Source organism: Alteromonas sp. BZK5 (assembly GCF_014349115.1).
Lineage (GTDB): Bacteria > Pseudomonadota > Gammaproteobacteria > Enterobacterales > Alteromonadaceae > Alteromonas > Alteromonas macleodii.
Window position 1 is genome coordinate 1 of the sequence record NZ_JACSOE010000023.1, and the last position, 57,671, is coordinate 57,671.

The 57,671-nt window shown below is 44.8% G+C and carries 48 protein-coding genes, 7 tRNA genes and 1 pseudogene (1 of these 56 running past the window's edge); 24 read left to right on the forward strand and 32 right to left on the reverse strand.

Annotated elements, in window-relative coordinates; translation table 11 throughout:
* Nucleotides 1-125: 125 nt before the first annotated feature.
* The 4 genes from BIZ39_RS08875 to BIZ39_RS08890 form a co-directional block, all read right to left on the reverse strand.
* Nucleotides 126-1,748, reverse strand: a complete 1,623-nt coding sequence (locus tag BIZ39_RS08875; RefSeq protein WP_187446817.1) for a response regulator — start codon at nucleotides 1,746-1,748, stop codon at nucleotides 126-128.
* Between the two features lie 244 nt (nucleotides 1,749-1,992).
* A tRNA-Val gene (locus BIZ39_RS08880) sits at nucleotides 1,993-2,068 on the reverse strand.
* A gap of 37 nt (nucleotides 2,069-2,105) precedes the next feature.
* A tRNA-Val gene (locus BIZ39_RS08885) sits at nucleotides 2,106-2,181 on the reverse strand.
* Nucleotides 2,182-2,218: 37 nt separating this feature from the next.
* Nucleotides 2,219-2,294: transfer RNA gene (locus tag BIZ39_RS08890), tRNA-Val, on the reverse strand.
* 676 nt (nucleotides 2,295-2,970) lie between these two features.
* Here BIZ39_RS08890 and gltX point away from each other — a divergent pair.
* The 9 genes from gltX (at nucleotide 2,971) to dusC (ending at nucleotide 8,107) form a co-directional block, all read left to right on the forward strand.
* Nucleotides 2,971-4,380: a glutamate--tRNA ligase gene (gltX, locus tag BIZ39_RS08895; protein WP_014948924.1), complete on the forward strand. Its 1,410-nt coding sequence runs from the start codon at nucleotides 2,971-2,973 to the stop codon at nucleotides 4,378-4,380.
* Nucleotides 4,381-4,465: 85 nt separating this feature from the next.
* Nucleotides 4,466-4,541: transfer RNA gene (locus tag BIZ39_RS08900), tRNA-Ala, on the forward strand.
* A gap of 93 nt (nucleotides 4,542-4,634) precedes the next feature.
* A tRNA-Glu gene (locus BIZ39_RS08905) sits at nucleotides 4,635-4,710 on the forward strand.
* A 156-nt stretch (nucleotides 4,711-4,866) separates the two neighbouring features.
* Nucleotides 4,867-4,942 (forward strand) — tRNA-Glu (locus tag BIZ39_RS08910).
* 157 nt (nucleotides 4,943-5,099) lie between these two features.
* Nucleotides 5,100-5,175: transfer RNA gene (locus tag BIZ39_RS08915), tRNA-Glu, on the forward strand.
* A gap of 348 nt (nucleotides 5,176-5,523) precedes the next feature.
* Nucleotides 5,524-6,429 (forward strand): M14 family metallocarboxypeptidase, encoded by a 906-nt coding sequence (locus BIZ39_RS08920; RefSeq protein WP_049586858.1) that lies wholly within the window; start codon nucleotides 5,524-5,526, stop codon nucleotides 6,427-6,429.
* Nucleotides 6,430-6,488: 59 nt separating this feature from the next.
* Complete coding sequence (locus BIZ39_RS08925; RefSeq protein WP_061094655.1) at nucleotides 6,489-6,710, forward strand: hypothetical protein; 222 nt, start codon at nucleotides 6,489-6,491, stop codon at nucleotides 6,708-6,710.
* On the forward strand, nucleotides 6,707-6,895 hold the full coding sequence (locus tag BIZ39_RS08930; protein ID WP_168462766.1) for a DUF1289 domain-containing protein: 189 nt from the start codon (nucleotides 6,707-6,709) through the stop codon (nucleotides 6,893-6,895). Before BIZ39_RS08925 ends, BIZ39_RS08930 begins: the two co-directional genes overlap by 4 nt.
* Nucleotides 6,896-7,168: 273 nt before the next feature.
* On the forward strand, nucleotides 7,169-8,107 hold the full coding sequence (gene dusC, locus BIZ39_RS08935) for a tRNA dihydrouridine(16) synthase DusC (RefSeq protein WP_049586853.1): 939 nt from the start codon (nucleotides 7,169-7,171) through the stop codon (nucleotides 8,105-8,107).
* A gap of 29 nt (nucleotides 8,108-8,136) precedes the next feature.
* Here the strand turns inward: dusC and BIZ39_RS08940 are convergent, their stop codons facing one another.
* The 3 genes from BIZ39_RS08940 to BIZ39_RS08950 form a co-directional block, all read right to left on the reverse strand.
* A complete protein-coding gene (locus BIZ39_RS08940) occupies nucleotides 8,137-9,111 on the reverse strand; it encodes a transposase (protein ID WP_049586852.1) in 975 nt (324 codons plus the stop codon).
* A 331-nt stretch (nucleotides 9,112-9,442) separates the two neighbouring features.
* Nucleotides 9,443-9,625, reverse strand: a complete 183-nt coding sequence (locus BIZ39_RS08945) for a hypothetical protein (RefSeq protein WP_080589178.1) — start codon at nucleotides 9,623-9,625, stop codon at nucleotides 9,443-9,445.
* Nucleotides 9,626-9,670: 45 nt separating this feature from the next.
* Nucleotides 9,671-10,327: an arylesterase gene (locus BIZ39_RS08950; protein WP_049586851.1), complete on the reverse strand. Its 657-nt coding sequence runs from the start codon at nucleotides 10,325-10,327 to the stop codon at nucleotides 9,671-9,673.
* 16 nt (nucleotides 10,328-10,343) lie between these two features.
* Between BIZ39_RS08950 and BIZ39_RS08955 the strand changes: the two genes are divergently transcribed.
* Nucleotides 10,344-11,042 (forward strand): ABC transporter ATP-binding protein, encoded by a 699-nt coding sequence (locus BIZ39_RS08955; RefSeq protein WP_039225748.1) that lies wholly within the window; start codon nucleotides 10,344-10,346, stop codon nucleotides 11,040-11,042.
* Nucleotides 11,043-13,565: an ABC transporter permease gene (locus BIZ39_RS08960; protein WP_187446818.1), complete on the forward strand. Its 2,523-nt coding sequence runs from the start codon at nucleotides 11,043-11,045 to the stop codon at nucleotides 13,563-13,565.
* A 328-nt stretch (nucleotides 13,566-13,893) separates the two neighbouring features.
* On the opposite strand, the gene BIZ39_RS08965 is transcribed toward BIZ39_RS08960, so the two are convergent.
* Both BIZ39_RS08965 and folX read right to left on the reverse strand, forming a co-directional pair.
* Nucleotides 13,894-14,790 (reverse strand): TIGR01777 family oxidoreductase, encoded by an 897-nt coding sequence (locus BIZ39_RS08965; RefSeq protein WP_187446819.1) that lies wholly within the window; start codon nucleotides 14,788-14,790, stop codon nucleotides 13,894-13,896.
* Nucleotides 14,791-14,813: 23 nt separating this feature from the next.
* Nucleotides 14,814-15,182 carry a dihydroneopterin triphosphate 2'-epimerase gene (folX, locus tag BIZ39_RS08970; RefSeq protein WP_187446820.1) on the reverse strand — a complete coding sequence of 123 codons (369 nt, stop codon included), beginning with the start codon at nucleotides 15,180-15,182 and terminating at the stop codon, nucleotides 14,814-14,816.
* A 73-nt stretch (nucleotides 15,183-15,255) separates the two neighbouring features.
* Here folX and BIZ39_RS08975 point away from each other — a divergent pair, with 73 nt between their 5' ends.
* Entirely contained in the window at nucleotides 15,256-16,296 is a 1,041-nt protein-coding gene (locus BIZ39_RS08975; RefSeq protein WP_014978826.1) for an AI-2E family transporter, read from the forward strand.
* Between the two features lie 287 nt (nucleotides 16,297-16,583).
* Here BIZ39_RS08975 and BIZ39_RS08980 read toward each other — a convergent pair whose 3' ends face one another.
* Genes BIZ39_RS08980 through BIZ39_RS08990 form a run of 3 tightly spaced genes read right to left on the reverse strand, consistent with a single transcriptional unit; the run spans nucleotide 16,584 to nucleotide 18,857 of the window.
* Nucleotides 16,584-17,915, reverse strand: a complete 1,332-nt coding sequence (locus BIZ39_RS08980) for an ATP-binding protein (RefSeq protein WP_187446821.1) — start codon at nucleotides 17,913-17,915, stop codon at nucleotides 16,584-16,586.
* Nucleotides 17,912-18,586 carry a response regulator transcription factor gene (locus BIZ39_RS08985; RefSeq protein WP_014948936.1) on the reverse strand — a complete coding sequence of 225 codons (675 nt, stop codon included), beginning with the start codon at nucleotides 18,584-18,586 and terminating at the stop codon, nucleotides 17,912-17,914. The genes BIZ39_RS08980 and BIZ39_RS08985 overlap by 4 nt, the downstream gene beginning before the upstream one ends.
* 1 nt (nucleotide 18,587) lies before the next feature.
* Nucleotides 18,588-18,857, reverse strand: coding sequence for a PepSY domain-containing protein (locus BIZ39_RS08990; protein WP_014948937.1), 270 nt, complete (start codon nucleotides 18,855-18,857; stop codon nucleotides 18,588-18,590).
* Nucleotides 18,858-19,488: 631 nt separating this feature from the next.
* Here BIZ39_RS08990 and BIZ39_RS08995 point away from each other — a divergent pair.
* On the forward strand, nucleotides 19,489-19,953 hold the full coding sequence (locus BIZ39_RS08995) for a pyridoxamine 5'-phosphate oxidase family protein (RefSeq protein ID WP_039230397.1): 465 nt from the start codon (nucleotides 19,489-19,491) through the stop codon (nucleotides 19,951-19,953).
* Between the two features lie 334 nt (nucleotides 19,954-20,287).
* Here the strand turns inward: BIZ39_RS08995 and BIZ39_RS09000 are convergent, their stop codons facing one another.
* Genes BIZ39_RS09000 through BIZ39_RS09030 form a run of 7 tightly spaced genes read right to left on the reverse strand, consistent with a single transcriptional unit; the run spans nucleotide 20,288 to nucleotide 27,406 of the window.
* Nucleotides 20,288-20,587: a YciI family protein gene (locus tag BIZ39_RS09000; protein WP_061094662.1), complete on the reverse strand. Its 300-nt coding sequence runs from the start codon at nucleotides 20,585-20,587 to the stop codon at nucleotides 20,288-20,290.
* Between the two features lie 4 nt (nucleotides 20,588-20,591).
* Entirely contained in the window at nucleotides 20,592-21,401 is an 810-nt protein-coding gene (gene trpA, locus BIZ39_RS09005) for a tryptophan synthase subunit alpha (protein ID WP_049586837.1), read from the reverse strand.
* Nucleotides 21,401-22,582, reverse strand: a complete 1,182-nt coding sequence (trpB, locus tag BIZ39_RS09010) for a tryptophan synthase subunit beta (RefSeq protein WP_049586836.1) — start codon at nucleotides 22,580-22,582, stop codon at nucleotides 21,401-21,403. The genes trpA and trpB overlap by 1 nt, the downstream gene beginning before the upstream one ends.
* A gap of 20 nt (nucleotides 22,583-22,602) precedes the next feature.
* The gene (gene trpCF, locus BIZ39_RS09015; RefSeq protein ID WP_049586834.1) at nucleotides 22,603-24,012 is read right to left on the reverse strand and encodes a bifunctional indole-3-glycerol-phosphate synthase TrpC/phosphoribosylanthranilate isomerase TrpF; all 1,410 of its coding nucleotides are present in this window, start codon (nucleotides 24,010-24,012) and stop codon (nucleotides 22,603-22,605) included.
* Complete coding sequence (gene trpD / locus BIZ39_RS09020; protein WP_049586832.1) at nucleotides 24,005-25,036, reverse strand: anthranilate phosphoribosyltransferase; 1,032 nt, start codon at nucleotides 25,034-25,036, stop codon at nucleotides 24,005-24,007. Before trpD ends, trpCF begins: the two co-directional genes overlap by 8 nt.
* Entirely contained in the window at nucleotides 25,029-25,661 is a 633-nt protein-coding gene (locus BIZ39_RS09025) for an aminodeoxychorismate/anthranilate synthase component II (RefSeq protein WP_049586830.1), read from the reverse strand. The genes trpD and BIZ39_RS09025 overlap by 8 nt, the downstream gene beginning before the upstream one ends.
* Nucleotides 25,658-27,406 (reverse strand): anthranilate synthase component 1, encoded by a 1,749-nt coding sequence (locus BIZ39_RS09030; protein ID WP_187446822.1) that lies wholly within the window; start codon nucleotides 27,404-27,406, stop codon nucleotides 25,658-25,660. Before BIZ39_RS09030 ends, BIZ39_RS09025 begins: the two co-directional genes overlap by 4 nt.
* Nucleotides 27,407-27,684: 278 nt before the next feature.
* Between BIZ39_RS09030 and BIZ39_RS09035 the strand changes: the two genes are divergently transcribed.
* The 6 genes from BIZ39_RS09035 to dkgB all read left to right on the forward strand — a co-directional run bounded on the left by BIZ39_RS09035 (nucleotide 27,685) and on the right by dkgB (nucleotide 33,026).
* A complete protein-coding gene (locus BIZ39_RS09035) occupies nucleotides 27,685-28,542 on the forward strand; it encodes a PHP domain-containing protein (protein WP_187446823.1) in 858 nt (285 codons plus the stop codon).
* 226 nt (nucleotides 28,543-28,768) lie between these two features.
* Nucleotides 28,769-29,389: an L-threonylcarbamoyladenylate synthase gene (locus BIZ39_RS09040; protein ID WP_014948946.1), complete on the forward strand. Its 621-nt coding sequence runs from the start codon at nucleotides 28,769-28,771 to the stop codon at nucleotides 29,387-29,389.
* 224 nt (nucleotides 29,390-29,613) lie between these two features.
* Complete coding sequence (locus tag BIZ39_RS09045; protein ID WP_168533234.1) at nucleotides 29,614-30,477, forward strand: segregation and condensation protein A; 864 nt, start codon at nucleotides 29,614-29,616, stop codon at nucleotides 30,475-30,477.
* On the forward strand, nucleotides 30,464-31,057 hold the full coding sequence (gene scpB, locus BIZ39_RS09050) for an SMC-Scp complex subunit ScpB (protein ID WP_014948948.1): 594 nt from the start codon (nucleotides 30,464-30,466) through the stop codon (nucleotides 31,055-31,057). Before BIZ39_RS09045 ends, scpB begins: the two co-directional genes overlap by 14 nt.
* Nucleotides 31,058-31,097: 40 nt before the next feature.
* Nucleotides 31,098-31,994 (forward strand): 23S rRNA pseudouridine(2605) synthase RluB, encoded by an 897-nt coding sequence (gene rluB / locus BIZ39_RS09055; protein ID WP_014948949.1) that lies wholly within the window; start codon nucleotides 31,098-31,100, stop codon nucleotides 31,992-31,994.
* Nucleotides 31,995-32,222: 228 nt separating this feature from the next.
* Nucleotides 32,223-33,026, forward strand: coding sequence for a 2,5-didehydrogluconate reductase DkgB (gene dkgB, locus BIZ39_RS09060; RefSeq protein ID WP_039225720.1), 804 nt, complete (start codon nucleotides 32,223-32,225; stop codon nucleotides 33,024-33,026).
* Nucleotides 33,027-33,249: 223 nt separating this feature from the next.
* Here dkgB and BIZ39_RS09065 read toward each other — a convergent pair whose 3' ends face one another.
* A complete protein-coding gene (locus BIZ39_RS09065) occupies nucleotides 33,250-33,813 on the reverse strand; it encodes a sugar O-acetyltransferase (RefSeq protein WP_187446824.1) in 564 nt (187 codons plus the stop codon).
* A 40-nt stretch (nucleotides 33,814-33,853) separates the two neighbouring features.
* Nucleotides 33,854-34,525 (reverse strand): hypothetical protein, encoded by a 672-nt coding sequence (locus BIZ39_RS09070; protein ID WP_049586818.1) that lies wholly within the window; start codon nucleotides 34,523-34,525, stop codon nucleotides 33,854-33,856.
* Nucleotides 34,526-35,033: 508 nt separating this feature from the next.
* Between BIZ39_RS09070 and BIZ39_RS09075 the strand changes: the two are divergent.
* A pseudogene (locus tag BIZ39_RS09075) lies at nucleotides 35,034-35,527 on the forward strand (arsenate reductase family protein).
* A 12-nt stretch (nucleotides 35,528-35,539) separates the two neighbouring features.
* A complete protein-coding gene (locus BIZ39_RS09080; RefSeq protein ID WP_168533238.1) occupies nucleotides 35,540-36,826 on the forward strand; it encodes a DUF445 domain-containing protein in 1,287 nt (428 codons plus the stop codon).
* Between the two features lie 133 nt (nucleotides 36,827-36,959).
* Here the strand turns inward: BIZ39_RS09080 and tmpT are convergent, their stop codons facing one another.
* From tmpT to BIZ39_RS09110, 6 genes are all read right to left on the reverse strand, one after another.
* On the reverse strand, nucleotides 36,960-37,613 hold the full coding sequence (gene tmpT / locus BIZ39_RS09085; RefSeq protein WP_168533240.1) for a thiopurine S-methyltransferase: 654 nt from the start codon (nucleotides 37,611-37,613) through the stop codon (nucleotides 36,960-36,962).
* 104 nt (nucleotides 37,614-37,717) lie between these two features.
* Nucleotides 37,718-38,074: an outer membrane protein assembly factor BamE gene (locus BIZ39_RS09090; protein ID WP_012517879.1), complete on the reverse strand. Its 357-nt coding sequence runs from the start codon at nucleotides 38,072-38,074 to the stop codon at nucleotides 37,718-37,720.
* 124 nt (nucleotides 38,075-38,198) lie between these two features.
* Complete coding sequence (gene recN / locus BIZ39_RS09095; protein WP_156078154.1) at nucleotides 38,199-39,884, reverse strand: DNA repair protein RecN; 1,686 nt, start codon at nucleotides 39,882-39,884, stop codon at nucleotides 38,199-38,201.
* Between the two features lie 301 nt (nucleotides 39,885-40,185).
* Entirely contained in the window at nucleotides 40,186-40,695 is a 510-nt protein-coding gene (dps, locus tag BIZ39_RS09100; RefSeq protein ID WP_014976104.1) for a DNA starvation/stationary phase protection protein Dps, read from the reverse strand.
* 259 nt (nucleotides 40,696-40,954) lie between these two features.
* Nucleotides 40,955-41,830, reverse strand: a complete 876-nt coding sequence (nadK, locus tag BIZ39_RS09105) for an NAD(+) kinase (protein ID WP_014948959.1) — start codon at nucleotides 41,828-41,830, stop codon at nucleotides 40,955-40,957.
* 90 nt (nucleotides 41,831-41,920) lie between these two features.
* A complete protein-coding gene (locus BIZ39_RS09110; RefSeq protein WP_187446835.1) occupies nucleotides 41,921-44,263 on the reverse strand; it encodes a fatty acid cis/trans isomerase in 2,343 nt (780 codons plus the stop codon).
* Nucleotides 44,264-44,473: 210 nt separating this feature from the next.
* On the opposite strand from BIZ39_RS09110, the gene BIZ39_RS09115 reads away from it, so the two are divergent.
* Nucleotides 44,474-45,661 carry an iron-containing alcohol dehydrogenase gene (locus BIZ39_RS09115; protein WP_262385744.1) on the forward strand — a complete coding sequence of 396 codons (1,188 nt, stop codon included), beginning with the start codon at nucleotides 44,474-44,476 and terminating at the stop codon, nucleotides 45,659-45,661.
* 87 nt (nucleotides 45,662-45,748) lie between these two features.
* Here the strand turns inward: BIZ39_RS09115 and BIZ39_RS09120 are convergent, their stop codons facing one another.
* From BIZ39_RS09120 to BIZ39_RS09135, 4 genes are all read right to left on the reverse strand, one after another.
* Nucleotides 45,749-46,516, reverse strand: coding sequence for a 3-hydroxybutyrate dehydrogenase (locus BIZ39_RS09120; protein ID WP_187446825.1), 768 nt, complete (start codon nucleotides 46,514-46,516; stop codon nucleotides 45,749-45,751).
* Nucleotides 46,509-47,579, reverse strand: a complete 1,071-nt coding sequence (locus tag BIZ39_RS09125) for a PHB depolymerase family esterase (protein WP_187446826.1) — start codon at nucleotides 47,577-47,579, stop codon at nucleotides 46,509-46,511. Before BIZ39_RS09125 ends, BIZ39_RS09120 begins: the two co-directional genes overlap by 8 nt.
* Nucleotides 47,576-48,997, reverse strand: coding sequence for a homoserine O-acetyltransferase family protein (locus BIZ39_RS09130; RefSeq protein ID WP_187446827.1), 1,422 nt, complete (start codon nucleotides 48,995-48,997; stop codon nucleotides 47,576-47,578). Before BIZ39_RS09130 ends, BIZ39_RS09125 begins: the two co-directional genes overlap by 4 nt.
* 104 nt (nucleotides 48,998-49,101) lie before the next feature.
* Nucleotides 49,102-50,397 (reverse strand): GntP family permease, encoded by a 1,296-nt coding sequence (locus BIZ39_RS09135; RefSeq protein ID WP_014976110.1) that lies wholly within the window; start codon nucleotides 50,395-50,397, stop codon nucleotides 49,102-49,104.
* Nucleotides 50,398-50,660: 263 nt separating this feature from the next.
* On the opposite strand from BIZ39_RS09135, the gene BIZ39_RS09140 reads away from it, so the two are divergent.
* A complete protein-coding gene (locus BIZ39_RS09140; RefSeq protein ID WP_187446828.1) occupies nucleotides 50,661-53,039 on the forward strand; it encodes a TonB-dependent receptor in 2,379 nt (792 codons plus the stop codon).
* Between the two features lie 244 nt (nucleotides 53,040-53,283).
* Entirely contained in the window at nucleotides 53,284-53,952 is a 669-nt protein-coding gene (locus tag BIZ39_RS09145) for a response regulator transcription factor (RefSeq protein WP_187446829.1), read from the forward strand.
* 249 nt (nucleotides 53,953-54,201) lie between these two features.
* On the opposite strand, the gene BIZ39_RS09150 is transcribed toward BIZ39_RS09145, so the two are convergent.
* Nucleotides 54,202-57,671, reverse strand: partial view of a sodium:solute symporter family transporter gene (locus BIZ39_RS09150; protein ID WP_187446830.1) — the 3' portion only. 46 nt of this gene lie beyond the right edge of the window; 3,470 of the gene's 3,516 nt are visible here — the last part of the coding sequence; its start codon lies off the right edge, out of view; its stop codon occupies nucleotides 54,202-54,204.

Sequence of the window (57,671 nt, forward strand, 5' to 3'; positions counted from 1 at the left end):
ATTGACTTCACGAAAAAGCCGAATATATGGCAGCAATGAATCACGTTATTAAATCAACACGGTGTCTTGCAATCGGAGAGGGTCCATATATGGTATAAGAAGGGCGAGGGGAATGACTGACGTTATCATTCGCTCTTTAGAATGCTTTTTACGTTCTCGTAGCGAGAATACTGATCTTCTGACAAAGCTGCCGACTCGAGTGTTTCTCTACATTTTTTGATGGCCGAAAGGGTGTCGGGAAGCATAGGCGCGTTAGCTTTTCGGGCCCTTACTATTGCTTGAAGGTAGTTAAGCGCAATAGAGGGATTTTTAGGCATGACGCGGAACGCTTGAGCAAATGTTGTGTAAGACTGCTCTAAATTACCCCGTTTATACTGTGCAACGGCGGTGTTGTTAAGCATTTTAGGGCTTAGCGTAATCGCTTCTTTTTCTTCTTTCTCTTGTTTTAAATAGGTGGCCATGAGGTTTAATTCATCGTTCTCCTCATCCTGCCTTGAGGAAATGGCGTCTAAAATCGCAAGGGACTCTTTCTTCATTCCTACTTCATGAAGGGCTTTGGCTCTATCAAGCAAGGCTTCTGTGGAGTGGTGTTGGGCATGATCAATGTGAAAATCTGACAACAGCATTTGTGCTTTCACTGTGTCGTCTTTCAAATAATGAAGACGCGCGTCAATCACCGTCAGCTCATCGTTTAAGGCTGCTTTCGGGTGAGCCTTTTTCAACTGTCGCAAATACTCATTAGTTTGTTTAACTATGCTGTTTACGTGTTCGGGCTCAGATGTCATAGCAAAATCAACACCCGCTCTTGCGGCAGTTAAATAAATATCTGGCTTGTCATGGATAGAGTCTTTCGCGTAGCGGACCACCTTTTTAGCGCTGTTAAACTGACTTTCGTAATCATGGGTGATCCGCGCCAAATTTATCGCTAACTTATGTCTAGCAATGTTTTGAGGTGAGATATTGCACGCCAGCGATGTACACTCCAGCGCGTCGTCAAAAGCTGACTGCTTAATTTGTAGTTTGGCGAGTAAGTCATAGGCCTCAAGCGCAGAGTCAGGTCGCATTGCTAACTGGATAACTTCTCTTTCGGCATCGTCCAATTCATTGAGTGCCAACAGACTCTTCGCGATCCCCATTTTTGCCCAGCTAAAATCTTGAACGTTAATTATCGATTCAAAGAAGGCTACGGCTTCTTGAAACCTTTCTGTGATAATCAACAAATCGCCTTTAATCTTCATCGCTAGCGGAAAGTGTTCGGCTTGCTCAGGCTGCAATAAGAAGAACTCAACCTCGGCCAGGGCTTTTTCGTAGTCCCTTTTATCCATGAATGAATAGATATTCTTTAGCGCTTTTTTCCTTGATAAAACCCTGGAAAGTCGCCTGTCTAACTCGTTAACCGAAAAGGGCTTAGCGATAAACTCATCCGGCTGTAACTCTATGATGGCGTGTACGACTTCTGCTGAGGTATCTGCACTGGTGAAGATGAATGCGCTGGTGAGGGGTAGTGAATGAGTTTCGTTTAGTTGCTCAAGTAAAAAATAACCGCCTTGTTCAGAGCGCAAATTATAAGAGCAGATAATGGCGTCATAATCATGTTCTTGCAGTGCCGAAAGGGCATGAGAGGGCCTATCAACATAGTTCATGTTCTTGAAACCTAACTGCTCAAGTGCATAGTGCATATGGCTTTTCGCCAGCACCTGGTCTTCAGCAATTAACAACTTAGTATTTCTAGCTAAGTGTAGTTTCATCAATTAGTAGCCTCTGAAACATGAGAACCCTTATTTTTCTTACCATATCACGGTAAGTACACCTTAAGTATAGTTCTTTATGGAGACTATCGCATAATGGAAGCTGCTCGTAGCTGAATTTCAGTACTGGTTATTGATAATGATTGCTGGATTTGGTGTAGGAGTAGCCAAAATGCTTTAACGTGACAACGACTAAGACATAGTTAGATTGTTGTGTTTCTAAAGATTGATATATTGAGAGGGATGGTGGACGCTACTGGGCTTGAACCAGTGACCCTCGCCTTGTAAGGGCGATGCTCTCCCAACTGAGCTAAGCGTCCGTATTTTTGATTTCACTGTTTAACCACGGTGAGGAAGTGGTGGACGCTACTGGGCTTGAACCAGTGACCCTCGCCTTGTAAGGGCGATGCTCTCCCAACTGAGCTAAGCGTCCATATTTTCGATTTCACTATTTAACCACGGTGAAGAAGTGGTGGACGCTACTGGGCTTGAACCAGTGACCCTCGCCTTGTAAGGGCGATGCTCTCCCAACTGAGCTAAGCGTCCATATTTCTTTAAAGCTTGCCTAAGCAAGTGGGGCGGTATTATAGAGTCGGTTCCGTTAGTGTCAACAATAAAATTAAAGAAAAATGACTGTGTGCCCGAATTTTAGACACTCTGGCTGCATCTTAACTAAATTGATGAAAAGAACAGCGTTTTTAATCGCGTTTTGAATTTATTGATAGACAAAAACTGCAGCGTGGGTTTACACGAAAAAGCTGGAGCTTGGGTGGACAGACACTTGCTTCTTACTAAGAGTTGAAATAGAGGTTGGGTGGAATTGAAGTGGACAGTCACTTAAAAACGCGCAACGAAAAAACAAAGGAGAGAAGGAGAAAGGACAGACACTCACGTAAACCTGATAAAGTGCGTGCAGAATCTTTTTATTTAAAGTACCTGGTCTTTTCGGACACCCACTTACTTTTTTGAAGCTATTATCGGTTCTGTCACTCTCTGATCGTTGGACTTTTTTGAGTGTGTGTCCACTTCAGTAAGAAATGAATTTTGAAAAAGTGGGCTTCAACAATAAGTGTCTGTCCACTTTATAGCTCACTTTCTTCGTACCATCTAAACTACTTCAAGAGATTTCTTTTTCCTTCTATTCTTATCTTACTTTTGAAGTCGCGCTTACACTGGTAGAATGCGCCCAACTTTAGAAATACATTAACAATAGAGAGTGACCATGTCGGTTGTTACACGATTTGCACCCAGCCCAACAGGCTATCTTCACGTTGGCGGCGCACGAACTGCGCTTTATTCTTGGCTTCTTGCTAAAAGCAAAGGCGGCGAGTTTGTTCTTCGTATTGAAGATACAGATATCGAGCGTTCAACTGAAGAAGCAAAGCAGGCCATTCTAGACGGAATGCAATGGTTAGGTTTAACGTGGGATACGGGTCCAATCTATCAGACTGAGCGTTTCGATAGATATAAAGAACTTATTCAGCAGCTTTTGGATGAAGGTAAAGCGTATAAATGCTTTATGAGCTCTGAAGAGTTAGATGCGATTCGTGAAGCGCAAAAAGAACGTGGTGAGAAGCCTCGCTACCCAGGTACGTGGAGAGACAGAACGGATCATCCAGAAGGTCAGCCTTTTGTTATCCGCTTCAAAAACCCTCTAGAAGGCAAAGTGGTAATTAATGATCACGTGCGTGGAAAAATCGAGATTAGCAATACTGAGCTAGACGATCTTATTATTCAGCGCTCTGACGGTACCCCTACATATAACTTCTGTGTAGTTGTTGATGATTGGGATATGGGTATTACTCACGTAGTTCGTGGTGAAGACCATATTAATAACACGCCACGTCAAATCAATATTCTTGAAGCGCTTGGTGCACCTGTTCCAGAATATGCTCACGTTTCTATGATTTTGGGTGATGACGGCAAGAAGTTATCTAAGCGTCATGGCGCTGTAAGCGTGATGCAATATCGCGATGATGGTTTCCTACCGCAAGCTGTGCTTAATTACCTTGTTAGGTTGGGGTGGTCTCACGGCGACCAAGAAATTTTCTCAGTTGATGAAATGATTGAGAAATTCAGCTTAGATGCCATTGGGCAATCTGCATCGGCATTTAACACAGAAAAGCTAATCTGGTTGAATCAACACTACATTAAGACATTACCAGCAAGTGAAGTTGCGTCACACGCTAAGTGGCACTTTGAAGAGTTGAATGTTGATTTAACGACAGGCCCAGCGCTTGAATCTATAATTGCTATTCAGGCCGATAGAGTAAAAACGCTAAAAGAGTTAGCTGAGATTTCTACGTACTTTTATCAAGACTATGAAGATTTTGATGCCAACGCAGCAAAAAAACACCTTCGCCCAGTCGCTCGCGGCCCATTAGAGCTTGCTAAAGATAAATTAATGGCAATTGAAGAGTGGAACCCAGAAAATATTCAGGCTGCTATAAATAGTACAGCCGAAGAATTGGAAGTGGGTATGGGGAAAGTAGGTATGCCGCTGCGTGTAGCTGTGACAGGTGGTGGTAATTCACCGTCGTTAGATATCACGTTGAATCTTATCTCAAAAGAGAAAATTGGCGAGAGAATCGACAAAGCGCTTACTTTTATAGCAAACAGAGAAAATTCATAAAAAAAGCGTTGACATGACAGGGGGGGATGCCTAGAATGCGCCCCGCTGTCACGGAACAGTCACACAAAATGACTGGTACCATGATGGGGCCATAGCTCAGCTGGGAGAGCGCCTGCATGGCATGCAGGAGGTCGGCGGTTCGATCCCGCCTGGCTCCACCAAGTCACATTGAGATGTGGTTTGATATAGGCTGAAGTTGTTAACGCAGCTTCGGACTGAAAAATTCGAAAATTTAGTTTCGAAGAAAGAATTCAGTCCCCTTCGTCTAGAGGCCTAGGACACCGCCCTTTCACGGCGGTAACAGGGGTTCGAATCCCCTAGGGGACGCCATATTATAGCGTCACAGTCGATTAAAACTGTGAAATAGGCTGGAGTTGATTAATCAACTTCTGACTGAAAGTTTCAGTAAGGAAAGGTCGCTCAGTTCGCTGACTCACTTTTCCTAACTGAAATCTCGAAAGCGGTGCTTTCGACAGAAGATTTTCAGTCCCCTTCGTCTAGAGGCCTAGGACACCGCCCTTTCACGGCGGTAACAGGGGTTCGAATCCCCTAGGGGACGCCATTTTATCGCGTCACAGTCGATTAAAACTGTGAAATAGGCTGGAGTTGATTATTCAACTTTTGACTGAAAGTTTCGGTAGGGTAAGGTCGCTCAGTTTGCTGACTCACTTCGCCTTACTGAAAATCTCGAAAGCGTTGCTTTCGAAAGAAAATTTTCAGTCCCCTTCGTCTAGAGGCCTAGGACACCGCCCTTTCACGGCGGTAACAGGGGTTCGAATCCCCTAGGGGACGCCATATCGAAAAAACCAGCCATTCGGCTGGTTTTTTTGTTTCTGGCTTAAAACTTTGTGGACAGACACTGCAATTAAATCTGTAAGCAAATAAATGCAAAGCCATCTTAAGAAAGCTTCAGTGGACAGACACTCTTCTTTCCCTCTTTAAACCATCTACCTAGACATACACCGATCATTTTCATCGGAATTTGCAATTCTTACAAAAGAGGCGTCAACACCTTCGCGCAAGTACTTTTCAGAGGTTCAATGCGTAAAGAACTCATGTCACAACCCTTTAAGAAACTTTTGTGTGATAGATACGTGAGCTTGTTGAACTGTTATGATCTAAAAAATACAAAAGAGGTGTTATATGCAGAATTATCCAATTGGAACTCCTGGTGAGCCGTGGGGCGAAGAAGAAAAAGCCCAATGGAAAGCACAGCAGACTGTGAAAAGAAGTTATCAGGAAGAAGTACTTAATAAACTCTTCAACATTATCCCTGAAGGCTTTGAGTTAAAGCAGTATGGCGCACTTCCTTATGATACAGCGCGTTACCCACTATATGCTGTAATTCCCAAGAGTTTTGACGCTGAAAAGCCGTCTGCACTCGTTACAGGCGGTGTTCACGGCTACGAAACTAGTGGTGTGCAAGGAGCGCTTCAATTTATTGAAACAAAGTTGGCTCAGTACGCAGAGCAAGTAAATATAGTTGTGGTGCCATGTGTAAGTCCCTGGGGATACGAGTCGATAAATCGATGGAACCCAATGGCATTAGATCCGAATCGCTCGTTTTACAGTGATTCTCCTGCACCAGAGTCTGCTCAGCTTATGCAATTAGTATCTGATTTAGCGTTATCTCTTACGCTTCATATTGATTTGCACGAAACGACAGACACGGACAATAGTGAGTTTAGACCAGCACTGGCTGCGCGGGATGGGGTGACCCATGATAACTGGAACATTCCAGATGGTTTCTATACGGTTGCTAATACTCCAAGCCCCCAAATAGAGTTTCAAAAAGCAGTTATTGAGGCTGTGAAAAAAGTAACGCATATCGCACCGGCCGATGAAAACGGAAAGATTATAGGTGCAGATGTGGTGAGTGAAGGTGTAATTTGCTATGACAAGAAGTCGTTGTACCTTTGTGGAGGTATGACAGATGCTAAGTACGTCACAACCACAGAAGTCTATCCCGATAGCGATAATGCGACACCCGAGAATTGCAATGATGCTCAGGTGGCCGCAATTTGCGCTGCACTCGATTATTTAAATTAGACGCTTGAACGTTTAGACGTCTAGATGTATATTTGAGCCTCTTTTTTAGGAGGCTCTTTGTGTTTACTTATTCTGCGGTTATTTACGACGGTAAAAAGCAAAATTTAGTGAGGTATGACTGTGGGACAGACACTGAGTTTTCCTCATATCTTGAATCGCGCTTTGGTTGTCATGTCTGTTTGTGGTCCAATAAAGAGCTATCAGAAACTACAATGGCAGCTATCGCAGCTTCGCGAATACAGAGTAAAAAAGACGGTCTGGATAAAACAGAAGCTTTATGAACTTAATTTCCCCATGTGTAGCATTGTGCAAATTAACCGAAGAAGACATTTGCATTGGGTGTAAACGTACGATTGAAGAAATCATTAATTGGCGGACATACACCGATAATCAAAAGAACGCCGTATTCACTCGCCTTGAAAATTTAGAAAAGGAAGCCGCTACCCAGTCACAGCCTCGTAAATAGGCTAAGTGCGGACTTCTACCAAGAACTTTCTACGTATGGACAGACACACAAGTTTTCTCCATTCGTACAAAATTAGAAACCAGCATCATTCTCACATGAATTAAAGTGTTCAGCGGACAGACACTTACTAAATTTAAACAGCTGCAATTTAAAACCACCTTAAATAGACAGCCACAGAAGTTGAAAAACTAAGCATCAAAGCCTGGCTGATATAAGTGTTTTTTGCTAAACTCCCGCGCCAATTTTATGTTCTATTAATCTGAGACGTTTGCAATGAAAGTAATGCTTGCCCCTATGGAGGGCGTTGTCGACCACTTAATGAGAGATATGCTCACTCGCGTGGGTGGTTTCGATCAGTGCGTTACTGAATTTGTAAGAGTGGTCGATCAAAAGATACCAAAGAAAACGTTTTATAGACTTTGCCCTGAGCTTCACAATGGCGGCAAAACTCCGGCAGGTGTGCCTGTCCGAGTTCAATTATTAGGACAACATCCACAGTGGCTTGCAGAGAATGCACAAACAGCGATAGAGCTGGGCTCTCCTGGTGTTGACCTAAATTTTGGTTGCCCTGCCAAAACAGTTAATAAAAGTAAGGGTGGGGCGGTTTTGTTGAAAGAAACCCAAACCCTTTATGACATTGTGAAAGCTGTAAGGGACGCTGTTCCTGCAGAAATCCCAGTTTCAGCCAAAATCAGACTAGGTTTTGAAGACAAATCTTTAGCTATCGAGAATGCTATAGCTATCACTGAAGCGGGCGCTTCTGAGCTCGTTGTTCATGCGCGGACCAAAACGGAGGGGTATAAACCACCGGCGTATTGGGACTGGATAGCGAAGATAAAACAACACACCGATATTCCACTTGTCGCAAATGGTGAAATTTGGAACGCTGAAGACGCTCAGCGTTGTCAGAGCCAATCAGAGTGTACCAACCTTATGATTGGACGAGGTGCATTGGCAATGCCTAATTTGGCGATGAGTATTAAAGAGGGTGTAGCACCTATGCCATGGTCTGAACTGGCTGCTTTGCTGATTCAGTACTCTGGCTACGAGATTTTTGGTGATAAGGGCAAATATTACCCCAACCGAATTAAGCAATGGTGCGGCTATCTGAAAAGACAATACCCTGAAGCTGAAGTTCTGTTCAACGACATAAGGCGCCTAACGAAATCTCAGGACATTGTTGATGTGCTTGCACGCCAAGCCGATATTTAGCCAAGTACTTTTGCAATGGTGTTAGAGGTTCACGACAGATACCTTTGAGCATTTGCAACGTTTGGGCGACATGCCCTTTGGCAGCATCTGGCGAAATTCTCCATCATCTCGGGGCAACCGACAGGCCCAGTAAAAAGTGTTTCAAAATTACTAGTTACTATCTGCCAGTTCTCTTTTGTCATTCCAAGCTTACTTAGCAAGTGGTTGGGAAGCTTTGGGACTTTGCAGGTATCGTTATTACTCTCTGCATTCATCGTATCAGTGATAAGCTGCAAATAATCGGTTAATGCGAAGGGCAACGGCACGGTGTTCTTGTGGTGACTATCGCTAAAGGGCATCAAAAACTTAGGCGTTTTATTCGAGCGTTTGGCATTCAACCGATATTGGATACTAGTATGGTGAGAGTTGCTTAGCGTCGTCGCTATTTTTGCTCGAATGGGATTTAAATCGACGTAAGCCATTACACTGGCCAGTGCTTTCTCATCGAGTATAGCTTGTGACCTAAACCTTCTTTCCCAGAAATAGCCCTTACATTCATCTTCTTTGTTAGCTCTTCGAGCAATATATTCATTGAGCATACGCATAAACCAGCTGATGCTTTGAAGTCGCTCTCGATATAAAACAGATAATGATTTCAATTCAGCAAGTTCTTCTGACGTTACAGAATCAAAGTTTTCTAAATATCGCTGCACTACGGGCGGGCATTTATAAAACATCCTCCACCGAAGCAAGACCTCATCCATCGTCCAGCCTTCAGCTCTGCCTTTTGCTATATGTAATACCACATGAATGTGATTGTGCATAACAGCGTAGGCGCATAGGTCGATGGCAAAAGCTTGAGAAAGCTTATGGAGCCTGTCTTGAATCCACTTTCTTCTATGCTCATAGTTTATGCCAGTGCGGGCATCGCGACCACAAAGGTAAGATTGCCTCACGCAGCGAGAAATGCAGTGGTAATAAGGTGTAACATCAGTATTTATTTGCTTGTAACGAGGTAGAGGCATATCCGTATCCCATAGTTATTTATTGACATTATGAGATTTACGGCGTCAATTTTAAGTGGTCTTTGGGACAGTTTTAGGGACGGTTATTTTTCATGAGTGCTCTTTCGATCAAATCTCAGAACTGGCAATCGTGGACAGACACTCGAATTTCATAACGGATAGACGTCAATCGTTAAGTCTATTTGACCCAAAAGAAAAAGGACAGACACCCTTATTCGCCGGGTTTCTGTCCTTTCTAATTTCCTTATTGCAAAGCCGCCTCTACTAGCAAGAGGACTAAGCAAAAGTACCAACGAGTGTCTGTCCCTAACAATTTAATTTAAAGGGCAAGTTATACAAACACGTCAACCCTAGAACCCACACGTCCATCGTTAGCGCTTGAGGTCTGCTGTGTGCTCTGGGGCTGAGTCTCGCGACTTTCTTGCACATTACGGGGCTCAACCTGTTGAGTAGGTCGCTGTGGCGATTCTAAGACAGTGGAAACAGGAGACGAATTAACAGAAGAAACGTCCATAAACAAACCTCGCATTTAAAAAATCACCTGATAAGATTAGCACAATTATTGAGCGCTAAGAATTAAACTTCTTAAGTGTCTGTCCATAAAATTAGCGATCAAAGGCTGTGCCTCAGCATTGGGATGAATACCATCGTTTTGCATTAAGTCCTTATTTAGCGCTATTTCTTCAAGGAAAAATGGAATTTTTTGAACGTCCTGAGCTTCCGCTACTTTATTGAAGTTTTGAGTAAACATCTGCGTATAGCGCTTGCCATAATTAGAAGGAATCTGCATTTCTTGCAGAAACACTACGGCATTACTCTCCTTCGCAACACTTACCAGCGAATCTAAATTATCCCTAATCTTACCGATATTATGGCCCTGAAGGCCGTCATTACCGCCCAGTTCAATCAATACATGGGTAGGGTTGTGTTGCTCTAATAAACGGGGAAATCGCGCTAAACCACCGTCAGTGGTCTCTCCGCTTACCGCAGCATTTACAATATCAATCGGAATGTTGTCGTCTTGCCACATTTTTTGTAACAAACTGACCCAACCCTCATGTTGCTGTAATCCATAAGCCGCGGATAAACTGTCACCTAAGATAAGTAAAACCGCATTTTCGCTTGTGTCGCTCTGCTCGGCTTGATCTGATAGCGCTTGAAAGGGTATTAAAAGAATAAGTAAAAAAGCGAACAAATAACGAAATTTAACAAACACGAATTGATGACCTCTTATGATAAAAGCTAATGCTGTAACCAAAGTAGTGGATACGAGTGAAGGTTCACTGCAGATCCTTCGTCCTATTTCTTTTGAAGTCAAGTCTGGTGAGTCCGTTGCCATTATTGGCGCGTCAGGCTCGGGTAAGTCAACCCTTTTGGGCTTGTTAGCTGGACTTGACCAAGTTACAGAAGGGGAAATTTTCTTAGATGGCGAAGCACTTCACAGCATGAATGAAGAAGAGCGCGCGATTTTAAGAGGAAATAAAGTAGGCTTCATTTTTCAAAGCTTTATGTTAGTTCAAAGCTTAACAGCCTTAGAAAACGTGATGCTACCGGCAGAAATTGCAGGACTTGATAACCCAAAGGCACTAGCTTTGGATATTCTAGAGCAAGTCGGATTGAAACATCGCGCACATCACTTCCCTAATCAGTTGTCGGGGGGCGAGCAACAGCGTGTTGCCATAGCGCGAGCATTTATTACCTCTCCCAAAATACTTTTCGCCGATGAGCCTACCGGCAACCTAGACGCCAAAAATAGTGAAAAAATCGAAGCGCTGTTGTTCGAGATGAATAGAGAAAAAGGCACAACTCTCGTACTCGTAACTCATGATAACGAGCTTGCGGAACATTGTGACAGGCAACTCACTATGAATGCTGGCGAATTAGTTGAAACAACTGGCGCGAACACAATGAATAAGAAAGAGGCGGTTTAGATGTCGACGTCTTTTAATTTAGCTTGGCGGCTTTTCAAGCATGAAGCTAGACGTGGTGAACTGACCATCATATTGCTGGCCATTGTGCTTTCTGTGGCAGCCGTATTGTCGTTGTCACTTTTTAGCGAGCGTTTACAGGGCGCACTAAAGTCTCGCTCTGCGGCTTTCATTGCAGCAGATGCGCAACTTCGTTCAGACGACCCTATAAACGAGGAATGGTTGGCTAGAGCCCGAGAAGAGGGCCTTGCGACGGCAAAGCAGGTAGCAACACGTTCAATGGTATTTAAAGGCGACGAGATGTCGCTTGTTGATTTACGAGCCGTGAATGACGCTTATCCACTGAAAGGGACGGTCAATATTACTGACCAGCCTTTTGGAGAAAAACGCAATACTGCAGAGTTGCCACAATCTGGCGAAGCATGGGTACAGTCTCGGCTTTTTCAGAGCTTGGGGCTTTCTATTGGCGATAGCATCGATATTGGTGATGGCACTTTTACCGTTACGCATGTATTGGTAGATATTCCCGATGCTGGTTTTAGCGTGTTTAATACTGACCCTATTGCGCTAATTAACTTAAACGACTTGGAAAAAACTGCGATAACCGGGCCAGGGAGTCGCGCTCGTTATGTGGGCTTTTTTGCCGGTGATGCGGGTGATATAGAAAACTTCAATACTTGGTTATTGCCCCAATTAAATGACGACTTACACTCGTGGCGGACAGTCGAAGATGACGAGTCAGCGATAGGGCGCTCTGTCGCAAGTGCTGAGCGCTATTTTCTGTTAGCGAGTTTGTTAGCAATAGTACTAGCGGCCGTTTCCATTGCCGTTGCTGCTCAGCGTTATGCTCAACGTCACTTTGATCCCGTAGCAATAATGAAGACCTTGGGTGCAACAAGCAGCACTATCCGAAAAGTCTATTTATTCCAAATTTTATTCATTACTGGGCTTGGTATATTTATCGGCCTTGTTATTGGTTTTATCGGTCAGCAAGTGGTGGTTTCACTTGTAGCGGACAGAGTGGATGTATCTCTTGACGTGTGGCATTGGCGACCACTTTTAATTGCCGTTGCTACAGGCGCTACGTGTGCATTGCTCTTTTCCTTATATCCGCTTTTGCAGCTATTTTCAGTTCCCCCGCTTCGCGTATTAAGAAAGGACATATCAGCGAATTTACGTTCCAGAAGCATTCAGTTCGTGGCATCAGGTGGTGCGATATTTTTATTGATGTGGATGTATAGCCGCGATTTAAAAATTAGCGCTATTCTTTTCGTTTCCGGCGCTGCGTTGGTGCTCGGATTACTTGGTGCTACGTATATCTTAATTGCAGTAGGTCGCAAGCTGGGCAGTGGAAGAATGGGGGCGTGGCAGTTGGCATGGGCACGTATTAAGCGACGTGCAATGGACAACAGCGTGCAGCTTATTAGCTTTTCCGTCACCATTATGTTGCTTTTAGTGGTGCTGGTAATGCGCAACGATATGGTTTCGCAATGGCGCTCGCAATTGCCAGAAGGTACACCGAATTACTTCTTAATTAACATTACGCCGGATATTCAACCCGAGTTGGACAGACACTTCGCTGACAATGGCGTAAAAATTGAAGAGTTTTATCCTGTCATTCGAGGCCGATTTGTTTCGGTAAATGGAGAAGGGGTAAACACCGAGGTTTCTAAAGAAGATGAGCCGAATCGAGAAGGCCGAAGAGGTTTAGGCAGAGAAGCAAACCTAACTTGGAGCAACGCGCTTCAAAAAGAAAACGAGGTCATTGACGGGAACTGGCATGGCGATGAGGATAAACAATACAGCGAAGGATGGTTCCCGGTTTCCGTTGAAGAAGGCGTTGCAGAAAGGTTGAACATTAAAATGGGCGATCGGCTTACTTTTAATGTGGGCAGCGAGATTGTCGAAACGAAAGTAACGAGTATTCGTACTGTGAATTGGCAGACTATGCAGCCTAACTTTTTCTTCGTTATTCACCCTGAGGCAATGGCCGCATTTAGCCCAACTTATATTACTAGTTTCTACCTTCCTACCGAGAGAAAGGCAGAGTTAACTAACCTACTTAAACCGTTTGCATCAATAACTATGTTCGACGTTGATGCTCGAATTAATCAGTTGCGAGAGATTGTGGATCAGGTGTCTGTTGCCGTTGAATTTATTTTGGTGCTGGTATTGTTAGCGGGCAGTCTGGTGTTGATTGCACAAGTACAGGCGAGTATGGATGAACGCAGACAAGAAATAGCCATACTTCGGACGCTCGGTGCAAAGGGGACGTTGATAAGAAAAAGTGTTATTTTTGAGTTTGTTATCATTGGTGTAGTAGCAGGCTTTATGGCAGCAATGGCCAATGAGTTGAGCCTTTATTTACTTCAAACCTCTGTATTCCAAATGGAAGCAAGCTTACACCCAGAATACTGGGCAATAGCGCCAAGCGTTGGCGCTGTCGTTGTAGGCATATTAGGTGCGTTTGGATGCTGGCGTTTGCTTACACTTAATACCAGTCAGATGCTGCGGAATATGGTTTAGGTATTGTTGCGTTAGTTTAAAATGCGCTTTAATACAAAACGGACAGACACTCGGTTAAGTGCCGTTTAGATTAAGGGCAGTGGACAATCACTCAATTCAAATGAGTGTCTGTCCACTGTGCATTTCACAGCAAAGTTCGCTAATTACGAAAGAATGGTTTTCGCGAAGAGTTTGAGAAGTGCTCTGGTTTGATAGTAAATAGATGTTTTTGAGGCCTGTGACTAAGCAAAGTGCCTCGCGATAATGTTGTGCAATAAATGTGGACACACACTTGCTTAGCAATTCAAGTGACTGTCCACAAGGCACATAACGAATTTCAGTAATTCAACTATGCGCGATATATTTCTCTTAGCGCCTCGTTGATAGAAGGGAAGTCAAAACTGAAGCCGGCGGTAGTAAGTTTTTTAGGAATGACTCTTTGCCCCTCAAGTATCATCGTCGACGATTCGCCCATTGCTATTTTCATAACAAAGCCCGGGACATTGAACAGGCAAGGCCGGCTAAGTGATTTTGCGAGCGCTTTAGAGAACATCTTGTTCGTGACAGGCTCCGGTGCCGTTAAATTAAATGCACCAGAACATGCACTATTCTCGAGCAAGAAGGAGATAGCACGCACCATATCTTGTAAGTGGATCCAGGCCAAATACTGACTACCACTCCCAAGTGTACCTCCGGCCCCCAATTTAAACGGTAGTGCCATTTTCCCTAACGCTCCGCCTTTTTCGGTGAGAACTACACCAGTTCGAAGCGTTACGACACGTGTCTTAGCTTGATCTACACTTTGGGCAATAGTCTCCCATTTAGCGCACAGTTCATGGGTGAACTCGTTATGAGGAGGAGTCTCTTCAGTTACAAGCTTGTCTCCTTGATTGCCGTAGTAACCAATCGCGGAGCCCGATAAGAAAACAGGCGGAGGCGCATCACAACTATTTATTTTTGAGACTAGCTCAGAAGTGATGTCCCAGCGGCTATTGCAAATTATTTTCTTTTGAGTGTCTGTCCAGCGCTTATCGGCGATAGGCTCACCAGCTAAATTAATTACTGCCTCGAAACTTTCAAAATTTTCTATCGAAGAAACGTTCTCGACGATTTTGACGTTATCCCCCAATTTGCTCTTTGCCTTTGCAAAGTCGCGAGAAATCACCGTGAATTCATGTTCTCGAGAATATTGACGAATAAATTCGCTTCCTATCAGCCCTGTTCCACCGGTCAAAAGAATGTTCACAATTAGCTCCTCGAGGTATGACCTTATCCCGTCTTATTGCAAGATAGTGTCAGGGACACGGAATCAGAAAATCTAAGGGCATGTGGCTTATCGACCTCAACCTCAGCGTAGCGCACCGAAGAATGTTCCGATGCAATGCTTAGCACATCGGCGGTAAGTTTTTCCAGAAGAGAAAAACGGTTGTCTTCTACAAGCTTGATGATTGCCTTTGTAATCGTTTTATAGTTAAGCGCATCACTCATATCGTCGGTGTTCGTCGCTTTTTCAGCGTCGTAATCAATTTTCACGTTAACAACAACGTCCTGCTTGTTTTTTATTTCATCTTCATTGATGCCAATGTAAGTGCGTAGTCTTAAGTTTTTAATTTTAATAGTGGCAAGATTAAAGTTCATTGAAGTCTCTTGTTTGTAGTTGTTTATAAGTCGTTGTAAAGTGTTGTCGTTTCAGTCAGGAATGTAGCACAAAATGTCAATGGAACTACGCTCGCCAACAGCAAAAATTCTAATCGTTTTAGCATGTTTAGTAGTGGTAATGGCTGGTATTAAAGCCGCCAGTACGATCATGGTACCGTTTTTTCTCTCTATTTTTATAGCGATCGCGTGTAGCCCAATAATACGTTGGACTTCGAAATTTGGCGTGCCTAAATGGCTCTCTATAACTTTTGTTATACTGCTTATCGTTGTTTTTGGTTTTCTTTTAGCTGGCTTAGTTGGCCAGTCTATGACCGAGTTTCGAGAAAATTTGCCAGAATACAGAAGTAAGCTTGATACAGAGTTTGCCTGGGTTGTGTCCAAATTGGCTGAATTTAATATTCACATCAATAGAGAGTTAATCGCTTCGCACCTTGATCCAGCAACGGCTATGTCTGTAGCAACAAATTTCATCAGCGGAATGGGCGGCGTACTTTCAAACCTTTTCCTTATTCTTCTTACTGTCATTTTCATGCTTTTTGAAGCAGACAGTATTCCCCGCCGGTTGCATATTGCCCTTGCTGATCCTGGAATGAAACTAAAGCATATCGACAGATTTATTCGTTCTGTGAACAGTTACTTAGCGATAAAAACTGTGGTTAGTTTAGGGACAGGTTTGATTATTGGGGTTTGGCTGTATGTGATGGGGGTAGATCATTTCATGCTTTGGGCTGTGTTGGCTTTCATGCTCAACTTTATTCCTAACATTGGCTCAATTATCGCTGCTGTGCCCGCAGTATTGATAGCCTTTGTTCAACTTGGCCCTGCCTCAGCAGGTTTCGCAGCGCTTGGCTTTGTGCTTGTTAATACCATTATGGGAAATATGGTGGAACCTCGATTGATGGGTAAAGGCATGGGGCTCTCTACACTTGTGGTATTCCTTTCGCTAATATTTTGGGGGTGGCTGCTAGGCACCGTTGGAATGTTGCTCTCAGTTCCGTTAACCATGGTGGTAAAAATAGCATTAGAGTCTCGCGAGGAGAGCAAGTGGCTTGCGGTGCTGTTATCGAGTGAAGGTGAGAAGTCTGCGTCGTAACTTAGTGGAAGTAGAAAGTGGACAGACACTTGTTTGTGAAAGTCGATAGTGCGATAGTGGACAGACACTCAATCGATTTAAAAAAAACTCTCATTGGTCTCTAGCTAAACAGTCAATTGAGAATGTGTCAGTCCCCCCAAACTTTTGTGCAAGATTAAGTGTGTGTCCGCTTTCCATACGCCCCAACTTTTGTAGGAACTCAAGTGTCTGTCCACTTTCATACTAGAGCAATTGAAAGCTCGAGGATTTAACGGTCATGCACAAACTTCGTTGTACTTTTTAAAGCACTATTCGTGATTGGGAAATTGAATAACGATACGAGCACCGCCAAGCGAACTGTCCTCGATGAGCATTCTACCTTCGTAGATTGAAACTAAATCGGCCGCCAACGCCATGCCTATTCCGTGGCCTTCTGTATAGGTATCAAGTCGAGTTCCTCGCTCTAACAAAAGCACCTTTTTGTCGTCAGGAATACCAGGGCCGTCGTCTTCTACTTTAATTGTTAGCCAACCAGCACGCTTCGACGCTGATACGATAATTCTATTGGTCGCTGCTTTGCATGCATTGTCTAGAAGGTTGCCACATAGTTCCATGAAGTCGGTCTCGTCTCCTTTAAACTGAGTATCCTCATCCAGTTCAAACTCTATAGTAAGGGCTTTATCTTGGTAGACCTTATCCATTGCATCGGCAAGCTTGTGCAAAATGGGTAATATATAGATAGCTTGTTGCCAGCCAGATTTTCCAGCACTCGCTCTTTTCAGCTGGCGTTTAATGATTCGGTCAATTTGCTGTAATGCTTCGTTTACCTCAGTAGGTAAATCGCTAGTGCCCGATGCTACTGCCAAAGGCGTTTTTAAGCTATGTGCTAAGTCTCCTAAACTGTTTTTATATCTCGCCCTTTGGGCGGCCTCAGTTTGAAGCAAACCATTAATGGATTGTTTTAAGGAATCGAATTCAACGGGATAGCGTGATTCTAACTGGCGTTTATGTCCACTTGAGGCTTGTGAAATTTCGTCAATTAACTTTCTAACAGGAAGAAGTACTAGGCTAATCCCGATAATAATAAAAATTAGGAGCGCTATACAGAGCGTGAAAATCCACTGCCACGTCGTGTCTAAGAACGTATTCCGCTCTGCTTCAAAAAGTGCTTTATTGTTAAATATATAAAACCGAACAGGCTCGAAGTCTCTACTTGAAGCAAATTCCGCAGTAAAGGCGTATACAAAAAACTCGGAATCTTCTTCAAACTTAGGTGTATGAGAATCCAAAAATAACTCGTTACCGACTGCAACGTCTATCTCAGGTGGTGCAAAGGTATATTCAAGAGCTGAGGCTGACTGCCAAATTACTTCGTCTCGAAACACAATCACGCCAAGATAACCTGATCCCGGAAGGTTTAACTGCTCTTCGTATAAAATTTCAGGCATATAGGGCAGGTCGCCATCTAACTCGAAAGCCGATAACAGACCTAAGTTCATCAACCTAAGCTCACTCATCTTGGCTTGCGTAAGGCTATCAGTATATGCCTCGTCTAAAATGACAACAGTAAACGGCGCAAATAACGCTAGAAGAACAATCGCTAGAAAGATACTCCGAAGACGTAGCGACAATTGCCTCATAAACTTCTATTTATCCTATAGCCTCTACCTCGAAGGGTTTCGATTGGCTTTAACTCACCGGTCGGGTCCAGCTTTTTCCGCAGTCTTCCAACGAAAACCTCTATGACATTACTATCTAAATCGAAATCTTGGTCATAAATGTGCTCGGTTAGCTCTGTTTTTGAGATGACCTTTTGCGGGTTAAGCATAAGGTACTCCATGACTTTGTATTCGTAAGCTGTTAGATCCAGAGCTTGACCGTTTAACGATAGTTCTTCACTAACGGTATCCAGTGAGATAGGGCCGAACTGAATGGTTGGGTTCGCTTGTCCTGAAGCTCGTCGAATTAGTGCTTTTGTTCGAGCAAGTAACTCTTCGTTATGAAAGGGTTTGGTGAGGTAGTCATCGGCTCCGGCATCAAGGCCTTCCACTTTCTCTTGCCACCTATCTCTAGCAGTTAAAATGAGTATAGGGCAGGAAATATCAGCTTGACGGGCTTTTCGTATAACCTCAAATCCGTCTAGCTTTGGCATGCCGATGTCGACGATAGCCAGGTCATAGCTATATTCTTTAATGAGAAAAAGCGCGTGCTCACCATTATCTGCGAGGTCTACGCTATAGCCATTTTGCTGAAGGAGCGCATCAAGCTGGGTTAATAATCTGCTATCGTCTTCGGCTACGAGGATACGCATGTTAGTCCTTATCTTTATTTGTTTTTACCTTGCCTGAGCGTTTGTCTACATCTACTGATACTACTCGCCCTGACTTTTTAAGTACTTTTACCCGGTAGTTTTTTGAGGTCTGTTCAACTTTTAAGACGCGTCCATTTACAGCAACGCGAGCACGCTCAGCAGCTTCGCTTTTTGATATATCGCCGCCAGAGTCTTGAAACGCCAAAGCTGGCGCTGTGTTAGACAAAGCTAACACTAAACAAACTACTGCAACACGAAGCGATAATTTCATACAACCTCACAATTATTATCCCACTCAGGCCAAACTACAGATAAGTATAACTTGGTTAACTGAACCCATTCTGAACTAGGTTTAGTCTACCTTGCGGAGCAAAAGCTGTATATAAGCCTTAAGTAAATGGCATTTACGAAAGAGCAAATATTGTGGACAGACACTTAGTTGCTATGAGGCCACAAGTCAAAATGAGAGTGTCTGTCCACAAGTCTATTTCTAAGCTTCAAAGTGGCGCATATATTTAAGTGCTCTCGTTAGTAAGTCATATTGAGTAATCTTTACTCTTATTTTGAAAAAGTGTCTGTCCACTTTGTTGATTGTTATTAAGGGGGACCAATGTTTATTGTGCAAACGAGTGACTGTCCACGGTTTTTGTAAATTAGTTCTCAACGCTCATATGGATGTATGAGTGTGTGTCCAAAGCTGTACCTAACTAGTGTGTAGTGAAGAGCTTACGTTTCTCAATAACTCTTTTGGCAGCTGAGCGGGATGATATTGACTTTTTTGGCATGCCACGTGCGAGGCATAAGCTTCAGATGAATCAATAAAATGAAAATAAGGCGTTTAGTTCAACTACCCCATTCAATAGTAACGTCGGACAGACACTTATTTTCAACAAGGAGGAGCTATGTCTAGCGATATTAAGAAAACAATGTGGAAAGCAATGTCAGATAGTCCAAAAGTAATGGTAAGTCTGGTAGGCGAGGATATGCATGCCGAGCCTATGTACGCCCAACTTGATAAAGACGCTGATAGCGAGTTTTGGTTTTACACTAGTCGAGACAACCGCATTGCTAAAGGTGGAAAAGCCATGGTTCATTTTGCATCCAAAGGTCATGATGTATTTGCTTGTATCCGAGGCAACCTCACTGTTGAATCACGTAAAGAGGTGATTGATAAATACTGGTCTAATCCAGTAGAAGCATGGTTCGAGAAAGGTAAAGATGATCCTTCTTTATTAATGCTTCGCTTCGAACTTATAGATGCAGAAGTGTGGGATGCAGACCCTTCACTCAAAGGCATGTTTAAAATGCTTACTGGTAAAACGGTAAAGCCAGAAGAGATGGGTGAACACGAAAAGGTCGATCTTTAAACGCAGTATAATGGGCCAATTTTATGGCGAAGCTTGGAGGCCTTGGGAGACTTACTCAGAGGAGCGAGTGTCTGTCCACAAGGGATTGTTTATTGCGATTGTTGGCTGATTAATAAATGGCTGCCCATTATCAACCAAAGGAAGCTTGGCAAACAATTACGAGTGTGTGTCCTCATTAGTCTAGCAAGTGAGTGTCTGTCCACACTAGTTCGATAAATAAGTGTTAGCTTTGTTACTGTTGAGGCAACAAAAAAGCCCCTTAAAACCGGAGCTATTCGGTCTCAAGGGGCTTTCGTTATTTATCGCAGTTTGCTACTTAGCGTTTAGCTAAAAACTAAGGCAAAACCCTTTTGTAAGGTTTAACAACAACACTTTCGTAAACACCTGCTTCGATGTACGGGTCAGCATCGGCCCATGCTTGAGCAGCTTCTAGTGAATCAAACTCTGCGACTACTAGCGAACCAGTAAATCCGGCCGGACCTGGGTCTGGGCTATCTACAGCAGGGAAGGGGCCTGCCATAACTAAACGGCCCGCATCTTTTAATGCATTCAGGCGTTCAAGGTGAGCAGGTCGCGCCGCTAGTCGTTTTTCTAGACTATCCGCCACATCGGTTGCACAAATCATATATAGCATACATTTATCCTTTTGCCGTAGCGGCTTTCATGCTTTCAACAAAGCTGCCGAGCTCGCTTAGCATTTTGTGACTGTCCGATAAATTGGCAGCGATAATATTCACTGTCGCCGAGCCTGAAATTGCGCCAGCGGCACCTGCGTCAATAGCAGATTTAACCTGTTCCGGTGTAGAAATACCAAAGCCTAACAATGCTGGCGCTGCTTTGTGTTTGTTCAAGCGCTCAATAAGCTCTGAAGCAGGCACGTTTGCGGCAGTTTCTGCGCCAGTAACGCCCGCACGCCCCAGCAAATACGTGTAACCTTTCGAGTATTCCCCGATTTTTTCCATGGTTTCGTCAGTAGCATTAGGTGGTGCAATCAGAATTTGTGAAATGCCAGTGGCTTCGGCTGCTTTTTGAAAAGGTGCTGCTTCGCGAATAGGAACGTCAGCGACCAAAATTGAGTCAACGCCTGCCTCTTGCGCTTTATTGTAAAAATTTTCGATGCCTTGGGCCATTACTAAGTTGCTGTACAGAAGCAAGCCGATAGGCACATTAGGATATTTTGCGCGAACACGTGAAATAACACCCAAGCAATCTGCTACCGTCACCTTGTTATTTAATGCGCGAATAGCAGAAGCTTGAATCGTGGGGCCATCAGCGATGGGGTCAGAGTAAGGTATACCTAACTCAAGTGCGTCAGCACCGCTTTCTACTAGCTGGCAAATAATGGCTTCAGATTGCGCTAAATCGGGGTCACCCACCATTACGAAAGGTACGAAAGCGCCTTGGTTCTTTTCATCAAGGCCGGCAAACATTTGTGCATATCTATCCATTATAAATCGTCCCCTAAAATGTTGATAACGTGCGCTAAATCTTTGTCGCCACGACCTGATAAGTTAACTACGATGATGGTTTCTTCTTCCGCGTCATCTGCCATATTGAGCGCGTGCGCTAAGGCATGCGACGATTCAAGGGCAGGAATAATACCTTCTTTTCTTGCAAGCAATTGGAATGCGTTCAGCGCTTCTTCGTCGGTAGCGGCCACGTATTCCGCTCGTCCAATGTCGTGAAGATAGGCATGCTGAGGGCCAACAGCAGGGTAGTCGAGACCAGCAGATACTGAGTAGCTCTCTTCAATCTGGCCTTCTTTGTCTTGCATGATGAAGGTGTAAGCGCCGTGAAGAATACCTTTTGTACCCGTCACGATAGTTGCGCCGTGCTCTTTGGTGTGCACACCTTTACCCGCAGGCTCAACGCCAACTAGGCGTACAGATGGCTCATCAATAAAGTCTGCAAACATACCGATAGCATTTGAGCCTCCGCCCACACATGCTACTACGGCGTCAGGTAAGCGACCTTCTTTTTCCATGATTTGTGCACGAGTTTCTTCACCAATCATACGGTGATATTCACGAACAATAGTCGGGAACGGGTGTGGGCCCGCGGCTGTGCCTAACAAATAGTGGGCTTTATCATAGTTTGCCGACCAGTCGCGCATGGCTTCGTTTACGGCATCTTTAAGCGTACCAGAACCGGCATTTACAGGAATAACCTCTGCGCCCATAAGCTTCATACGGAACACGTTTGGCGCTTGACGCTCAACGTCTTTCGCACCCATATAAATGCGTGCTTTAAGCCCCAACAATGCACATGCTAACGCGGTGGCAACACCGTGTTGGCCTGCGCCAGTTTCGGCGATAACCTCTTTTTTACCCATGCGTTTAGTCAGCAGCGCTTGGCCCAACACCTGGTTAGTTTTGTGTGCGCCACCGTGAAGCAAGTCTTCACGCTTTAGGTATAATTTTACCTTCGGGTTACTTACTAGATTGCGAGTTAACGTCATTGATGTGGGGCGACCGGCGTAGTCTTTTAACAGAGATAAAAACTCTTCGTTAAATGTCGGGTCGTCCTTGGCATCCAAAAATGCTTTTTCCAGTTGGTCTAGTGCTGGAATAAGTAGCTCGGGCACGTACATGCCACCAAATTCACCAAATTTTGTATCTAACTGGTTCATTACGTTGTCCTGTATTTAAATTAGTAACGGCGGCAAATGGCAAAGAGCGCATCGAGTTTTTCTTCGCTTTTCACGCCGGGTGCGGTTTCTACGCCTGAATTCACATCAATAGCACCACAGCCGGTTGCAATAGCTTCTGCAACATTCTGGGCGTTTATACCGCCAGCAAGCACTAACTTATGCTTCGCTTCGATATCGTTTAATAGCTGCCAATTGAACGCTTCGCCTGTACCGCCTTTGGCATCACCCACTTGGCAATCCAGAAGAACACGGCTTACAAGGCTATTATTTAAGTGTCTGTCCACCGCGTCTGGTAGTGCGCCAGAAGAGGTTGCTTTAACACCTTCGACTTTCCAAATTTCACAACCTTCTGGAAGCTTGGTAGCAAGCGCTGAAATGTAGGTGTCATCTTCGCTGCCGTGAAGCTGCACGGCAAAAAGGTTGAGCAAGGCGGCGAGTGATGCCACTTCATCAATGTCGTGATTAACGAACACACCAACAAAAGCACCGTCGATGCTCTGCGTTATAGTCAAAGCCTGTGCTTCGCTCACATAGCGTGGCGATTTTTCAGCGAAGATAAGCCCGCCAAAGCTAGCGCCTTTATCAAACGCCATTTGCGCTTGTTCGGGGTTGGTAAGCCCGCACACTTTAACTGCGCCATTCACTAACGTTTTCACAGCGCGCGGTAGGTCAGCCTCTGCCATTAACGCACTGCCCACCAAAAAGCCTTGGGATACAGGCGCTAAACGAAGCACGTCTTGATGTGTGTATATGCCCGACTCTGAAATAACCACGTAGTCGTGCGTGGCTTTTTCAAGCATGGGCACAAGGCGTTCGGTTGTGGCTAAATCGGTAGAAAGGTCGCGTAAGTTGCGATTATTGATACCAATGATGTTCGCTTCAAGGGCAATAGCGCGCTCCATTTCTTCTTCATTACTTACTTCGGTAAGAATGTCTAATGACAGGCCATTGGCAACGCTTGCCAACTCGCGATATTCGTCATCATTTAGCACACTAAGCATTAATAGCACTGCGTCGGCATTATAGTGACGGGCTAGATACACTTGATAGGTATCAACGAAGAAATCTTTGTTAAGCACAGGCTGAGCAATACGCTCAGTAACATAAGCTAAGTACTCAAATTTACCTTGGAAGTACTTCTCGTCTGTCAGCACAGAAATACCGGCAGCATAAGGGGTGTAAGCCGCTAAGATCTCGTCTAAATCGAAATGCTCTCGAATAAGGCCTTTTGAAGGCGATGCTTTTTTGCATTCGAAGATAAAGCCTGCGTTTGGCTCACTAAGTGCGGCAAATAAACTCTTTTCGGAAGGAACTAGATTCGCCTTGAAGCTTTCTAGCGGCAGTGCTTCTTTGCGTGCGGCCACTTCTTCTCGTTTGTCTGCAACAATTTTCTCAAGCACATTAGCCATTCGTGCTTACCTCCTGAGTAATTTTGGCAACCTTCGTTAATGACTGCATGGGTAACCCTTCGGCCATAGCGTTCATCGCCATTTCAGCCCCTTCTTTGAAGGTTGAGGCTTTGCCGGTTACTTTCAACAGTGCCCCGCAGTTCATGGCGATAGCGGCACGGTGCGCCTCTTTACCTTCGCCGTTTAGCGCTGCTTCAACAAATTGTCTGTTTTCTTCAGGTTCACCGCCCTCAATCGCAGAAAGAGGATAATGAGGTAAACCGAAGTCTTCGGCGGTAACGGTAAGCTTGCGAATATCGCCATGCTCAAGGTCGTAAATCATTGATTCGCCGTGAAGCGCTAGTTCATCCAAGCCATCGCCATGCACTATCATTGCGCGGTGTTGGCCAAGCAGCATAAGGGTTTTTGCGTAAGGTTCAAGCAGTTCAGGCGAGTATACGCCGAAAACGCCATGAGTTGGACCCGCCGGGTTTGCCAGCGGCCCCAGTATATTAAATAAGGTTCTGGTCTTCATCGCAGCGCGCACGGGGGCTGCGTGGCGCATACCGGCGTGATAAACCGGTGCAAAAAGAAATGTGAAATTTGCTTCATCTAAACACTTGCGGGATGTTTCTGGGCTAATTTCTAAATTAAGACCAAACTGGCGAAACAAATCAGCAGAGCCAGACTTACTCGATACACTGCGATTACCGTGTTTCGCCACCTTCACGCCACAAGATGCGGCAACTACACCGGCTGCACTGGAAATATTAATGGTGTTGTGGCCATCTCCGCCTGTACCAACGATATCTGCAAACTCATAAGACGGTGTGGGAAAGGGCAGTGCATTGGCAACCATGGCACTCGCCGCACCCGCAATTTCGCTGGGAGATTCTTTTTTCATTTTCAGCGCAGTCAGCACTGAAGCAATCATCACCTCGCTTTGCTCACCGTGCATGATGCTGTTAAACAAGCTGTATGCCTCGGTTTGCGACAGTGATTCTCGCAACATAATTTGTTCTAGTAGAGGGCCTGCGTTAAGCATGGTTCGCTCCCTGTAACGTTAAATAGTCAATACTTTGCTTTAACAGTAAACTGCCGTGGGCTGTTAAAATAGATTCTGGGTGAAATTGGAAACCCAACATGCGATCTTCACTGTTGTAAACTGCCATTACGGCCTCACTGCCGTCATCGTTTATTGTAGATGCGCAAACAGTAAGGTTTTCAGGCAATGAATGTGCCACTAAAGAGTGGTAGCGTGCTACATGTAAGGGCTGCTGTAAGCCTTTGAACATAGCATCTTCAGAATGAGTAATGGCAGAAGATTTGCCGTGCATAACTTGGCTGGCGCGACCTACGGTGCCGCCGTAATGCTCAACAATAGCTTGATGGCCTAAACAAATACCAATTACGGGGAACACGCCGTGTACTTTTTTAAGTAGCTCAGGCATACAGCCAGCTTCACTTGGTGCACCTGGGCCTGGCGACAGCATAAGAAGCACTGGGCCTTTCGTTGCTTGTTCCTGCATTCTTTCAAACAGAGCATTTGCTGAAACCGTGTTGCGATAGACTATAATGTCTAGGTTTAAGGTGCGCAGTTCGTCCACAAGGTTGTAGGTAAATGAGTCTACATTGTCGAGCAAAAATAGGGTGGTCACTTGCTGATTCACGCGTTGCCTCCTTCATTTAATGCAACGTTGATACTTTCAGCTTCTTCTTGTAGCGCTGCTTTTACTGCACCAATTACCGCTTGTGCCTTAGCGCGGGTTTCATCAGCTTCAGCTTGTGGAACCGAGTCATATACTACACCTGCACCCGCTTGAATATAAGCCGTGCCGTTTTTCACAAACGCTGAGCGAATGACTATACAAGTGTCCATGTCGCCTTGACCGTTCAAATAGCCAACCGCGCCGCCATAACTGCCGCGGCGTTTTTTCTCTACTTCACGAATTAACGTTGCTGCACTTACTTTCGGTGCGCCAACTAGAGTGCCCATATTCATGCAGGCTTGATAAGCGTGCAGTGGATCTAAGTCGTCACGTAGCTGGCCAACCACGCGCGATACCAAGTGCATCACGTGAGAGTAACGGTCAACCTTTAGCAAGTCTTTCACACAGCGCGTGCCTGGGCGACTCACCTTTGCCACATCGTTTCGAGCAAGGTCAACCAGCATAATGTGCTCAGACTTTTCTTTGGTGTCTTCGCGAAGGTTAAGCTCAATACGGCTGTCTAAATCTCTGTCGATACTGCCATCAGGGCGCTTGCCACGTGGACGGGTACCGGCAATCGGGTAGATCTCTACCTGATTACTTTCTCTTTCGTATTTAAGCGCTGATTCAGGAGAGGCGCCAAATATGCTGAAAGCGGCATCTTGCATGTAAAACATGTAAGGGCTTGGGTTTGATTCTTTAAGTTTAGCGTAAGCAAGTAGCGGCGACGGACAGGGGAGAGAGAATGTGCGCGAGGGCACAACCTGAAAAATGTCGCCGGCTAAAATGTGCTGTTTTAAGTCCAGCACATGGTTGCAGAACTGTTCATCGCTTAAATCAACACTAACTTCAACGCTTGGGTCAAAAGAAGAAAGTGACTGTCCGTTTTCGGTTTCGTTTGAGTTTTCTGAGTCGGAAACGAGTGACTGTCCGCTTTGAGCTTCGCTTTGTGCTTCACTTTCTACATCAGCAATCTTTGCTGTATTTGCACCTACTAGCACTGGCTCAGCGGGCATATCGTGTAGCTGCTGATGAATTGCTTCTAAGCGCTGAGCAATGGCAAAGTATTGCTGGGCAACGTCTTGTCCGCTAAAAACACTGCCAATTAAATGAGTTTCGCGGGTTTGGTGGTCAACGGTAATTAAAGTTTCTGCCAGGTAAAACACAAAGTCTGGACAGTCATTTTCACCTTCTGCAACATCGGGTAATTTTTCAAAGCCTGCTAGCATGTCGTAGGCAAATACACCGCCTAAGAAAACCGCGTGGGGATGTTGGCGGATTGGCGTTATCTTATTGATAACAATGCGAAGCGCGTCCATTACGCTTGCGGCCTTTAAGCGACTGTCCTCGTCAAGTTCACCGTCGGCTTCATCACACACCAGCGTAATTGAAGTGTCTGTCCTTTCTTTGACGTGTAGGCCGTCAGGGGCGTGGTCAACAAATAAAGGTAACACTGAAGCGCCGTTGCCTGTCAGTGCTTTCACTTCAACTCGATTGCCCCGGCATTCCATGCGCAGTGCTGCGTCAACCATTAACAAGCTTTGTAAATCGTCTTTAGAATCAATTTCTGCCGACTCTAAAAGCAATGCGTTATTTTTATTGCCACAAAGGTGGGCAAACGCGGCAAGTGGATCATCGACATAGTGTCCCACCTGCTCAATTGTCTCTACCTTACCTGGAGAAATCCCCAGTTCCGCTAAACTCATTTTTGCTACTCTCCAACTGCAAAAAGACAAAAAAAAGGCCCGTATAAACGGGCCTTTATGTGTATTCATTCACGCACTACAGTGCACACCGCCCGTTAAGTTAGGGAGTGCCACCACCAAGCTGCAACTGTCATTGCTGTTGAAATATTGTATGAATGCATGAATTACTCGTTGTTTTTCCAAACTTCAATAGGATTTGAAGCGGTTAGTACGTATACTTTGTGTGTATAGAAGAAAACAAATTTCCGTTTGTGTCAACCTAAAATTTGCATAAGACATTGAAAATAGATCTACACAGTCATACAAAATTCTCTGATGGCCATCTAACGCCAGAAGAATTAATCCTTCGCGCGCACACCATGCAGGTGGATGCGCTTGCCGTTACCGACCACGATACCGTAGCCGGTTTGGAAGAAGCACATGCCACTCAATCGAAGCAAAAACGTGCTTTAACCATTATTGATGGTGTTGAAATTTCCACCACTTGGCACAGTTTCGATATCCATATAGTTGGATTAAATGTGGACAGACACTGCCCAACGTTTCTTGAGCGGCTGCAAGGCCAGTCTCAAACCCGAGAAGCCCGAGCTGAAAAAATTGCTGATAAGCTCGAAAAGTGTGGGTTTGAAGGTGTTCTAACGCGAGCAAAAGCGCTAGCGGGCGTTGGCCAGGTGACACGGGCGCACTTTGCGCGCGTATTAGTAAACAACTACGGTGTGCCAAGTATGGACGCCGCGTTTAAGAAGTATCTTGGCAAAGGCAAACGAGCTGCAGTTAAAGCAGAGTGGCCAAGTATCGAAACGGCTATCGAGTGGATACACGATGCAGGTGGACAAGCAGTACTGGCTCATCCTGCTCATTATGATATGACAGCGAAGTGGCTACGGCGTTTGGTGGCCTTGTTCGAACAAGCCGGTGGCGATGCCATTGAAACTGCGTTTCCAGGTATCAATAAAACCAAACAAGAGCTTATTAATGAGCTTGCACAAACCCATCAGTTACTAGCATCGGCGGGCTCTGATTTTCACTTTCCGTCTCGTTGGACTGAGCTGGGTAAGAACCTCGGCATTAGCAGTAAGCTCACACCCGTATGGCATAATTGGAAACAATTTGAAGGGCTGACGGCTGAAAGCTAAGAAAATCTAATTTGCTAAGCTCTCGGTATAAATGGGCAAGGTAAGGCAAATGGTTCACGTACGGTTGATGAGCGCTATAGCTAATTAAAATGCCGAGAGTTGGTTGGTAAAAAGCTTAAAAGCGAGTTTTACCCACGAGCTTAACCAGCAAGCTTTACGAGTGGACAGACACTTGCCTCGTTGGCAAAGTAGTATCGTTCTGCGCGTTTAAGAAAAGGAAGTAATTATGAGTCAATTTTTCTATGTGCACCCCGACAACCCGCAAAAGCGCCTTATTAGTCAGGCTTGTGAGTTAATTCGAGAGGGGGCAGTGGTGGTGTATCCGACAGACTCAGGCTACGCCATAGGTTGCCAAATGGAAGACAAAAAGGCGCTTGAGCAGTTGTGTCGTATTCGTCAAATCGATAAAGATCACAACTTTACCTTAATGTGTCGAGACATGTCTGAGCTATCAATTTACGCAAAGGTAGACAACACGGCGTTCAGGCAAATTAAGAACAACACACCAGGGCGTTACACCTTCGTGTTGAAAGCGACTCGCGAAGTACCAAAGCGTTTGCAAAATCCTAAACGTAAAACCATAGGTATTCGCGTGCCCGACAACGCCATTGCACTTGCATTATTAGAAGAGTTGGGCGAGCCGTTGATGTCTACGTCTTTGATTTTGCCAGGTAACACCATGGCCGAGTCAGACCCAGATGTCATTCGCGACAACTTAGAAAAGCAAGTAGGGCTTATTATTCATGGTGGTTACATTGGTGAGCAGCCCACTACAGTGGTTGATTTGTCGGAAGACACGCCGGTAATTGTGCGACATGGCACGGGCGATCCGTCTCCCTTCGAGTAACTTTCGTTTTACTGTTTTTTTGAACAGGTTGTTGTAAATAGCCTATTTTAACTAGCTTCTTTTGCTTGTTGTGAGTGAAAGTTACAGTAGGAAACCGTAAACTATGTTGCGAGGGCCTGTAGTGCTTCGATGTACAGCGAAGCGCTGCAAATTCTCGCGTGAACGCGTAAATAATAATATCAATAATCGCCGCTTTGTTAGCGCGTAAAAACGGTTGTGGAACTGTGTCAGAGCTTGTTGAAGACAATAATAACGATAATGAGGCCTCTGTTGAGAAGGGGCTTTCGACACCTGTTCAGCAGCCGTTGCCACTTGCGTTTATTAATGGCGAAGCGCTAATTGAAAAGCCTGAAGATCTCTTCATTCCCCCCGATGCCCTAGAGGTCATATTAGAAACCTTCGAAGGGCCGCTCGACTTACTACTTTATCTGATTAGAAAACAAAAGTTTGATATCACCACACTGCCCATCGCTGATGTTACCAAGCAGTATATGGAGTATGTAGATGCCATGATGTCGCTAAAATTAGAGCTGGCAGCAGAGTACTTGCTGATGGCAGCCATATTGGCAGAAATTAAGTCCAGGCTTCTACTACCTAAACGCAGTGACGATTCCGACGAAGAAGAAGATCCTCGAGCAGAGCTTATTCGCCGATTAAAAGAATACGAGCTAGTAAAGCAAGCGGCAGAAGATTTAGATATTCAGCCTAGACTTGAACGGGATATTTTCACCACTCACGTTGAACTAAGTGAGAATGTGGCGCCAATTCGCATTGAGCCCGATGTGTCTTTAGCTGAAATTGTATTGGCGTTCAGTGCGGCCATGAAGCGCGCTGAAGCGTTTGAACACCATACTATTGCACGGGAAGCACTGAGCACGCGAGAGCGCATGTCGCTCATCTTGTCGTTACTCACAACAACTGAATATACGCCACTTGAACGCCTATTTACGGTTGAAGAAGGTAAAGCTGGGGTAGTGGTTTGCTTCTTAGCAATTTTAGAATTAGTAAAAGAACAGCTAATTTTATGCATTCAGGCAGGTCCTTATGCAAAAATTCATGTAAAATTAGGTGCCCATGAAGAAAATTAACACGGCGCAGCTTAAACAATTGGTAGAGGCAGCAATATTTGTTGCTGATAAGCCTATTTCAAAGCAGCATTTAAAAGAAACGGTACTCAATGAATTTACCGTCGCTGATAGAACCTTGAGTAAGGTGATTAACGAACTAAAGTTAGACTATCAGCCAAGAGGCATTCAATTGGTGGAAGTAGCAAGTGGCTATCGCTTTCAGTCGTTAGATGCGTTAAGCCCGTGGTTAAGCAAATTGTGGCAGGAAAATGCGCCAAAGTATTCTAGAGCAATGCTCGAAACCTTGGCACTCATTGCCTATCGTCAACCTATAACCCGCGGAGAAATAGAGCAGGTCAGGGGCGTGGCGGTAAGCAGTAATATTATAAAGACACTCACAGAACGAGACTGGGTAAAGGTAGTAGGTCACAAAGAAGTACCTGGGCGACCAGCGCTTTACGCAACTACCAAAGGCTTCTTAGACTATTTTTCGATGACGTCGTTGAGCGATTTGCCCAATGCTGATGCTTTCGAAAACATGGCTGAAAGCGTTGCGTCAGACTCGCCGCTTAAGGTGTTAAATGAGGCACCGTCTGAATAGACCGTGCGACCGTAAACAAGCAATTAAAGAGTGAAAACCCATGACTGAAAAGTTGCAAAAAGTACTGGCTAACCAAGGGCTAGGCTCGCGACGAGAAATGGAACGTTGGATTGAAGAAGGCCGAGTATCGGTCGATGGCACCAAAGCAACATTAGGAGATAGAGTCGACCACACCGCACAAATCCGTGTTGATGGTCATTTGCTATCTCGTCAAACAGAACAGCCAATTTGCCGTGTGTTGATGTACAACAAACCCGAAGGTGAATTGTGTAGCCGTCACGACCCTGAAGGTCGCGATACGGTATTTGACCGCCTTCCCGCCATTCGATTAGGGCGCTGGATCACCGTTGGTCGTCTAGACATGAACACCAGTGGCCTGCTGTTATTCACCAACGATGGTGAACTAGCCAACCGCCTGATGCACCCGAAATGTGAAGTAGAACGCGAATACGCAGTACGTGTATTCGGTGAGGTAACAGGCAAAACACTACATACCCTTCAAAAAGGTGTAGAGCTGGAAGACGGCGAAGCAAAGTTCCTGACAATTTCAGGTGCGCCTACGCCGCAGCATGCTGAAGATGAAAGCATGAACCGTTGGTACAACGTAACGTTGAAAGAAGGGCGTAACCGCGAAGTGCGTCGTCTTTGGGAGTCGCAGGGCGTGCAAGTTAGCCGCTTGATCCGCGTTAAATATGGCCCAATTGAACTGCAGAAGCGTCTACCGCAAGGTGCGTGGGTAGAACTAGGATTAGAAGACGTGAACGCGCTTCGTAGCCATGTTCAACTGCCGGATGAAACACAAACTATGGTTAATGTACGCCAGGGCAAACTTGACCACGCGCGTTTAAGTCGCATGCGTCGCTCGGTTAAAAAGCATAAAGTGCGTAAGCAACAAGGCTTAAATAAACGAGCTGGGCGCCCCGCCAAACGTAAGTAATAGTTAATTTATTCTTGACGTGTAAGTGATTACTCAAAGCCGCAAGCGTTCGCTAGCGGCTTTTTTATTTCGGTGACGTGCATTCTTCAACTTAATCACTAAGTTTGTCTCCCATTTAATTCTGATTTCAGTCACGATGATTACGATCTTCTTTCTAAGCGATGGCGTAGCAAAGTGTGAAGCTGCTACGTCAAGTAGGGTAAGACCAAAACGGAAAAGGAGAGAGTAATGAAAGATATGCCTCAGTTAGGAATGGGAACGTTTCGGTTGAAAGGTGACGAGGCCCGTGAGTCAGTCAGTAAAGCGCTAGAGGTTGGTTTCAGACACATTGATACCGCACAATTTTATGACAACGAAGCACAAGTTGGTGATGCCATAAAAACCAGCGGCCTTGATAGAAGCGAACTGTTTGTCACCACCAAGGTGTGGCACGAGTCATTGGGCGATGCTCATTTTATTCCAAGTGTTCACGAAAGCTTAGAAAAGCTGAAGCTAGAATATGTTGATTTGCTTCTTATCCATTGGCCATATCCTGGTAATGATATTTCACTCGAAAGTTACTTAGGCAATCTTGCGAAGGCGAAAGAGCAAGGGCTTACTCGTCATATTGGGGTGTCTAATTTCACTATTGATTTGTTAGATAAGGCCGAAAAGGTTCTTGGTAAAGGCGAGATTTACACCAACCAAATTGAAATCCATCCTTTCATGCAAAATAAGAAAGTTGTTGAAGCGTGTAAGGAAAAAGGCATAAAAGCGACTGCATATATGCCATTTGCGGTAGGAAAAGTAATGAAGGACGAAACGTTATTGCGAATAGCGCAAAACCACGATGCGACGCCTGCGCAAGTTGTTCTGGCGTGGATGGAGAAACGTCACATTTACGCAATCCCTTCATCAACCAGTAAAGTACACTTGGCAGAGAATTTAGCTTACGGTGGTGTACATTTAACTGATTCAGAGCTCGCGCTTATTGATGATCTTGATAACGGCGACCGAATTGTAAACCCAGATTTTGCTCCAGACTGGGATTAACGATTTATAGAGCGCGTTTGTCTTTAGACTACTAACGGGATAGCGTTTAATTTTACCTAGCTCTGTATACTGGGCTAAAATCAGGGGCCGCCTTTGAGGTACTAATGGCGGCCCCTGAAGAGTCTTTGAATTACCGGTTCAGATTAAATCGATAGATGTGACTTGGTATGGACTCGTGTAAAGGTGTTTTTTAAGGCATGTGATACCGAAAACATCACATGCTCTATTCGGCTTGCTCTATTTCTTTGATGACTTTGGCAGGGTTACCACCTATGACCACATTGTCGCCAAAAGACTTAGTTACCACCGCGCCAGAGGCCACAACCACATTGTCTCCCAACGTTACGCCAGGGTTTATGACCGCCATACCACCAATCCAGCAATTATCGCCAATAGTAATGGGCTTGGCGAACTCGATGCCGGTTGCCCTTTGTACCGGATCTAATGGGTGCGTAGCGGTGTAGAAACCGACTTGAGGCGCAATCATGCAGTTATCACCTATCGTGACCTTCGCTGCATCTAAAATCACACAATTGAAGTTAGCGAAAAAATTTTCGCCTACGTGAATATTTTCGCCGTAATCACATTTGAATGAAGACTCAATGTAAAGCCTTTTTCCAGTACTACCAAACAGCTCTTTTAGTAGTCTTGTACGCTTTTTGTGGTCACTTTGACAAGTTGTGTTGAGCTCGTCTAATTGCATACGGCATTGCTTGCGCAATGCCGATAATGTTTTGTCTGACGGAAAGTATAAATCGCCAGCAAGCATCTTTTCTTGTTCAGTCATGCATTTCCAGAATGTTAGCTTAAATGATTAAGCTGATAAGTTACTGCGCACCACTGTAGCTTACAATGACTTTTTGCTTAAGTTCGTCGCTTTCAATATCTAAGTTAACTGGACGGTGCAAAACAATGTTGCCGTCCACAGTAACCGATGCACTAATCGATAGGGTAGGTTTGTTGTCTGATTTCTTACCCCAAGCGCTTTCACTTTCCTTATATACGATATCGCCTAAAACGTGAGAAGAGCCAGACAAAGTAATATCGCCGTTGAGTGTTTTGATGTGTTTTTCAATGGTTGTATCAACTGCTGTTATGTCTCCATTCACTGTTTCAACGCTACCGCCAATTGTACTTTGCGTAGGAAGCGTAACATTTCCATTCACGGTCTCTACACCCTTAAGCACATTGAGGTGTGAAGCTGCACTTACATCGCCATTTACAATATCGATATTTCGGACAGACACATGGCTACCCATTTCAAGATTTCCGTTAACGATGCTGACTTCATCCGCGCCACCATGATCGCTAATTTCCACATTGCCATTAACAGAAGAAATATCGCCAGCGTGCTTCCCTTCAGCTATGTCAATATTGCCTAGAATAGAACTGAAATCGCTGCCTTCTAATGCACTAGCGTCGCCAACATGGATAACGCAGCCAGTAAGCAAAGAGGCTGAAAGCAACATAGCTGCACTAGCAATAATAGACTTTTTCATATTCTTATATCCTTGATTATTTTATAAATACTTAATAACACGCTTTAACGGTATTAATATCAAACACAAATTTTATTGTGTATTTATAAAATACATTTCACGTATCATGCCACTCTTAAAAAGTATTTTAAATCAGAAGGTTAGTTTAATATGCCAAAGGGGGGAGGCTGCCTTAATAGTGTAATGGCTAATTTTATAGTTTCATCTGCTATCGGATGGCGAATTTGACCATTCTGCACCACATGGCTCTAAGCTCAGAAGGGAGCTCAGAAGGGGACAGACACTCGCTTGAAGAAATTATTTAAAGAAATGGACAGACACTCAATGTGAATACATCTTTTTGGTTACAAGCTGCTTTTTTGAGTGTGTGTCCAAGAAGTACAGGTAGCTATTTGAGTGTGTGTCCAACGAGTACAGGCAAGGTTTTAGCCTTTGCGAGTGTCTGTCCTCGAATTTTAATAGTATGTTGGTATATGTGGTTTTTACTTTTTAGTGAGGTTAGGTGGCGATGATAAAGATTTATCACAACCCAGAGTGCGGCACGTCTAGGAACGTACTGGCGATGATCAAGGCCGCTGGGTATGAGGTGCAAGTTATTGAGTATTTACGTGTTGGGTGGGAACGTGAACAACTAACTTATTTATTGAATGCAGCTAACCTTAACCCCGACAAGCGCTTCGCACAACAAAGTCGCATGCTGCCGAATTTGAGTTACTTGATGAAACAGTGACTAAAGAAATCATCTTTGAATTGATGCTGGAGCATCCCACCTTGGTGAATAGGCCTATTGTTTGCATCCCCAAAGGTGAATACGAAAAAGCAGTTTCTTTACCTCTTGGGAGGGTTGAAGGTAATTCCTATTCTAATAACGCGAAAGAAACAGTGAAATTATGCCGGCCAAGTGAAGCTGTACTGGATATTTTGCCTGTATGGCCACAAGGCCCTTTTGCTAAAGAAGACGGCACACCACTTATAGACCAAGATGGTAAACGAGTAATTTAAACGGAGTAGTTTATGCAGGACAAGTACACGCAATTGAATAAGGCTAAAAGGCTTGCATTGGCCTGTTTGATTTTTGCCGCAAGTGTATTTGTTTTAACGGTTATACTTCCCAAGTTTTATCCAAACTTGCAAGGAGTATGGTGGTTGGGGCTTGTTAAGATGGCCAGTGAGGCGGCGCTCATCGGTGGTCTAGCTGACTGGTTTGCAGTGACGGCATTATTTAAGCCAATTCCAGCGAAGTACCCCATTCCGCACACCAATATCGTGGCTAGTAACAAGTCTGTTATTGCTAATAACCTGTCATTGTTCGTTAAGGAAAAGTTCTTTCATCCTGAAGCAATAGAGAAGCTAATTCGGGACAGCGACCCTGCAAAGGGCGCGGGAAGGTGGTTGTCACAAGATAGAAACGCTACCCGTTTAAGTCGCTTTCTATGCGATGCTTTTGCAGGCGTTCTTCGCGTGCTCGATGACAAACCTGTGAAAGCGTTTATCGCTAAAACCGCACAGAAGGGCATTAACCAACTTGATTTTAGGCAATTGATGGCAACCTCGTTAAGCACCGTTACGAAAGAGCGCCAGCATCAGGTAGTGCTTGATAGGGTGTTAGGGAAATTGGCCTCACTGCTTGCAGAGCCAGAAACCCAAATCTACATAGCAGATACGTTAGTAGTCTGGCTAAAAACCGAATACAGTCGTATTGAAAAGCTATTGCCGTCTAGTTGGCTAAGCGAGCAGGGGGCACTCATTGCTGTTAAAGCGGTTTCAAGTATTTTGGAAGATGTATACGAAGATGAGCATCACCCCATTCGCCATGCATTTGATGAGCAAGTACACGAATTCCTCTACGAACTACAGCACAGCCCGTTAATGGAGAAAAAGGTAAACAGCTATCGGGAAAAAATCATCAATGACCCAGCGTTAAACGTGTATGTTCAGCAATCATGGGCCAAGTTTCATCAATGGCTTTTAACGTCTCTTGAACAGCAAAATGGTAAAGCAGAAACAAAGGTGTCGAGCCTTTTAAACGATTTGGGTACCACGTTAACGCAAGACAGTGAGCTAGCAAAAGCGTTCAATAAGCACATTGGAGAAGCGGCTAAATATATGGCGCCTGAGTTGGCTGAATTTCTAACCCGTCACATTCGCGACACCATTAATAGTTGGGATGAGCGTGAAATGGCTGAGCAGGTAGAGTTGAATATTGGCCGCGATCTTCAAAAAGTTCGCATAAACGGCACGATCGTAGGCGGGTTGATAGGTGCAATATTGTTTGGCATAGAGGCCCTGCTTGGCCTCTAGTCATTTATTTAAGCAAGTCGCATTAGCTGGTGTGGGTATGAATAGCTTAAGTGTCGCTGTTAATCAGCGCTAAAACGCAAACTTTAAAGCAACCATTTCAACGCTTTGTATTGGCAACAAATTTTAAAAAAGTCTACTTCGCCGTTAAAGCAAATACCAAATTATCAGCGTCTACTTTGCCTTTCAAACCGCCTTCAAGCACCGAGCGCTCTAACCTTTGAATGTTGTAGTCCGCTGAATAAAGAGCGTCGACGGTTTTTTCGTTTACGCTAAAGGGAGGGCCGGCCATTTCATTCTGGTCATACCCGAAAGAAATGATTAGCTGGGGGGCGCATTGAGTAATGGCCATTAAATGCGCAGCATATTGCTCGCGAAGCGGGCTAGGCAGCGCGACTAAAGCGGCTCTATCGTAAATGCCCGTAACGTCACCTAAGTCGCTTGATGTAAGTTTAAAGATATCACCTACGTAAATGGTTAAACCGTCTTTAGCGTAAATTTTACCGTTGGAAGTAGTGGTAACGGTAGGATCTACACCTAGCTCTTCAAACAGCTGTATAATAGCCACTTCGCTTAGCTCAGCACCAACCACTTCACAACCTTGAGCCAGTAACCAACCAATATCACGGGTCTTTCCACATAGTGGTACAAAAATGCGCTTTAAAGATGTGCTAGGACTATCGTCGCCAAACAGAAAAGACGCATACTTTATTAAAAGTGCATTCCCTTCAGGTTCGTGAAATCCAATCTCGTTCTTTTGCCATTTACTGTGCCAAAAACTATGTTCCATATAAACCTCAAGTAGGTAAGCGATATATCTCTAAAAAACAGGCGTTTTTATGAAGGGTATTAGAAACAAAAAAGGTAGCGAGAAACGCTACCTTTTAAACAAAATTAGTTATCAAGCGGTGTATTGAAGTCTTCAGATAACTCGAAGTCACCTTCAACCGTTGTCACTTTGTTGTCTACAAAGTTAATCACCATTTGCTTTTGAAAATCTTCACCACGCTTTTTCATACCGCGCTTCATATCGTAAACGTAGTACCAAGTGTCATCGTCGAATGAGTCTTGAACAACAGGGTTACCTAGTACATAAATAACTTGTTCTTTTGTCATTCCAACGCGCAGCTTTTCCACATCTCTTTGATCAAGGAAGTTTCCTTGAGGAACGTCGATTCGATAAATCCAGTTCGAGCAAGCGGTTGATGTTAGTGTGATACCAAGAATTACTAATAGGTGTTGCAACTTCATGCGTTAATTTGTCCAGTATTGCCTTTGTTAGTGTCAATGAACTTCGCTAAAGCGAATTTCGAGACTGTTTTATTGCAAGCGCGAAGGCATGCTACATTGACAACTATGACCAATCAACTGCATTTTAGTTCGATGCTGCGCTTTTAAGCAGTTCTTTTGCATTCGCTAGCGCCGATTTGGTTACTTTATCACCGGCTAATAGTCTTGCAAGCTCATCGATCCTGTCTTGCTTCGTCAACGCCAACATCTGGGTTTCAGTACTTTCCCCGTCGGTAAGCTTGGTAACAAACAATTGATTATGTGCCTGTGCCGCTACTTGAGGTAGATGGGTAACACACATTACTTGCGATTGTTTACCTAATTTACGTAAAAGCCCGCCAACGATTGATGCTGTTGGGCCGCTAATGCCCGTATCGACTTCATCGAAAATCATAGTAGGGGTAGCGTGATGGCCGCTCGCGATAACCTGAATAGCCAGTCCTATACGAGAAAGTTCACCACCTGATACGACTTTTTCTAATTTGTCTGCATCTTGACCAGGGTTGGTAGACACTTTAAATTCTACGGTATCTAGACCTGTGCTCACCGGCTTCTTAAGTTCGTCGTATTGAATCTGAATATCCACTTTTGCGTGGGGCATATTCATTTGGCGAATTTGCACTTCAATATCTTCGCTTAGCTTACCAGCAGCACGTTGCCTGCTCTCAGAAAGCGCTTTGGTCGCGGTTAAATACGTTGCACGTGCTTCTTCTACTTCGCCTTCAAGAGTACCTAACAGTGTTTCCTGTTCCGATAAAGCATTGAATTCGGCGGCTAGCTCTTGGTGATGCTGATAAAGTCCTTCTGGCATCACAGTATGTTTACGGGCAAGTTCCATCGCCTTCGCATAGCGCGCCTCAACTTGCTGTAAGCGAAGTGGATCGATCTCTAAGTGATCGCAGTAGCTACGTAGCTCTCCTGCCGCTTCTTCTACTTGAATTGCTGCATCATTAAGCATTGCAATGATTGGCGTTAAACTAGCGTCGTGCGTCTCTAATTCGCCTAAACGTTCAATACTGCTTTGTATAACTGACAGTGCGTTGCCTTCATCGCTTTCATATAAATTGTATACGCTAGTCTGTGCTTGCTCTAAAAGACTTTGCCCGTTACTCAGGCGTTTGTGCTCTATTTCTAACTCTTCAAATTCACCCTCTTCAATGGCGAATTCATCAAGTTCTTGAACCTGATAAGTTAACAGCTGAATTCTGTCTTCGCGCTGCTGGGCTTGTTCTTGAAGCGCCTTTAACGTGCGCTGCTTATCACGCCAAAGAGAGTAGGTTTCTCTAACTTGCACTAATATGTCGTTGTGCTTAGCGTAACCATCAACTAATTCCCTTTGATGGTCTTCTTTCAGCAACTGTAGGTGAGTATTTTGACCGTGAATGGCCAACAAAAACTGGCCTAAGCCTTTTAACTGCTGAAGTGAGGCGGGAATACCGTTGATAAAAGCTTTTGAACGGCCTTCCTTTGAAATAACTCTGCGAATAAAGCAGCTATTCTCATCTTCATCTGAGGTGAGCTCATGTTCATCGAGGAAGGCTTTAGCTAATACATTGCCGTTTAAAGAAAAGTGAGCAATGATCTCCGCTTTTGCGCTACCTTTTCGCACCGCATTTGCGTCGGCGCGCTCGCCTAAGCACAAGCTTAAGGCATCAATAGCAATTGATTTACCTGCACCGGTTTCACCGGTTATAGCAGTCAACCCGTTTTCCAGTTGAACTGATAATTGTTTTACAACAGCAAAATTAGAAATAGAAAGATGCGCTAACATAACCACACTCGAAAAAAGTTGAACATGATGATATATACAGTAACTGATAATATATACAGTATTTGTGTTGTGTAAAGTTAAGTCGCAAAATATTTATTTAAAAACAACCGGCGTCGATAATAATATTCGTAAAATCAATTGTATAGGTTCGATCTTTTAAGGGTGGGTTATGAATAACCGATAATTCGGATTCGCCGCGAAGGGAAAACTTAAAAAGGAGAGCCGAAGCTCTCCTTAACATTACAACTTTAATCTATTGCAGATAGTTCGGATTACAATCTGCAAACACAGTGAACGTATTCTATTGCTGTAGCTCACCGCTGCCAGACTCAATGTGCGCGCGCACAAACCACTGGAACTGTTCTAAATCTGCAAGTTGGCCGGTAATCATATCTTCCGATACTGGGTCAATTTCACCTAAAAGCTCTAACGCTTTTCTATGGTCACCATTTACACCGTCATATACGGCATCCAGCGCCTTAAGGTGGTCAAGTACTAAACCTTTACCCAATTCATAATCGTTCCAGCTGCGACCTTCAACAATGGCTTTTGGTGTACCTTTCGGTACGCCACCTAACGTGGCAATTCGCTCTGCAATTGTGTCGGTCATTTCGCGTACCGCATCTACCTGCGGGTCCAACATTTCATGCACACCGATAAAATTTGGTCCTACTACATTCCAATGAATGTGCTTCAACGTTAACTGTAAATCTAATAGTGCAACCAATCGCTGATCCAATACCTTGATTGTTTTGGCAGCTGCATCGTTATCCATTCCAGGGGCTGTAAATTTGATATTGGTGTTACTCATGATATCTCCTATTGAATGCAAATAAGTCAGCGGGATGCGAAACATCATTTAGGCCAAATAACAAAGGCCTTGTGCTGACGACTTGAAGTAATAGGTGCAACAGGTATGCCGAAGTCTTATATTTCTATAAGTCTTGGTTTTCGTTAAGGAAATTAGAGAAGATTAAAAAATCTTTATTTTTCAAGCCTGTAGCAATCAAGAAAATGCTACAGGCTTATGTAATAAATGCACATGGAATCGACTAAATGGAGCAGGGAGGTTAGTAAAGCTTACTACCCCAACCTAACTTTTTACGAAGTACATTGAAGTAGCTGTAGCCCTTAGGGTGAACAAGATGAAGCTTGTCTACGCTTTTGTTTATTCGAATTTCATCACCAGGTAGCACCGGCAGAACAATATGGCTATCGCAACTCACTTGTAGCGAGTCACTATTAACCTTTGATACTTTCATCGATACCTGACTGTCAGCATCAACAACGATTGGACGGCTGCTCAGTGTGTGAGGAAACATGGGGACCAACGTAAGTGCATCTAGCTTAGGCATAATAATCGGTCCGCCCGCTGATAAAGAGTAAGCCGTTGAACCTGTAGGTGTGGCTACTATTAATCCGTCGCTGCGCTGACTGAATACAAATTGCTCATCGATGTAAATTTCAAATTCCATCATATGGGCAACTTTTCCGTGGTGAAGCACCACTTCGTTTACAGCAGAGTTGTTACTTTTAAGCTTTTCGTGTCGATAAACTTCTACTTCTAGTAAGAAGCGCTCTTCTACTACGCATTCACCGTTAAAGATAAGGTCAAGTTGTTGAACAATATCATCGGGGTGGATATCAGTTAAAAAGCCGAGATTTCCGCGGTTTACACCGACAACGTGAATGTCAAAGCGAGCGAGCACACGTGCTGCACCAAGCATGCTGCCGTCACCGCCTACCACAACGGCAAGGTCAGCCTCTTTGCCAATAGTGACAAGGTTACAGCTTTTGAAGTTTTCGGTTTCAAGTTCTTCAGCAATACTTTCCTCAACCAATAATTTACAGCCTTTTGCCAATAAATATTCGGCTAGAATGTTGAGGCTGTCGTGGGTTGCAGCGTGCTGAGGTTTTCCAATTAAAGCAACGGTTTGATAGGGCATGGAATGCTAATGTCCTTTCATTTCCAATGGTTGGACATTAGCACAGGTTTTTTGCAAAAGAAAAGCGTAAAACGGCACACAGCGCAAGGTTTAGCGATCTTCTAACCGATTATAGTCGAGAAGACCGCCTTCAATAGGATAGCGCTCGCTAGACCATTGCATTAATTTATCACTAAACGCCCAAAAATTAGGGTTGGTTCGGCGCATGCCAATATCGTCGAGCAGGGCTTTGTAATCGGCTTCGCTTTTAATGGATTTAAGCTTCTCAATCGAAGACGTTATCTCTGAGGCATTGATATACCAGAATGCGTCAGGGTAACTGCCCAACAAACCATGAACTAGCGTGATTGAATCTTTAGAAGGCTCCCGGTTTTCCTCTTCTTCAAATAGGCTATTTACATTGTAATGCGCGCTATTTCTAAGGGCAGTGAATACATCAATGTTGTCTGGGTTTTTGTCGTCTTGAATCACAATCATGGTAGTTTCAGGCATCAACGTCGCTTGTTGAGCAGGAAGCGAATCTAAGCGCTCTAATGCTTCGAACTGTTCAGCTGATAGCAAACGTTTATTGTAGGTTGAGGCATTCGGTTGAACTTTAGCCAAGTATTGCGATAACAATTGATAAAGTTCTTGTTGAGGATTATCTGTTTCGAACGCTATGCCAGAAGGTTGTTCGAAACTGTTGATATCACCTTCCAAATAATCGGTAAGTTCAGGGCTTGCGTTTTGATACCAATCGTCAAGAAGTTCATGGCGGGTAGTTGGAGGAAGTAGATTAAGGAAGTTCGATTCACCTTCCATGCGCAAGAAATCCATGTACAAACGGGTCAATAACTGATGGCCATAATTGCCGTAAACATCAAAGCCAGCCACAAGCAAATAGTGAATGCGCTCTAACAAGGCATAGTCAATCACCCATGCTGTTTTAGTGGGCTGGCCAACCATCCCTTTAACAACTGTGGCATTATCGAAATGACGAAATACGGTTAAGCTCGCATTAGTATTATCGCCGTCGCCATCCCATATACTCGACACACTCAAATGCTCTTCATTTTTGAATTCATTGTTCAAAAAGGTGGTTCTTGCACGCATATATTCGCCTTGGCGCTTTGCGTATTTAACCCAGTTTACCGCAAGGGCTGAGCTATCTTTTTCAGCGGGAAGGTGGAGGTTTTCTTTTTGAGAAGCGTAAAAAGCATTTACTTTTTCAGATGCTGCAATGTCTGGGTCGACAAAGAACACCCAGAATCGATCGTTAATGACGTTAAGCGCGACTTGTCCTCTGCACACGGGACCTTTGATATAACCCATAATGGTGTTTTGCGCGCGCTCAAGCATAAATCGATAACGACTTTCTACTGGCAATAAGGTAAAGGCCGTTAATGGGTTGGCCGCCACTTGGGGTTTGTATGATGGTAATGTTTCTACAGAAAATTCTGCGTCGACAAACCACGATTGCCATTTATCCATCAGTGTTTTATTAATGGCGTACGCTTGATGTGTTTTACTCACAATAGTTGAATGCACTGGCTGTAGACGATAGTAAACGCGCTCGACCTCCGGATCGTCGAAGGGTCTGCGAGTAGCAATAATATCTAACGCTTGTCCGGGTGGTGTACGCGAGCGCACTAGATTAAAAAACTGAGGCGTTTTACCTTTTTCTGAAATATCTTCGAAATAGAGGTGAGACGTAAACAAGTGTTCGTAAATATAGCGTGCGGAAAGCTGCATCTTGTTGCTATCCCCATTAAGCCATACTTCCAAATCAGTTATGTTCTCATTCAGTTCTTGTGAGAGCGCTTTGGGTAAAGGTAACGGCGCACCATGGTTTAACCACTGAATGAGTGTAGAGTGCTCTGCATCCGACAGGGCTGGCAGTGCGTAGGGCATGCCTCCCAGGGGCTGGCCTGCTATGTACCCGCCCATTTCATCTATTGTTGGGCATTGGTTTTGTCGATTTAAGCTTATATCGAAATTATCACCTAAATGAGCGGTGTTGGGCAAAGGGTGCTGTTTTTTTAGCAAAAGCATTTGCGCTAGCACCGAAGATTGGGTCGGCGAAGCGTTAGGTTTTTCTTTCGATTCGAGCACGTCGAAAAAGCCACGCTCTCGCCATGCGTCTACGTTGTGGGCGTCGAGAAACATTCTATTGGGTTGGGCAGCGGTGAGTCGTGTCCCTTCATAGACTTTTTCTTTGTTAGCACCTCTGGCTATACCCTCTGGAGATGACATCTTTAGTTGGCATGGCGCATCGTAACAGGCGTGGCAGACAACACAGCGCTGCGTTAGTACTGGGTTTACTTGTGTGTCAAAGAAATTGTCGGGCAAATTCTCCATGGCGGGCATGACGTTGTTTGATGAAAGTAAAGGAGCGTCAGGTTTCGGCCATTGCCATATCGCTATAGCGATAATTGCTATAAGCAACGAAATCATACCGAGTTTCTTCATAATCGTAGTCCACAGAAAAGTTCTAATCAGTTTATCACTCATTTCACGTACGGTGATGTTAATAATTAACCATTAACTCTTGGCAATGGAAACAACCACGCATTTGTATGTATTTGGAGGAAAGCTGGAGAGGTAGTGGGGCGGTAACATTATTTTTACATTGTCATTGCTTTGGGCGTTGTACTAGGTATGCTGATGAAAAGAATTCGCAGCGAGGGAAACATGTCTCATCAAATTATTCTGCCAAGAGTGATGCACATAGGGAAAGGGGCGAGTCAGCGGGTTGCTGAAACGCTAAAAGGACTCAACTGCCATAAACCTTTACTGGTTACCGATAAGGTAATGGTTGAGTTGGGATATAGTGCTGCCATAGTACAGGTGCTGGAAGAGGCAGGAATAAGCGCCGATGTATTTTCAGATACGGTGCCAGAGCCCACGGTGAGGTCTATTTATCGCGGTGTGGATGCGTTCAAAACCCACGCTTATGACAGCATCATTGCTTTAGGTGGTGGAAGCCCCATCGATAGCGCAAAAGCCATCGCTATTTTGGGTAAGTACGGCGGCGAAATGCGAGACTACAAATTCCCGCGGGTTGTAGATGAAGCGGGACTGCCGATCATTGCTATTCCCACAACAGCGGGAACGGGCTCAGAAGCAACGCGATTTACCATTATCACCGACGAAGATACCACAGAAAAAATGTTGTGTGTTGGTTTAGGGTTTATGCCAACGGCAGCCTTGGTCGATTATTCATTAACGCAAAGTTTGCCTGCCCGCGTGACAGCCGATACAGGCATTGATGCGCTTACTCACGCTATTGAAGCGTTTGTTAGCCGCAAAGCCAATCTTTACAGTGATGCACAGGCGTTATCAGCCATGGCGTTAATTGCGCCTAATCTACGCACTGTATTTGCAGACCCAACAAATGAAACGGCGAGAGAATCAATGATGCTGGGCTCAACCCTCGCAGGTATTGCCTTTTCAAACGCCTCAGTGGCCCTTGTTCACGGAATGAGCCGGCCTATCGGTGCAGCGTTCCATGTGCCTCACGGATTGTCGAATGCCATGTTGTTGCCCGCGGTTACCGCCTTTTCTATTCCAAGTGCATCAGTGCGTTATGCACAATGTGCTCGCGCCATGGGTGTTGCTACGCAAAGTGACTCTGATGAGGTGGCGAATCAAAAGCTTATCAACGAACTAAAAGCGCTCAATGCAGATTTGCAGGTGCCTACGCCTGCCGATTTCGGTATTGATAAAGAGGCATTTTTTGCAGCGACGTCAACAATGGCAGAACAAGCTTTGGCATCAGGTTCTCCCGGTAATAATCCACGTGTACCTACCATTGAAGAAATGGTTGCCATTTATGTATCTCTTTGGGAATAACGTTTTTGCGAAAACATTAAACGAAAAAAGACTGCTTATTGCAGTCTTTTTTATGTGAAAAGAAATATTGTGTAAAAAGCTTGCGGGTTATCGTGCCGTCCAGCCCCCATCAAGTACCATAGTTTGCCCTGTTATATTGCGAGCACTGGGCGACATTAAGAAGCTTGCGGTATCGGCAAGTTCTTCAACGCTAACAAATTGCTTTTTAGGCATGGGTTCTAACATTATTTTTGTTATTACCTCTTCCTCGGAAAGGTTATTTTCTTTTGCCTGTGCTGCAATTTGTTTCTCCACCAATGGTGTTTTCACATAGGCGGGGCAAAGGGTATTGATAGTTACATCGCAATCTCCTGTTTCAAGAGCGATAGTTTTTGCGAACCCTAACAGCCCATGCTTCGCCGCTACATAAGCAGACTTATAGGGCGAGGCTACCAACGAGTGAATAGAGCCTACATTGATAATGCGCCCGTAATTTTGCTTACGCATGGCAGGTAAAAACGCTTGGGTTAAAAGAGCAGGGCCAACAAGCATAATATTTATAAGCTGCTGCCACTTATCTGCAGGGAAGTCCTCGATGCGCGAAACGTGCTGAATACCGGCATTGTTTATAAGCACATCAACGGTATGTTTCCCTAGTACCTCAGGTAGCGCTGCGACTTGTTCTGCATTGCATACGTCTACCGCTACTGCGCTGGCCGAACCGTCTAAATGCGCAAGTCGAGTCACAGCCTCTTTTGCTGCCTGTTCGTTTATGTCGGCGATGATCACATGGTGCCCTTGTTTCATCATTGACTCAGCAATGCCAAAGCCAATGCCGCTTGCTCCACCCGTGATAAATATTGTGCGCTTAGTCATTGTTACTTCCGTTGGATTTATTTAGTGAAGGTGCACTATTTAATGAAAACAGCAGCTGTTTTACTGCGTTTATTTGTGCGCCGTTCCTGTTGGCGTAATCGCCAGAGGCATAGCCCCACCAATCCCAACAGCCTTGTGGATTTAACGGCATGAATAACGACTTCTTAGTTTGCGGATAAAGCACAACAATATTGTTGTCATCAGCCCATTCATTCAGCCCCGTTTGGGTAGTGTAGGCATCGCCTACAGCATCGGCATACTGGTTACAGCCGTGGAAACTGATATGGGCTCTGCACGGCTCGCCTTGTGCACAGCTTTCAGGCACATACACAAAACCTTCGCTTGCTAATGTTTTGGCATCGCCACCCGCTATTTTTTGTTGATCAATTGAATGAATTTGCCCTGACAGTGACTCGTCAGGTGTCGAAACATTTTCAATAAGATGAGAGAGCATGGCACCTGCTGCATCGTAGTCGCAGTTCCCAATGAAGGGGCTTTCTGACTTCATGCAGTTAACCCCATTGTTTTGGGTAGGAAAAAGGTGTGCCATCGGCTTGTCATTGATATAGGCAATATTTTGTGTGTCTGTCCACAATTTGTATTGCTCAAATAATAAATCGCTCACTGGTGCAATCACTCTGGTGTCTTGCGTACCGTGGAAAAGCCAGACTTTTGCGTCTTTCATACTGGAAAGCGACGCAATTTTTCCTTCAGTTTCATACTGTTTGGCTTTTTCATTCAGCGCTTCAAGGTTAATTTCTCCCTCTACCTTGTTCACGCACTGTGCCAGGGCAGTGGTTATATCACCTTGTGCACAGAAATACGGGCCGCCAGCAATAACGCCAACGCCTTTTACCCAGTCACTGTGTGCTAACTGAAATTGTGTTGCCATGTAACCGCCTGAGGATAAGCCAGATACGGTAACGTTCTTTAAATCAAGAGTGAGTGACGGAAGCGCGTCTTGCGCAGATGACTCGTTACCGAATACCGGTACACTAACGGCAAGTGCGCTTAATACAGACAGACAAAGCGCGTGGCGTAAAAAGGGGGTAGATTTCATCATTGCATTGCTGCCTTATCATTTTCTAAAAATTGGCGAATAGCCTGAGCCTGAGCGGATACATTCGTCACGCCTTCCAAATGACCTAATTTGCCATTTAGCGTAACCAATGTGCTGTCGTTATTCATTGAAGTTAAACCTTGGTGTGCAGTTTGCGATAAGTAGGGCATAAGAAGCAAATCAGTTTGGGCTGGAATAAACAGCGTTTTCGCCTTTATCGACGCCAGTCCTTGCTCAAGATTACCTTGATGCCCAGCAACGAAGAGCTGGCAAGCTCGAACCAAATACAAAAGGTGGTTTGCGTCCATGGATTTTGCCCGGGTCTTTGCTCGCTCACGTAGCCAATTCACAATACTGTGTGATTGACGTATATCATTAAGCGGCGCCGACTCAACATTTTTATACCCTAACGTGTTGCCGGTTTGGTTGAAAAAAGAAGGGGTAAGGGCATTTTGCGTAATTAACATGAGCGAGGCAGCTAAGCCATTAAGGGGCGCTTGCTCTTTGGAATAAGCGCCGTTGTTCCAGTTTTTATCTAGAGTGATAGGCGTTGCCCAGTGTTCCAATGCCGCGGTAGTCCATGCATCGCTTTGACCTGCGCCGATAACTGAAATCATACGTTCAACCCAGTCTGGGTAAGCGCTCGCCCAATCGATAGCCTGCATAGAGCCCATAGAAGGCCCAATAACCGCATACAGTTTGCTAATGCCTAAACTTTCGAGAAGTGCTTTTTGAACATTGACAAAGTCACGTATTGTCACGACGGGAAAGTCTAAGCCATAGGGTTTGCCTGTATCTGGATTTATTGACGTAGGACCGGTTGTAATAACGTGCGGGTCGTAAGCATTTAGATTGGCCAGCGTATCAACGCTTATTACATAAAAGCGGTCTGTATCAATCGCCTTGCCGGGGCCGATAATACTATCCCAGTAGCCTGGCGCTGGATCGTTTTCATTGTACTTTCCAGCTGCGTGAGAAGATCCAGAAAAATAGTGGGTAATCAGTATAACGTTACTCTTAGCATCATTTAGTGTTCCGTACGCCTCCCAGCCAACTTTTACGTTTTTAATTTGTTTACCACCAAAGGTTGTGAAATGAGGCATTTCAAAAACGCGTTTTTCTACCATCAGCGAAGCGCTTGGCAAGGAAGAAACGGGCTCAGAAGTAGGTGCTTTTGAAGAACTGAGCAATGGCGATGTATCGTCGGATTCGCCAGCAATGCCCTGGCAATGTACCGTCAACATTAGTGTGGCAAATAATCCCACCAAGGAGCGCTGCTTTTTAACTAAATACACCTCAACCAAATTTGCTAATGCTAAGTGTTTCTGCACTCGTTGTGAGCTGAGCTGTTTCAATAGCTTATTGATGCCTTTGCTCTTATTCCACACTAGCGTGGAAGCAAGCGTATTTTTCCAATTCATACTTTCTTATCCCTTTCTCTGGCCGCATTTTTAGATGGCAATGTTTTGCTAGAGTGACTTATATATCGTGCGGCCTTAGGCCATATCGTTGGCTTTGACTAATGCTACATAATGCTAAACAGGCCAATGGCCATGGCAAGGCCAATAACTGGCACCACAACTGTTAGCGCACCAACCGCCCAGTAGGCAGCCTGATGGGTTTCGTTACAAATGGCGCGTATGGTAGTAACCACATAGCCATTGTGAGGTAACGAATCTAATGCGCCTGATGATATAGACACAATTCTATGTAGCTGTTCTGGCTCTACGCCTTGGTCAAGGTAATGCGGAGCCACCAAGGGTAAGGCAATGGCTTGTCCGCCAGATGCACTTCCTGTTAACCCTGCAATCACGCTTACGGCAATGGCGGCACCAATAAGCTCGTTACCAGGAATTTGGGTCATAAGCGCTACTGTTGTTTGAAACGCTTCGGTGTTTTTTGCTATAGAGCCAAAACCTACAACAGCGGCGGTGTTACCTATGGCGATCAATGCGCCGGTGGTACCCGCATTTATGGCAACCGGTAAACTGTGAAAATGTTTGTAGTTAATAGCCAGCAAACACAGTACGCCGCCGCCTAACGCCAGAATAAGCGCAAGCTGAGCGAGTTCTTCATGGAATAGAAACGAAATGACTAACACCACGACTAACGGCACAATTCCGGTAAGCGGGTGGGGTAGCGCTCTGTCTCGCACTTCAGGGTCGCTTGCTCTGGCTTCAAACACCTCGCCGTTATTAACGGCTTTTCTGATCATCTTAGCAAGCCACCAGTAACCGAAGCATGCCATGAATATGGCGACGACAAGGCTAACTTCCCACGCAGCAAAAGGGGAGGTGCCTAAATACTTTATAGGGATCCAGTTTTGGATTTCCGGTGAACCTGCCGAGGTCATCGTAAATGTTACCGACCCGAATGCCATGGCAGCAGGTATGAAGCGACGGGGTAGGTTGGCATCTTTAAACAAACTCACCGCCATAGGGTAAACAGAAAACGCTACCACAAACACGCTTACACCACCGTAGGTCAAAATAGCGCAAGCTAGCACAACAGCTAATACGGCACGCTTGTAACCAATTTTGGTGATAATCCAGCGAGAAACAGCATCTGCTGCTCCTGTGTCTTCCATGAATTTACCGAATAACGCACCAAGTAAAAACATGAAAAACCAAGAGGCGATAAAGCCAGAGAAACCACTCATATAGGTTTGGACGAAGTTTACGTCGCCGGTGAAGACGCCGATATTATTGGTAATGGCAACTACAAGCGCACACAAAGGTGCAGCAATAAAGAGGTTCATTCCGCGTATTGTCAAAACAATAAGCAACAACAGACCGCCTACTAAGCCAATCATACTTAACATAGTTATTATTCCTTAAAAAATCTGTGACCGCAGATGATCCGAAACAGTTAAGTCGATTTAAGATTTGCTTACACTCAAAACCACAAAGTGTATACAAATCAGATAAAAAGCGTTCATAACAGACATAAAGTTTGACGTTACTTTTATCAAAATCCCATAGTACGATGGTACTACATACTATTAACAATTAATTAACTAAAGTGATTTTGACCGTAGGCAATACATCCGGCAGTGACCAGAACTTAGAACAACAAGGACTCACTATGTCTCAATCAATACACACAAATGGCTTGGTTTTACCCTACCAATCACATTCAGCCTCTGTTAGCACAGTAGAACGCAAAAGCGATTCAGTTAAGCTCCCCATTCGCAGCCTTTGTGCCCTAGCGGTGGCAAGCGTTTTAAGCACAGCGCCAGTATTTGCTCAGGATAGTCAAGCCAATGCCGATGCCGAAGCGCAAAAAGGAAAATTAGAACGCATTGAGGTGACAGCGCGAAAAACTGTCGAGTCATTACAGGAAACGCCGGTAGCTATCACGTCTATTGGTGCGGTTGAACTTGGAGAAAAGGGGATTAGCGTGCTGACTGAAGTGCAGCAGTTTTCGCCCAACACTACGCTACAAACCAGTCGCGGTACCAATTCCACCTTGACGGCATTTATTCGCGGATTGGGTCAGCAAGACCCGCTTTGGGGCTATGAACCAGGCGTGGGTATTTATGTTGACGATGTTTATATTGCTCGCCCACAAGGGGCCGTACTTGATTTGTTAGACGTACAGCGTATTGAGGTATTACGTGGTCCGCAGGGGACGCTTTACGGAAAGAATACGATTGGTGGCGCGGTTAAATACGTTACGAAAGAAATGACCGGCGATACGCAGATGAACGTTGAAGCTACGGTAGGTAGCTATAGTCAGCGGGATATCAAAGTGACAGGTCAAATACCGCTGATTGAAGACACGGTGTATCTAGGCGTGGGTTATGCCAACTTAAACCGCGACGGCTTCGGCGAATATCTGGTAAGCGCGTTGCCCAATCAAGATAAAGAGAATTATAACAAAGATCTCTGGGCAGCCCGTGTAACGCTAGAAGTTCACCCGAGTGAAGATTTGTTTTTCCGTATTGGATGGGATAAGACCGAAGACACATCAAATGCGAAAGGCGGCTACCGTTTAATCCCAAGTATGTTAACTGATGCGCCCGTGCCTGATTCGGTTTTCGATTCGTACACCAGCTTACCTACATGGAATAAAGTCGAGTTAGAAGGCTATAACTGGCTGGCACGATACAGAGTGAATGATGATTTAGAGCTTAAATATATTGGTTCGCATAGAGAGAGCTATTCACCTACCAACATTGATTTTGACAATACGCCCCTGCCTATTTTTGATGTGCCGGCAGAGTATGACGACAGTAATGATACTCACGAGATTCAAGCGAATTATATTGGGAACGCGTTTAGCTTAGTGTCAGGGCTCTACTTTTACGATGGTGAGAGTTGCGGTAATTTTGATGCCATTTTAGGTGTGTTAGGTCAATCGCTTGGTGCCTCAGGGTTAACGCGGGAAGTGACGGGTTGTAATAACTCAGAAAGCTGGGCTGCCTATGCGCAAATGAACTATGACGTAACTGATAAGCTATCGCTTTCGCTTGGTGCCCGATACACCGATGAAGAAAAGACCGCGTTTGTAAATAACGGTCTGGTATTCGCCAATGTTTATCCGTATACCGACTGGATTGATGGGTACGTGCGTCCCGACGGACAATTAGTACCTCAAGTACTTGGGACAGACACCGATGGCGATGACGTGTTAGATGCGCCAGCGGTAGAGAGTTGGTCGCGCTTTACCCCGCGAGTGGGCGTGGAGTATCAAATGGACCGCGATACCATGTTCTTCGCGAGCTATTCACAAGGCTTCAAATCGGGCACCTTTAACCCTCGCGCTCAGACTAACGAGCCTGGTGTTGAACCTGAAGTTGTTGACAGCTTCGAGGTGGGTGTGAAGAGCGACTTAACCGACGCACTTCGTATGAATATCACGTTGTTCTCATATGATCACAAAGATCGTCAGTATATTGGTGTAGAAGGGGATTTGTCTGATCCAACAGCCCTTGACCAACGACTGCGCAATGCTGCAGAAACGGCCGCAAAAGGTGCCGAGTTGGAGATGACGTGGGTGGCCACGGATAACCTTCAGTTTGACGTTGCTTACGGCTATATTGACTTTGAGATTAAGAAAAACAATGCAATCCCTCCGCTGATTGGCTTAGCAAGTACGCCAGAGAACACCTTTAATCTTAATGCTAACTACCTACTAGAAACGAGTTTTGGGGATATTACGTTCAACGCCAACTACTACTATCGCGATGATTACCTTATCTTTGAAACCAGCGATCTTATTCAACAAGATGCCTATGGTATGGTGAACTTAAGCGCGCGCTGGGAAAGTGTTGAAGGCGACTGGTATGCTGGACTACACGTCAAAAACCTGACCGATGAAGAGTATCTGGTTGGTGGTTATGACTTTGTTACGCAAGACGATGAAGGTAACTTTGGTCCGGGCCTTGGTGGCGATACGACACTTATCGGTTATTACGGTGACCCACGTACAGTTCACCTTACGGTAGGTTATAGATTTTAAACGGTATGTTGTGAAGAAGACCGGCAACACGTTTCACGCCTAGGCCATTGCGCTTAGGCGTGCTCACGTTTGCTCGACCTCTTTCGATTGTGTTGGCCGGCGGATATGTCGAGTAGTGAAGGGCGTGGTGCGGAGCGTTACTCTATAACAGATACGCCAATAACAGGTACGCCAATACGATTAACCTTTTTCTACCGGCGTGGTAGTATGTTGATTAACAAGGTAGTTACAAGTTGATAGCATTATGTCTGTGAAAATCTTGATTGCTGATGATCATCCTCTGTTCAGGGCTGCGATGTGCCATGCGTTAGCTAGTGTGGAGCATATCGAACTTGTAGAAACCTCCACGTTCCCCGATACGCTCATTAGTCTTGAAGAAAATGACGACATCGATCTGCTTTTCTTAGATCTCACGATGCCAGGCAATGAAGGGTTAAATGGCCTTGCTGAGGTACATGCGCTCTATCCTGATGTACTTGTTGTTGTTATTACCGCACAAGAAGAGCCTGATGTTATGGCAAAATCGTTTGCGTTAGGCGCAAGCGGTTTTATACCCAAATCAGCTTCGGTCGATTGCATTATTGACGCGGTAAATACGGTGTTAGACGGTGAAACTTGGATCCCGCCTTCAGTTCACAATGCATCAGCTACGATGCCAAATGCCTCTGCATCGAATGTGAATGGCCACTCTGGCCAAGATGATTTCACAAACCGATTAAAGCAACTTACCCCTCACCAACTTAAAGTGTTGCGCATGGTATCAGACGGCTTGCTAAACAAGCAGATTGCTTACGAACTGGCCATTTCTGAGTCCACCGTTAAACAGCATGTATCTGCAGTATTGAGAAAGCTTGGTGTTATTAACAGAACCAAGGCCGGTATCGCGTTCAAAAATGCAATGCATTTAAGTTGAGCTCAGTACAAAACATGAAGTAAGCCGAGACAGCTCATATTTTTTGAGAAGGAGTGCGCGGTTAGTCACCCGTACTTGCCTTGTTTTCTTTTTAAAAATGCATTTTTACAATGCAGCTCGTCGGGTTCAATCGATCTCCTTACATTCCTGTGATAGCGTAAAAGTTAAAAAGTATTTTGATGCAAACCCACTACCAAAAGAAGATGAAATATTTATTGCCGTACTACAAATGCGATCACGAGTTCTCTATTAAACAAGCGATTGCTTTAGCAGTCGCTTAAGTGCCGCAGGCTTTAAGGGTTTTGGCAGGTAGCTAAATTGTTGCTCCGCTGCTTCTTCTCTTATGTCGTTACTTCTGTTGGCAGTGACTAGAATCTTTAAGGCAAAACTCACGTTATTTTCAGAAAGAATCGCTGCAACGTCAAAACCGGTTTCGCCATAATTTAGGTGATAATCGGCGACGAGCACATCAAAGTGTTCTTGTGAAATACTCGACACTTCTGCTCCGCCCGCTATCAATGTTGTTCGCCCTCCCCAATCTCTCAGTAAGGTACACATTGCATTTGCCACTTGCTCGTCATTTTCTACAAGTAGAAAACGGGTGTCTTTTAAAAATGCATTGTTGTTTTTATTCGCTGAGTCTAAAGAGGGCATTTGATGGGAGTGCGAGGAGACAGGGCGAAAACGGCTGTCTAATGCGCTTTTTTTAACGCTTACTGAATTATTTGGCGCACTTGCTGAGTTCTTCGTTAATACCGATTTATTAAAAGGAGAGTCAACATGGTTAGTGTTGCTTATGTGCGCTGTGGGAATCGAGGCTTCGTTTTGAAATGCTCTAGATACAGCCACACTGAAGCAGCTTCCTTTATTTGTCGATGAAGTCAGCCCGACTTCATGACCGAGTAGTCGACATATCTTATCTACAATAGTCAAGCCCAATCCAATTCCTTCGCCTTTGTTGTTGCTCTCTAGCTGGTGGAACTCACTAAATATTTCATGCTGTTGGTGGTCGGCGATACCTAGCCCGGTATCGTAAACACAAAGCTTTATAACCTGCTCGGTATTTGTGATTCTTGTGCGTCTCACGCCCACCAAAATACGGCCTTTTGCGGTATAGCGGACTGCGTTGGACAGCAAGTTTTGAAGCACCCTTCGCAGTAGTACTTTGTCCGAGTACACCGTAACTTTGGTCGGTACATACCTGAGCTCAATACCTTTTTGCTTTGCAATGACACTAAATTCCTGTACCAATGAAGACAACATATCACTGACTGGAAATTCGGTCTTTTGAGGAGTAAGTACGCCAGCGTCTAATTTCGTCATATCAAGTAGCATTGAAAGTAAGCTCTGAGCATTGTCCAAAGAATTCACCACGCCTTCAGATAGTGTGGCCAGTTCACTGCCTTGCGTCTTTTTGCTGAGCATGCTGGCAAATAATGTTGCGGCGTTGAAGGGTTGCATGAGATCGTGCCCAGCCGCGGCCAGAAATTTGGTTTTGCTCTCGTTAGCTTTGTCAGCGCGTTGTTTGGCTTCTTCTAATTCTGCTGTGCGCTGCGCAACCCTTGCCTCCAAATCTTCTTTTGCACTTTCTAATTCTTTTTGAATTGCTATGTATTCAGTGATATCGCTATAGGTAGTCACGTAGCCGCCACCAGGCAGCGGCGCGCCGTTAAGCTCTATCACTTTTCCGTCAGGCTGTTTGCGAATATGTTTATGACGGGTGCCTTCCAGCATGTAGCTAACGCGCTTTTCGATGGATGAGGGGCTAAACAACCCTCGGTTTGCGTTGTAGCTAAGTATATCGGTAATGGGCATGCCCGCTTTTAGAAATCCTTTAGGGTAGGCAAATAACTCCACGTAACGTTCGTTCCACGCCAGTAGCTGCAGTTTGTCATCAAGCACACTTATGCCTTGCTCAATGTTTTGCACTGACGATTGAAGTACCTCGTGGTTAAACTGAAATGACTGAGAAGCTTCTTCTACCCAGTCAACCAGTTCTGGAAAGCTATCGCTGCCTGTATCTGCGATGGCGCCCAGTAATATACGAGCACTAGGTGCTCCTACTTGTGCAGCAAGCAACTTATTTACCCTGTCGATAAGCGCCTGACTGGCATAACCACTGCTAGCGGCGCGATTGACGTCAACTGATAGCTGCTTAACCAGTTGAGAGTGCGTAGCACTTTCGAGCACACGTTCGGTGAGTGCAATTAAGTCCCTCACTTTTACCAGTAATCGAGGTGTGTCGTGAGCTGTGAGGAGCGTATTATTTGGCTTAGTGCAACGTCTTGATGTAATCAATGCAACCGTGACGAATGTTAGGCAATTAGCCAATAAGGAAAAGGCAAAGCCCAAACCAAGCGCTTGGTCAGTGGGTGTCGGGTTGAAATAATAACTCGACAGTAAGCTTGGGTAGAGGAGGAATGCTGCCCAACATGTGAACCCTACCAACAAGGCGCAAATAGCTGCAGCTTTGTTGCTTTTCGGCCAGTAAAGACCAAACATGAGTGAAGGCATGCACTGTGCTAATAATGCAATAGCAATCACCCCGCTTTTAACCAAAGGTGCAGCCTGACTTATATTCAAGTGATACCAGAGCGCAATGCTAAGTACGACCACAACGGTAATACGACGTATAGACAGTATTTTGTTTGGCTGCATTGAACGATTGGGCGAAGTCTTTAGTCGCGCTTTTAGCCAAAGTGGCGTGACAACATTGTTCGAGATCATTATTCCCAGCGCCAAGGTTGCAACAATCACCATGCTGGTGGTTGCAGAAAGACCTCCTATGAAAGCAAATGACGACAGCGCGATATTTTCAGCATATAAAGGAAGGGCAAGCACATACGCATCAGAGCTCGTATCCACTGGCAGCAGCATTTTTCCTGCAAGTGCAATAGGAATTATAAAAAGGGTCATGCCAAATAAATAGAGGGGAAATAGCCACCTTGCCGTTCTAAGCTCTCCCTCACCGTTCTGCTCAACGAAGTTCATATGAAACTGTCGTGGCAAAACGAACATAGAACAAACGCCCAAAACAACATGTGATACATAAACCCAGGGGGCGCTATCAGCATAAATGACTTCTCGAGCACTGGTATTTGAAGCGGCGTTAGACACCAAATCCAACACACCATCGAACAGATAGAAGCAAACGAAAACACCTACAGCGCACAGGGCAACAAGCTTTATAATCGATTCAAACGCTATAGTAAGTAGCAGACCGGGGTGTTTGTCGGTCAAGTTGAGTGTACGGGTACCGAAGATAATGGCAAATAATGCGAGCAAGATAGCTACGTAGATACTTAACCATGGCGTGCTTGTATGTGCGTCGTCAGTCAACAAATTTATTGATTTCGTAATGGCGTCTAACTGCAGGGCAATGTAGGGCACTACACCGAAAAAACACAGTAAAGTGATAAGCGCGGCAATCAAGTGGGAGTGCTGATACTTAAGTGAGATGAGGTCTGCTAAAGAGCTAATGTTGTGTTGTTGACACAGTCTGCTTATATGAAGCACCACAGGAAACGCAAATGCCATAGTTAGCATAATCCCTAAATAAGTAGGGATGACTGCCCAGCCATATTGTGCCGCTTGCGAGGTAGTGCCGAAAAATGCCCAAGATGTACAATGCACGCCCAATCCAAGACTGTACAGTATTGGATGTTGCCGGTTGTCACGCAAACGCTTATCACCCCAAAATGCTAAAGCGAAAAGTGCGA

What these genes read in the sequence shown, in the direction of transcription:
- BIZ39_RS08995 (WP_039230397.1), top strand. Translation starts at nt 19,489, where the DNA reads ATGTCTAGCGATATTAAGAAAACAATGTGGAAAGCAATGTCAGATAGT.
- BIZ39_RS09145 (WP_187446829.1), top strand. Translation starts at nt 53,284, where the DNA reads ATGTCTGTGAAAATCTTGATTGCTGATGATCATCCTCTGTTCAGGGCT.
- BIZ39_RS08980 (WP_187446821.1), bottom strand. Translation starts at nt 17,915, where the DNA reads ATGAGGCAATTGTCGCTACGTCTTCGGAGTATCTTTCTAGCGATTGTT.
- trpA (WP_049586837.1), bottom strand. Translation starts at nt 21,401, where the DNA reads ATGGATAGATATGCACAAATGTTTGCCGGCCTTGATGAAAAGAACCAA.
- trpD (WP_049586832.1), bottom strand. Translation starts at nt 25,036, where the DNA reads ATGCTTAACGCAGGCCCTCTACTAGAACAAATTATGTTGCGAGAATCA.
- BIZ39_RS08945 (WP_080589178.1), bottom strand. Translation starts at nt 9,625, where the DNA reads ATGGACGTTTCTTCTGTTAATTCGTCTCCTGTTTCCACTGTCTTAGAA.
- BIZ39_RS08985 (WP_014948936.1), bottom strand. Translation starts at nt 18,586, where the DNA reads ATGCGTATCCTCGTAGCCGAAGACGATAGCAGATTATTAACCCAGCTT.
- trpB (WP_049586836.1), bottom strand. Translation starts at nt 22,582, where the DNA reads ATGAACCAGTTAGATACAAAATTTGGTGAATTTGGTGGCATGTACGTG.
- tmpT (WP_168533240.1), bottom strand. Translation starts at nt 37,613, where the DNA reads ATGGAACATAGTTTTTGGCACAGTAAATGGCAAAAGAACGAGATTGGA.
- BIZ39_RS09030 (WP_187446822.1), bottom strand. Translation starts at nt 27,406, where the DNA reads ATGAGTTTAGCGGAACTGGGGATTTCTCCAGGTAAGGTAGAGACAATT.
- BIZ39_RS08955 (WP_039225748.1), top strand. Translation starts at nt 10,344, where the DNA reads ATGATAAAAGCTAATGCTGTAACCAAAGTAGTGGATACGAGTGAAGGT.
- BIZ39_RS08920 (WP_049586858.1), top strand. Translation starts at nt 5,524, where the DNA reads ATGCAGAATTATCCAATTGGAACTCCTGGTGAGCCGTGGGGCGAAGAA.
- BIZ39_RS08930 (WP_168462766.1), top strand. Translation starts at nt 6,707, where the DNA reads ATGAACTTAATTTCCCCATGTGTAGCATTGTGCAAATTAACCGAAGAA.
- BIZ39_RS08975 (WP_014978826.1), top strand. Translation starts at nt 15,256, where the DNA reads ATGTCAATGGAACTACGCTCGCCAACAGCAAAAATTCTAATCGTTTTA.
- dps (WP_014976104.1), bottom strand. Translation starts at nt 40,695, where the DNA reads ATGAGTAACACCAATATCAAATTTACAGCCCCTGGAATGGATAACGAT.
- BIZ39_RS09130 (WP_187446827.1), bottom strand. Translation starts at nt 48,997, where the DNA reads ATGAATTGGAAAAATACGCTTGCTTCCACGCTAGTGTGGAATAAGAGC.
- BIZ39_RS09070 (WP_049586818.1), bottom strand. Translation starts at nt 34,525, where the DNA reads ATGAAAAAGTCTATTATTGCTAGTGCAGCTATGTTGCTTTCAGCCTCT.
- folX (WP_187446820.1), bottom strand. Translation starts at nt 15,182, where the DNA reads ATGAACTTTAATCTTGCCACTATTAAAATTAAAAACTTAAGACTACGC.
- BIZ39_RS09000 (WP_061094662.1), bottom strand. Translation starts at nt 20,587, where the DNA reads ATGCTATATATGATTTGTGCAACCGATGTGGCGGATAGTCTAGAAAAA.
- BIZ39_RS09110 (WP_187446835.1), bottom strand. Translation starts at nt 44,263, where the DNA reads ATGATTTCGTTGCTTATAGCAATTATCGCTATAGCGATATGGCAATGG.
- recN (WP_156078154.1), bottom strand. Translation starts at nt 39,884, where the DNA reads ATGTTAGCGCATCTTTCTATTTCTAATTTTGCTGTTGTAAAACAATTA.
- BIZ39_RS09120 (WP_187446825.1), bottom strand. Translation starts at nt 46,516, where the DNA reads ATGACTAAGCGCACAATATTTATCACGGGTGGAGCAAGCGGCATTGGC.
- dusC (WP_049586853.1), top strand. Translation starts at nt 7,169, where the DNA reads ATGAAAGTAATGCTTGCCCCTATGGAGGGCGTTGTCGACCACTTAATG.
- BIZ39_RS09090 (WP_012517879.1), bottom strand. Translation starts at nt 38,074, where the DNA reads ATGAAGTTGCAACACCTATTAGTAATTCTTGGTATCACACTAACATCA.
- BIZ39_RS09125 (WP_187446826.1), bottom strand. Translation starts at nt 47,579, where the DNA reads ATGATGAAATCTACCCCCTTTTTACGCCACGCGCTTTGTCTGTCTGTA.
- trpCF (WP_049586834.1), bottom strand. Translation starts at nt 24,012, where the DNA reads ATGGCTAATGTGCTTGAGAAAATTGTTGCAGACAAACGAGAAGAAGTG.
- nadK (WP_014948959.1), bottom strand. Translation starts at nt 41,830, where the DNA reads ATGCCCTATCAAACCGTTGCTTTAATTGGAAAACCTCAGCACGCTGCA.
- BIZ39_RS08875 (WP_187446817.1), bottom strand. Translation starts at nt 1,748, where the DNA reads ATGAAACTACACTTAGCTAGAAATACTAAGTTGTTAATTGCTGAAGAC.
- BIZ39_RS09065 (WP_187446824.1), bottom strand. Translation starts at nt 33,813, where the DNA reads ATGACTGAACAAGAAAAGATGCTTGCTGGCGATTTATACTTTCCGTCA.
- gltX (WP_014948924.1), top strand. Translation starts at nt 2,971, where the DNA reads ATGTCGGTTGTTACACGATTTGCACCCAGCCCAACAGGCTATCTTCAC.
- BIZ39_RS09040 (WP_014948946.1), top strand. Translation starts at nt 28,769, where the DNA reads ATGAGTCAATTTTTCTATGTGCACCCCGACAACCCGCAAAAGCGCCTT.
- BIZ39_RS09115 (WP_262385744.1), top strand. Translation starts at nt 44,474, where the DNA reads ATGAAAAGAATTCGCAGCGAGGGAAACATGTCTCATCAAATTATTCTG.
- scpB (WP_014948948.1), top strand. Translation starts at nt 30,464, where the DNA reads ATGAAGAAAATTAACACGGCGCAGCTTAAACAATTGGTAGAGGCAGCA.
- BIZ39_RS09135 (WP_014976110.1), bottom strand. Translation starts at nt 50,397, where the DNA reads ATGTTAAGTATGATTGGCTTAGTAGGCGGTCTGTTGTTGCTTATTGTT.
- BIZ39_RS08990 (WP_014948937.1), bottom strand. Translation starts at nt 18,857, where the DNA reads ATGAAATTATCGCTTCGTGTTGCAGTAGTTTGTTTAGTGTTAGCTTTG.
- BIZ39_RS09080 (WP_168533238.1), top strand. Translation starts at nt 35,540, where the DNA reads ATGCAGGACAAGTACACGCAATTGAATAAGGCTAAAAGGCTTGCATTG.
- BIZ39_RS09140 (WP_187446828.1), top strand. Translation starts at nt 50,661, where the DNA reads ATGTCTCAATCAATACACACAAATGGCTTGGTTTTACCCTACCAATCA.
- BIZ39_RS08960 (WP_187446818.1), top strand. Translation starts at nt 11,043, where the DNA reads ATGTCGACGTCTTTTAATTTAGCTTGGCGGCTTTTCAAGCATGAAGCT.
- rluB (WP_014948949.1), top strand. Translation starts at nt 31,098, where the DNA reads ATGACTGAAAAGTTGCAAAAAGTACTGGCTAACCAAGGGCTAGGCTCG.
- BIZ39_RS08940 (WP_049586852.1), bottom strand. Translation starts at nt 9,111, where the DNA reads ATGCCTCTACCTCGTTACAAGCAAATAAATACTGATGTTACACCTTAT.
- dkgB (WP_039225720.1), top strand. Translation starts at nt 32,223, where the DNA reads ATGAAAGATATGCCTCAGTTAGGAATGGGAACGTTTCGGTTGAAAGGT.